Source organism: Sedimentitalea sp., from assembly GCF_039973035.1.
Classification (GTDB): Bacteria; Pseudomonadota; Alphaproteobacteria; order Rhodobacterales; family Rhodobacteraceae; genus Sedimentitalea.
Genome location: NZ_JBDWLR010000053.1, coordinates 1 through 56,516, shown reverse-complemented (window position 1 = coordinate 56,516; position 56,516 = coordinate 1). Strand labels below are relative to the sequence as shown.

Sequence of the window (56,516 nt, the reverse complement as noted above, 5' to 3'; positions counted from 1 at the left end):
AAGGCCGAGCGGATTCAAGAGCTGAAGCAGTCGGATGCCCATTTCGCCCGACTGACGGACGAGTATCACGAGGTCAACCGCGCTGTTCATCGTGCGGAGACCAATGTCGAGCCAATCGAAGAATTGGCCGAGGTCGAACTGCGCAAGCAACGCGCGATGCTCAAAGATCAGATTTGGGGATTGCTGTCGGCCTGATAGTGCCTTTGGGGCGTCAGCTGACTTGGTACGGCAGGACGCCCCGTTCATTCTCGTTGATCGTCAACTGCCGTTCCAGTGGCGGAACCGACCGCTGATGGCACTTTTTGCGCTCGCAAATGCGGCAGGAGATGCCGATTGGTTCAAAGCTGCCGGTATCCGATACATCAAGCCCATCCGCATAAACCAGCGAACCGGCGTGCTTGACCTCGCATCCGAGCGCGATGGCATAACGGCGTATCGGCGCACCGAACGATCCGCCCGGTTTTGATACGTCGCGCGCAAGCAGGATGTATCCGACGCCGTCGGGGGTTTCAGCCAGTTGTCTCAGGAAACGGCCCGGGGTTTCAAAGGCCTGATGCACGTTCCAAAGGGGACAGGCCCCGCCAAACCGTGCAAATTGCAGGCGCGTGGCGCTGTGGCGTTTGGTGATCGTACCGGCCTGATCGACCCGCACAAAGAAGAATGGCAGCCCCTTGGCGCCGGGGCGCTGCATCGTCGATAATCGATGCGCCACTTGTTCGATGGATGCGCCAAATTGCAGGCTGAGCCGCTCCAGATCGTGACGACAATCCTGAGCGGCGGACAAAAACGTGCGATAGGGCATCAACGCGGCACCGGCGAAATAGTTTGCCAGACCGATCTTCGCGATCGACCGAGCGGCGTCCGTATGGAAACGAGCAAGATCCAGCGTCGCCTCAAGCAGCTTGTCCTGCGTCAGCAACGCAAGCTGCAAGAGCATCTGAAACACCTGTGTTTGCGGTGTCGCGCGTGATGAAAGACGCAGGATTTTGCGGTCGGTGTCGAACTGGCGCAATGGTTCCATGTCGACAAACGCGACGGCAACCCCGCGTGCGGTTAACTGTGCGGTGGCCACTGACCGAATGTCTTGGGGTGTCGCCGCCGTCCCCGCAAAATTCTCAGCCGCGCGGTCAACCGCATCAATGTAATTGTCGCAATAATGAAAGAAGTCGCGGACCTCGTCCCAAGGGCTGGTTTGTGTCCGCGCATCTTCGCGTCCGAGGGCCTCATCCAGCGAGGCAAGGCGCTCGTGGGTTTGTCGATAGCTGCGATGCAGATCGATGAACGCACGGGCAAGGGCGGGGGCGTTGGAGGCAGTTAACCGCAGGTCGGCCATCGGAGGCATGGCGTCGGCAAACACCGGATCGGCCAGGGCCTCGCGCATGTCGCTGACCAGCCTTTCGCTGTCACCCGTGGACAACTCGGTCACATCCATTCCGAATTCCTGCGCGAGCGCCAGAACGACGGTTGTGCTGACCGGTCGGTTGTTGTTTTCCATCTGGTTCAGGTAAGGCAGCGAAACGCCGAGCTTTGCGGCGAAGTCTTTTTGCGTCAGGCCAAGGCGGGTACGCATCTCGCGCAACTTGGCTCCGGCATAGAGTTTTTGCGTCGCCATGTCGTGCCTTTGCAAAATTCGAACTAATGCAGGCTAACTTTGCAAATTGCGGGGTGCAAGGCTCAGAGGCCCAGTTTCCTTTGCCGCATAATCACGAGGATGATCGAAAGAATACTTAGGATTGCAGTGATCAGCATCATCCAGAGCAACGGGAACGCCCCGGTTTCCGGGGTCAGCAGGGCTCCGGCCAGTGCGCTGAGCGCCGCGCCGCCACCCAGCATGATAGAGCCGCCGAGGCCAGAAGCCGTCCCGGCCAGATGCGGTCGTACAGAGAGCATCCCGGCGGTGGCATTGGGCATGGACAGGCCGTTGCCGAGACCCACAAAGGTCATCAACCCGAAAAAGGTGAAATGCGAGTCAATACCGGCGTAGGTAATGGCGAGGGATGTCGCAATGCCGACCAAGCACAGGATGCATCCCCAGAGGATCATCAAGTTGATGCCGACCCGTGCAGAGAACCGGCCCGTGAGGTAATTGCCAAGAAAATAGCCAAGCGCGGGCGCACCAAAATAGAAACCCAAGGCGGATGGTTCCAGCGCATAGACATCGGTGCCGATGAACGGCGCGCCGCCGAGATACGCAAAAAACGCTCCTGACGACAGGGCCATGGCAAGCGAATAGCCCCAGAACCGCGGACTGCGCAGCAATTCCGGGTATTCGCCAAACTGCTGTGCAAGGGTCAGCCCGCTCTTGCCGCCGGTTTCGCCCATGTCGTAGCGGATCAGCCATAACATCAGGACACCGATTGCAAAAAGCAGCCAGAAATTCGCCTGCCAGCCAAAGATCTCGTCCAGCACGCCACCGATCACCGGGCCAAGCATCGGCACGACAGCCATGCCCATGGTGACATATCCGATCATGCTAGCGGCCTTGTCCTGCGGATACATATCCCGAACCACCGCGCGACCCAGCACCATGCAAACCGCGATGACCGCCTGGCACATTCTGAAGATCAAAAAGACCTCGGCGGTTGGTGCGAAAATGCAGCCTAATGTCGCCAGCAGAAACAGGACCACGCCATAAAGTGTGACCGGGCGTCTGCCCAGCTTGTCGGCGAAAGGCCCGATGAAAAGTTGTAGAATGGCGCTGGTCGCCAGATACAGCGCCACCGAGAGCTGCAAAACCCGATAATCGGTCTGAAAGTAAACCGTCATATTCGGCAGGCTTGGCAGAAAGATGTTCATTGCCAGCGCCGACGTCCCGGTCATCAGGATCAGCGTCCCGATGTGCGGCGGAGTTCGCCGATCCAGAAATCGTATGTTGGGTGTGTCAGTCATGATCAGACTCAGTCCTATACGCGCAACATCGAGCTTCCACCATAACTTCAAGTGTTAATTAGCAGGTTTTCAATTAGCAATCATATGCAGGTAAATAGTTTGCAAATATTCTTATTAACCCTTTGGTTGCGCCCCGCAATTCTGTAGTGTTCCGCAAAATCTGCAAGGGGACATGCCATGAAAGATATCCTTTCCGAGTTGGAGGGTCGCCGCGAGGATGCCCGTCTGGGTGGTGGGCAAAAGCGGATCGACTCTCAGCACGCCCGTGGCAAGCTGACAGCCCGCGAACGGATTGAACTGTTGTTGGACGAAGGCAGTTTCGAGGAGTTTGACACCTTCGTCGCGCATCGCTGCACCGACTTTGGGATGGAAAAACAACGTCCTGCGGGCGACGGTGTGGTAACGGGCTGGGGCACGATCAACGGTCGGATGGTCTATCTGTTCTCGCAGGACTTTACGGTGTTTGGCGGATCGTTGTCGGAAACCCACGCTCAGAAGATCTGCAAGATCATGGATATGGCGATGCAGAACGGGGCGCCGGTCATCGGCATCAACGATTCCGGTGGTGCACGTATTCAGGAAGGTGTCGCCAGTCTCGCGGGATATGCCGAAGTCTTTCAGCGCAATATCATGGCCAGTGGCGTTGTGCCCCAGATCAGCGTGATTATGGGGCCCTGTGCAGGTGGGGCGGTGTATTCGCCGGCGATGACCGATTTCATCTTTATGGTCAAAGACACCTCCTACATGTTCGTCACCGGGCCAGACGTGGTCAAGACGGTCACCAACGAAGTCGTCACCGCCGAGGAGTTGGGCGGCGCAGGAACGCACACCCGCAAGTCCAGCGTTGCAGATGGCGCGTTTGAGAACGATGTCGAAGCTTTGGCCGAAGTGCGCAGGCTGGTCGATTTTCTGCCGCTGAACAATCGCGACAAGGCGCCGGTGCGTCCGTTCTTTGATGAACCCGGTCGCGTTGAGGCGAGCCTTGATACTCTGATCCCGGACAACGCCAACAAGCCCTATGACATGAAGGAGTTGATCCTGAAGGTCGCGGACGAAGCGGATTTCTATGAGATTCAGGAAGACTTTGCCAAGAACATCATAACGGGTTTCATCCGCCTTGAGGGCAGCCCTGTCGGCGTGGTCGCGAACCAGCCGATGGTTCTGGCCGGATGTCTGGATATCGACAGTTCCAGAAAAGCCGCGCGTTTCGTGCGGTTCTGCGATGCCTTCGAAATCCCGATCCTGACCTTTGTGGATGTGCCCGGCTTTTTGCCCGGCACCGGTCAGGAATACGGCGGCGTTATCAAGCATGGCGCAAAGCTGCTCTTTGCTTATGGCGAGGCGACGGTACCAAAGGTCACAGTCATCACCCGCAAGGCTTATGGCGGCGCCTATGACGTGATGGCGTCCAAGCATCTGCGCGGCGATTTCAATTATGCCTGGCCGACAGCTGAGATCGCGGTGATGGGGGCCAAGGGCGCGACCGAGATCATCCATCGTGCCGATCTTGGCGATGCCGACAAGATCGCAGCGCACACCAGGGACTATGAAGATCGTTTCGCAAATCCTTTTGTGGCTGCGGAAAAAGGCTTTGTGGACGAGGTGATCATGCCGCATTCCACACGGATGAGAGTGAGCCGCGCGTTCGCGTCGTTGCGGAACAAGTCCCTGCAAAATCCGTGGAAAAAGCACGACAACATTCCACTCTGAATACACCCTTACGATTGCCCGACCGACCCGCAAGGAGATCACGTTGTTCCAGTTCTGGAAAAGCCAGACGTCCAATCCCGCACATGCCATTGACGGCACCTGCGTGGATCAGGATGGGTGTGGCGTTTCCAGCCTTTGGATGCGTGCGGTTGGGCAAAGAGATGCGCGCACAGGGCGTGACGCGCCAGCAGCCCCGGCGGGAGGAGCCCGGAAACGGAGCCGCCGGGGCTGTGGATTAACACTGATGTTGATCTTGATGGCGACCTCTGCGGCGACTCAGCAAGCGGTTTCGGTTCCCTCCGGACAGGCTGTTTCGCTCAACGAGGTTCTGCTTGATGACGCAACCGGCGAGACCTGGGTGCGGTTCAGATTCGTCGCTCCCGCAATTGCGCGTGACGGCGGGTCGGTCAACTATGACGTTGCCGCCGGGGATATAGAGCATCTTTGCCGTGATATGGTGATTCCCTACATGTCCGAATTTGAGCTGGCCTTTACACATGTGGTGATCTCGATGGCGGACCGCGATGTCCCGTTTGGAGAGGCAAATCCGAACGCGACCCAGTTTTTTGAGGCGTATCGGCTCGAAGATGCCGACTGTATCTGGGAGGCCTACTGATGCGGACCCAAGATGTTGCGGATTCATGCGCAGTGCGTGGCCGGGATATGCCCATGAAATGTGCGATCGATTTGGCGACAAACCAACGATTCCAATCTGACTGTTTCTACGCTAACTGTTCGACAAGTCGCGCTAAGGCGATTGTTGCCTCCAACGAGGGGCGGACCGGGGTTAATGATCCCGGCATAGCGAAGAGAGCAGTCAGGAGACATTCATGTCTACCAGCATCAGATTTGTTGCGGCGATCAGCTTGGTCGTCGCTGTCGCAGCCTGTGATACCTCACCACAGGAAGAATTTGTGGTGGCAGAACCGGACTCTGTCAGCATCGAACCGACCTACACGGGCAAGTACGACTGATCCGTCTGCAAGTGCGGACATCGGGCCGGCCCTGAATTCCGCTGCAATGCATGCGGGGGACACCCCATGTTGAAGCATCGCGGCTTTCCCGGACGTCTGGCCGGAACAGATTTTCAGTTCACGATTCGGCGCCCGAATCCAAAAGGGGTGACCCCTCTCAAGCCGCGCGAGCGGTTTGCGGATCGCCGGCCTGCGGATCGCCGTGCGGATGCAGGTTTCATCGCCGCGCTCTGGGAGCATTTTGGCGACGAGCCGTTTGAACGTGGCAACCTTGATGCCGGGCGGCTGAATTGGCTGTTTGGACGCGAGGTGGTTGCCGCAGAAGATCCCTTTGATCCAGAAAGTTATGATGCACTTCTTAAGTTAGATGTTAGCGTCGCACGCGCCAGTTACCCCGACGCTTTCCGAGGGGACGGGTCATGATCGCCCAACTGACATCATTGCATCGGCAAAAAATGGCTCAAAATGGCCGTTCTGAAAACTGCCACTTGGCGAATGAAAAGAAATGTACCACCGTAAAGGTTGTAAGCGGCGTTATTATTCCCGCGCTGTTTACTGACTACCTATTCCGTACCCCTTCCCTGAACGGGCAGGCTTTCGTCGATGGCGATTGCCTGCCCGTTTCTTATGACCCGCAACGCGCTGCAATGGTTCGGCATCGATTTGCCGATCCGTGCAGCGATCGCGCTTTCGGATTGCATGGGAGCGGCTCAACCGGGCATTTACGCGCATCAGCCACCAGCCCGATAAAAGGAGGGGCGGAATGCGAGCAAGAACTCTTTGGATCACTGTGTTGGTATGTGTCGGCCTTGCCGGCTGTGGCAACACGGTTGGCAAACAAGCCTTGTATGGTGGCGGAGCAGGCGTTCTCGGAGCGGCGGTGCTGCAAGGGAGTATCGTCGGTGGAGTGGTCGTTGGCGCCGCAGGCAATGTCCTGTACTGTCAGCATAAACCGGGCGGTTGTCGCTAGACCCATTCGCAAGCGTTCGGGAGCGTTCCGGACATCTCAGCGGCCCCTGAGCTCTGATCTCACAACATCCGTAGGGCGAAGTAGCATTCCGCGTGTCTTGTGGCGCACAATGTCCGAGACCCGGAATTGCAGACGCGCTGCCCGTGCGAACTCGGGATATCCAACGCCTGAAAAAACCAGATTGTCGCAGAACTCGCCGCGGCCGCTCGCCGTGCGCGCGGGTTTTGCGTTTACCAAATCAACACAGCCAAAGGACAGTCCATGTTCAACAAGATCCTGATCGCCAATCGGGGCGAAATCGCCTGCCGTGTCATCAAGTCCGCTCGCAAGATGGGGATTTCCACCGTCGCGATCTATTCCGATGCGGACCGGGATGCGTTGCATGTGCAGATGGCTGACGAGGCTGTGCATATTGGCCCGCCACCGGCGAACCAATCCTACATTGTGATCGACAAAGTAATGGAAGCCATCCGGAAAACTGGCGCACAGGCGGTGCATCCGGGGTATGGGTTTCTGTCGGAAAACAGCAAGTTCGCCGAAGCACTTGAAGCAGAAGGCGTCGCGTTCATCGGCCCTCCGGTCGGGGCAATCGAGGCCATGGGCGACAAGATTACCTCAAAAAAGATCGCGCAAGAGGCCGGGGTTTCGACGGTGCCGGGATACATGGGGCTGGTCGCTGACGCGGAAGAAGCCGTGAAGATCTCGGGTGAGATTGGCTATCCGGTGATGATCAAGGCATCTGCTGGCGGCGGCGGCAAGGGGATGCGGATCGCCTGGAACGACGAAGAAACCCGCGAGGGCTTTCAAAGCTCAAAGAACGAGGCGGCCAACTCCTTTGGCGACGACCGGATCTTTATCGAAAAGTTCGTGACCCAGCCGCGCCATATTGAAATCCAGGTGCTTTGCGACGGCCACGGCAATGGCGTCTATCTTGGCGAACGGGAATGTTCGATCCAGCGGCGCAACCAGAAAGTCGTCGAAGAAGCACCCAGCCCGTTCCTGGACGAAGCGACCCGCAAGGCGATGGGCGAACAGGCCGTCGCGCTGTCGCAGGCGGTTGGATACACCAGTGCGGGTACGGTTGAATTCATCGTTGATGGCAACAAGAACTTCTATTTCCTTGAAATGAACACCCGCTTGCAGGTCGAGCACCCGGTGACAGAACTGATCACCGGGGTTGATCTGGTCGAGCAGATGATCCGTGTCGCCAACGGAGAAAAGCTGCCTTTTGCGCAGGATGACATCAAACTGAACGGCTGGGCGATTGAAAACCGGTTGTATGCCGAAGACCCGTATCGCGGTTTTCTGCCCTCGATCGGTCGTCTGACACGTTATCGTCCCCCGGCCGAAGTCGCCGAGGAAAGTCATGTGGTGCGCAATGATACTGGCGTCTACGAAGGCGGCGAGATCAGCATGTATTACGACCCGATGATCGCAAAGCTCTGCACGTGGGCTCCGTCGCGGGGCGAGGCGATTGAGCGGATGCGCGTGGCGTTGGATAGTTTCGAGGTCGAAGGCATCGGCCACAACCTGCCATTTCTGTCCGCCGTGATGGATCATCCGAAATTCGTATCCGGCGACATGACCACCGCGTTCATCGCCGAGGAATATCCCGACGGGTTCGAAGGGGTTGAGCTGCCCGAAACCGAATTGCGGCGGATTGCTGCGTCTTGCGCGGCCATGCACCGGATTGCCGAGATACGTCGCACCCGTGTTTCAGGACGCATGGACAATCACGAGCGCAAGGTTGGCAAGCGTTGGGTCGTGACGCTGCAGGACCAGCAATATGATCTCAAGGTCAAGGCCGACCGGGAAGGGGCGACGGTCAAGTTTGCCGATGGAAGCAAGCTGCGGGTCGCGTCGGATTGGACGCCGGGCGACCAACTTGCGGTCATCGAGGTCGACGGGGAGCCTCTGGTTCTCAAGGTCGGCAAGATCACCCAAGGGTTCCGTGTGCGCACCCGCGGCGCCGACCTGAAAGTGAATGTGCGCCGTCCGCGACAGGCGGAACTGGCCGCATTGATGCCTGAAAAGGTTGCGCCGGATACATCCAAGCTGTTGCTTTGCCCGATGCCCGGTCTTGTCGTGAACATCAACGTCGAGGTCGGGGAAGACGTTCAGGAGGGTCAGGCCCTATGCTCGATCGAAGCGATGAAGATGGAAAACATCTTGCGCGCCGAGAAAAAGGGCGTGGTGTCCAAGATCAACGCCGGCGCAGGCGATAGCCTTGCCGTCGACGAAGTGATCATGGAGTTTGAATGATCCCGTGCTGCTGATTGCCGCATATCAATCGATCCGGCGTCGCAGGGATCAAAGCCCGCGTCGCTGGTCGATCTCGCGTTGGCGTTCGGGGGTCTTGTCGATGGACCGGGTGATTTCCCGCACTGTCCAGGGTGATGGTTTGCGCAGTTTGACGCCGCCATCCTTGCCCACGAGAACCAACATGAACCCACGCGGCCGCAATTTCTGGCGCAGGGGCGAGGCTGCGGCAGGATCGGTATCGGTCAGAATGACGACATCACGATCAATCAGCATGTCGAGGTCTTCGCTCAGGCGTTCGATCTGTTCGGTAAACCGCGGATCCGCAGGAGAGTCGGCAAACACCACGACCGGGCGTTTGGTCCAGAGAAATTCGCTCAGATCACTTTCGCCCGCAGGCTGTATCATCGCGGCATTCGGCTGTTCCGATGCGTCCTGCGCCCAAAAAGGTGAAGGCAATAACGCCGCGAAAACAAGTGCTAAGCTGAGTTTCATTTTGTCTCCCGTTGCTAGATATATAAGCACGTCAGCGACAAATGCGATGCTAGTTTTTGCGCCTTGGCACGAAAAATTGACTGCGGCGACGTGGTTGCGATCAGCAATCCGCCATGACGCCTTGCGCGCGGCAAGGCACTTTCCAACATGGATGCATCATCCAGCCTAGAAATTCTGGCGGGCCGGATCCTGCCATGGACAGACAAGACAAGAGGACGATCAAATGGCTTCTGAGAAAGACGACTGGAAGGCCCTGGCTGAGCAGGAATTGCGCGGCCGCCCGCTGGATGATCTGAACTGGAAAACCCTCGAAGGGATCGAGGTTCAGCCGCTGTATACGCCTGAAGACCTGGCGGATGTGGATCATCTGGGTACCACACCGGGAACCGCGCCGTTCACCCGTGGGGTCAAGGCGACGATGTACGCAGGGCGCCCCTGGACGATCCGTCAGTATGCAGGGTTTTCGACGGCAGAGGAATCCAACGCATTTTACCGTCGCGGTCTGGCGGCGGGGCAACAGGGTGTCAGCGTTGCTTTCGATCTTGCCACGCACCGGGGCTACGACAGCGATCATCCGCGTGTGGTCGGCGATGTCGGCAAGGCCGGCGTTGCGATCGATTCCGTTGAAGACATGAAGATCCTGTTTGACGGCATCCCGCTCGACAAGGTCAGCGTGTCGATGACCATGAACGGTGCGGTGATTCCGATCCTTGCCAGCTTCATCGTCACCGGCGAAGAGCAGGGCCACGATAAATCGGTTCTGGCAGGGACGATTCAGAACGACATTCTCAAGGAATTCATGGTGCGCAACACCTATGTTTATCCACCCGAGCCGTCGATGCGGATCGTGGCGGATATCATCGAATTCACGTCGAACGACATGCCCAAGTTCAACAGCATTTCGATCAGCGGCTATCATATGCAAGAAGCTGGCGCGAACCTCGTACAAGAGCTGGCCTATACGCTGGCGGACGGACGGGAATATGTCCGTACCGCCATTGCGCGCGGCATGGACGTCGACAAATTCGCGGGACGGTTGTCGTTCTTCTTTGCGATCGGCATGAACTTCTTCATGGAAGCGGCCAAACTGCGGGCGGCGCGGATGCTGTGGCACAAGATCATGAGCGAGTTTGAGCCCAAGAACCCGAAATCCATGATGCTGCGGACCCACTGCCAGACATCTGGTGTCAGCCTTCAGGAGCAGGATCCCTATAACAACGTGATCCGCACCGCGTACGAGGCGATGAGCGCGGTTCTGGGTGGCACACAGTCATTGCACACCAATGCGCTGGACGAGGCGATTGCGTTGCCTACAGACTTCAGTGCCCGTATCGCGCGGAATACGCAGCTGATCTTGCAGGAAGAAACCGGAGTGACCAATGTGGTCGATCCGCTTGCAGGGTCCTACTATGTTGAAAAGCTGACCCATGATTTGGCTGAAGAGGCATGGAAGCTGATCGAAGAGGTCGAAGAGATGGGCGGTATGACCAAGGCGGTTGCCAGCGGTTTGCCCAAGCTGCGGATCGAGGAATCGGCGGCCACCCGTCAGGCGATGATCGACCGGGGCGACGAGGTGATCGTCGGCGTCAACAAGTACCGCAAGGACAAGGAAGACCCGATCGACATTCTTCAGATCGACAATGAAAAAGTTCGCGAAAGCCAGATTGCGCGCCTCAATAAGGTGCGGGCCGAGCGCGACGAAGACGCCTGTGCGGCAGCACTGGACAACCTGACGCGCTGCGCGGGGGAAAGTGGCAATCTGCTTGAGGCTGCGGTCGAAGCCGCCCGCGCGCGGGCAACTGTTGGAGAAATCAGCATGGCAATGGAAAAGGAATTCGGCCGGCACCGCGCCGAGGTCAAGACGCTTGCCGGTGTCTATGGAGCCGCCTACGAGGGCGACGCCGAATTTGCCGCGATCCAGAAAACGGTCGAGGATTTTGCCGAAGTCGAGGGCCGTCGCCCGCGTATGCTGGTGGTCAAGATGGGTCAGGATGGCCACGATCGCGGCGCCAAGGTGATTGCCACGGCCTTTGCCGATATCGGGTTTGACGTGGATGTGGGACCGCTGTTTCAGACACCGGAAGAGGCCGCGCAGGATGCGGTGGATAACGATGTGCACATCGTCGGCATTTCCAGTCAGGCGGCGGGCCATAAAACTTTGGCTCCGCAACTGGTTCAAGCGCTCAAGGATGCCGGAGCCGATGATATTATCGTCATCTGTGGGGGCGTGATCCCGCAGCAGGATTACCAGTTCCTCTATGACAACGGGGTCAAGGCGATCTTTGGCCCGGGCACCAATATTCCGAACGCGGCCAAGGACATCCTGAGGCTGGTTCGCGAAGCTCGCAGCTGATGAGAAAACGCCCGACGATCGTGATCGGCATGATTGCCGGTGCGGCGTGGGCGCTGGCGGTTGTCTGGCTGCCACAATCGCCGGGATTGCCATTCCTGCCGCCCCCACTGGCACTGCCCGGCGCATTCTTTGCGCCGGGGTTGGTGATGCTCGTTATGATCGGGCGGTTGGCGCAACGCCGGTTCTTTGACGACACGATCATAGATGGCGAAGATTTTGTCCCGCAAAGCCCGGCGTGGATCGACCAGCGCGTTCTGTCCAACACGACTGAGCAGTTGGTGCTGGCCTTGGTGAGCTGGCCCTTTGTGGCTTTGACACTGGGCGGCATTGTGGTCGTGGTCATGGGGCTGGCCTTTGCCGTCGCGCGTCTGGCGTTCTGGATCGGCTATCACATCTCGGCGCCGCTTCGGGGCTTCGGATTTGCCGCCACTTTTTATCCGACGGTTCTCGCGGCAATCTGGTCGTTTGTAGCGTGGCTGTCCTGACGGCGGAGGGCGTCTGGATTTATGCGAGCCAGCAGGTTTTGACCTTTTCCGCGCCGCGCTGACACGGCAATATGGCCGCATGATGAAACTCGATCACATTGCGGTATCCGGTGAAACGCTGAATGCGGCGACGGCCGCGGTAGAAGGCGCGCTCGGTATACGGATGCAGCCCGGTGGGCAGCACGACATGTTTGCGACGCACAACACGCTTCTCGGGCTGGAAGGCGGGCTTTATCTAGAAGCCATTGCGATTGATCCCGCCGCACCCGAACCCGAGCGACCTCGGTGGTTCGATCTTGACCGGTTTTCTGGGCCCGCACGGCTGACCAACTGGATCTGCGCGACTGACGATATGGCGGCCTCCCTCACGCAATTGCCTGCCGGTGCCGGAACGCCTGTGGCGCTGGCCCGCGGAGAATTGCGCTGGCAGATGGCTGTACCGGATGACGGCAAGCTTCCCTTTGATAACCTTCATCCGGCGCTGATTTGCTGGCAAAGTCCGTTGCATCCCAGTGCGATGCTGGCGGCGTCGGGTTGCAGGTTGCGGCGGCTGATCGTTTCGCATCCTGATGCAGTTTCACTCAGGGCCGCGCTGCATCCCATGCTGGATGGTAAACGCATCGTGTATGATACCGGTGCGGCGGCGTTGCGCGCTGAAATTGACACCCCTCACGGTCTGCGCGTTCTGCAATGATCGTGCGTCAGGCACGGGTGGGGGACGCAGAGGCGATCTGTGAGATCTTTAACCCGATCATTCGTCATTCGACCATCACGTTCACCACCGTGGAACGGCGCGTTGATGCGGTGCAGGATGATATCCGCGCTCGCGGTCCGACGTTTCAGGTGCTGGAGAACGAAACCGAGGTGCTGGGCTTTGCCACCTTCGGGCAGTTTCGGTCGGGGCCGGGATATGCGCGCACCGCCGAGCACTCGATCCATCTGGCGGCATCCTTGCGTGGGCGGGGAATGGGGCGTGTCCTGATGCAGCGTCTTGAGCAGGTGGCGATAGAGCAAGGCATTCATGTTCTGGTCGCCGGGATCAGCGGCAGCAACCCTGCCGCAGTCGCATTTCACGAAGCGATCGGATTTGACGTGGTTGGTCGCTTGCCCGAAGTCGGCTTCAAGGCTGGTGCCTATCTCGATTTGGTTCTGATGCAAAAGATATTACGCCCGAGACCAGATGGCGCACCTGACACTCGCGGGCAGCCGGGCTAGACTGATCGAATGTCGATCTGGACCCGCATAACCGACGCGCTGGCTGCGCTGACCAATGGCGAGAGCCTGACGGCGGTGTTTGACCGCCTGCGCACGAGGCCCGAGCGCAGCGTTGCTTTTGCCATTGCTGTCATTGCCTTGGGGGCCAAAATGGCCAAGGCGGACGGGCAGGTGACCCGCGATGAGGTGACTGCATTCCGCGAGGTCTTTCGGATCGGCGAGGAAGAAGAGGCCGGCGCGGCGCGCGTGTTCAATCTGGCGCGCACGGATGTTGCGGGATACCGCGAATATGCGCAACGAATCGGCAAAATGTTTTCCGACGATCCGGAAACCCTGACGGACCTGTTGGAAGGGCTGTTTCATATCGCCATGGCCGACGGGTTTTATCATCCCGGCGAGAACGAGTTTCTTCAGGACGTTGCCGGAATTTTCAACATTCCCGATGCGCAGTTCAAAGCGATGCGCGCACGGTTCGTACCGGACGCGCAGGCCGATCCCTATTCCGTGCTGGGCGTCACGCCCGAAATGCCGATGGCCGAAATCCGCAAGGCGTGGCGTGAGTTGATCCGCGAAAACCATCCCGACCGGATGGTGGCGCGCGGGGTGCCGAAAGAGGCGATCAAGCTCGCTGAAAAGCGGATGATCGACATCAACCGCGCGTGGGAAGATATCAACGGCGCAACGGCCTGATGCGTCTGGCAACCTACAATGTAGAGTGGTTTGCCAATCTGTTCGACAGCGACGACCATTTGATCATCGATGACGGCTGGTCCGGACGGCGGGACGTGACCCGTGCACAGCAGGCCGAAGCGCTTGGCAAGGTGTTTTCGGCACTGAACGCGGATGCGGTGATGATCATTGAGGCGCCCAACACCGGGCGAAACCAAAATACAGTGCGCGCCCTCAAGAACTTTGCCAGCGCCTTTGATTTGCGGACAAATGCCGCCATCATGGGGTTCGCAAACGATACCCATCAGGAAATTGCCCTACTCTATGATCCCGAGGTTGTGACCGCGCGGCATGACCCGGTCGGTCACAGCGTTGGCGATCCCGAAGCGCCAAGGTTTGACAGCAGCTTTCGCATCGATCTGGATGTCGACGCGACTGAGGATCAGGTTCGGTTTTCAAAACCGCCGCTGGAACTGGAGGTCAAGACCAGGCAGGGCACTGCGCTGCGCATGATCGGGGCGCATCTGAAATCCAAGGCACCGCACGGGGCGCGAAACCGGGATGCGGCGATGCGCCTGTCGATCGCGAACCGGCGCAAGCAACTCGCGCAGGCCATCTGGCTGAGGCGGCGGATTGACCAGCATATTGCACAGGGCGCTTCGGTGATGCTGATGGGCGATCTGAACGATGGCCCCGGTCTGGACGAATATGAACACCTGTTTGGCCGCTCGTCGGTTGAAATCGTGCTGGGCGATGACCTCTATGACCCGCACGCACGACGCGCGTTAGAACGTCGGTTGGGCGCGCACCCAACGACCGCCCGTTTCAAGATGCATAAGGGGGATCGCTATCTTCAGGCGCTGTTGGATTACATCATGGTTTCACCCGATCTCATGTCGCACCGACCCGCGTGGCGAATCTGGCATCCTTTTGATGACGCCCATTGCTGGGAATTGAGCGAATTGTGTGAGGCACTTCTGCTCGCGTCCGATCATTTCCCGGTCTCGCTGGATATTGATATCTGAGCTTTGAACGCGCGGGCACGCGGTCTATATTGAACCTATGAAACATATTGTCCCGCTTGCCCTTGTCGGTATCCTGTCCGCCACACCTATCACTGCTCAGAGCGAGGAGGAGGAAGGCAAGGACCTGATGGAGCGAGGCATGGAGCTGCTGTTTGAAGGTCTGCGGGAAGAAATGTCTCCGGCGCTGAAGCAGATGCGCGAATTGGCAGACGACTATGGTCCCGCCCTGTTCAGTTTTCTGGAAGAAATGGGGCCGGCGTTTGGCGAGATGCTCGATGATGTAAAGGACTGGGCCTCCTATCATCCGCCGGAAATCCTGCCAAATGGCGACATCATCATTCGTAAGAAAATCAGACCGGAACCAAAGCCAGAGGCCGAGCCTGTGCCGGTTCCAGAGCTGCCGCCGCAGGGACAGACCGACCTCTGATTCCTAATGGTCAGGGAATATTGATGATCTTCAATTCGGCTGAAAGCGACGAGACCAGCGATTGTAGACGCGCTTCGGCAACTTCGCCGAACAAGTCCCGCGTGTCCTTGGATAGGCGAAATTCCAGAAGTCGCCGCTTGGGGTACCATTTCAGGCTGCTGATCGATTCGCCTTCCTGTATAAGGAGCATCGCACCAAAGCGCATGGCCTTGCCGACGATCTCGGCCTGAAGCTGGGCGGTTTCATCAAGAAGGTCGAACATTTCCTCGAATCGTGTGCCTTCGCGCTTGTTGCGATAGCGGTGCATCAGGGCGAGACCCAGAAACACCCGTTCTGAATGCTTGAGTCCACCAAGGTTAGCGCGGGTGGCGTTGTCAAAACAAATCTCGGCGCGGTAATCTGGATGCGCACGCCAGCTGACATCGTGCAAGAGGCAGGCGGCCTTGACGATCCGCTTGCGTGACGAGGTTGCCGATTTGAACAGGGGCATGATGAAATTGAAGAGGGTATTGCCAAAGCCCGGAAATCGCGCATCCTTGGCTTCGGCGAAATGGCATGCCTCGATCAAGGGATCCCGGTCGCGCAGGCGTTGCGGCATTTGCTCATAGAGCAGCCCTTCGCGGATGCCATAGCTTGAGACCGCGATATCCTTGGGTTTGAAATTGTTCACCAGCCGCGACAGCACATCCGCCGCCATCGGCACCAGCGCCATGCGGGCCGACGATACGTTGGCATTGCTCCGCAGCCAGTCCGGGTCGTTCTTTTCGATGAACTTGACGGTGGCGCGCACGTCCTTTGGCCGCATGCGGTATTCATGGAGCACATGCAGCGGATAGTCGCGGCGCAGCATGTCGATCCGCGCGATCGCCCGCCAGCTGCCGCCAACCAGGAACAATCGGTCAGGCTGTGGCCCCATCTTGTCCATTAGCTGGGACATGACATCTTTGATGTGGGCTTTGCGACCAGCCCGTCCGCCTTTGATGCTTGCAAGCTTAAGCGGACCAAGGGCGGATGTAACCCGCTTGCCAACGCGTCCGCCCGCAATCTCGGCGAGCTCCATGCTGGACCCACCGATGTCACAGACCAGCCCATAAGAACCGGGCCATCCCAGAAGGACGCCTTGCGCCGACAGGCGGGCCTCTTCCTCGCCATCGATCACCCAGATCTTGAGGCCGGTATCCTGTTGCACCTGATCGCAGAACGCTGGACCGTCCTCGGCATCACGCACCGCAGCGGTGGCCACGGCGGTGAGCGGAGGCAGGTTCATCCCGCGTGCAAGATGCTGAAACCGCTGAATGGCGTCCAGTGCGCGTGCGCGCCCCTCGGGGTTGAGACGACCGGATTGCGATAGCCCCGCGCCGAGACCGCACATGATTTTCTCGTTATAGAAATAGGCCGGGCTGCGTGCCGCTCCGTCAAACACTACGAGGCGGACAGAGTTCGATCCAACATCAACGACGCCCACACGCGACAAGGCCCGGGCACTGGGGCTGTCAAACAGCGGGCCGCCAAAGGGATCCCATTCGGGGCTGACTGCGGCGTTCTCGGTATTCATGCTTCCCCCGGCTCATCCGTGGTCAGGATGGGGGATCGGGTCGGATGCGTCAATTCCCCGTCGCCTCGTCTGTATGCGTCAATTTTGGTACGTCAGAGGCGCCGGCAGAACCGCGACCGGACAGCGACGGGTTTTCCATGAAGAACCGGTGGCAATTAAAGGCAAATTCCCCTTCGGTAAGGGTTGCCCGCGTCGAGCCACCATCCGGCCCCATGATCCAGGACTGTGCGACGTCCGCGAGGTTGGCGGCCATGACCTGGCTGACGATTTGCGCCTTTACCGTCGGGTTCAGAATCTCGACCAGCGTTTCGACGCGACGGTTGAGGTTCCGGCCCATCCAGTCGGCGGACGAGATGAACACACGGGCCTTTTTGCTGGGCAATCCGTGGCCATTTCCAAAACAGACGATGCGCGAATGCTCTAGAAAGCGACCGATGATCGATTTCACACGGATGTTTTCTGACAATCCCTTGATACCGGGACGCACGCCGCAGATGCCACGAATGACAAGGCTGATCTTCACGCCGCTCTGGCTGGCACGGTACAGCGCATCGATGACTTCGCTGTCGATGAGCGAATTCATCTTGGCCCAGATCTCTGCGCGCCGGCCGGCCTTGGCATGTTCGATTTCGGCCTCGATCATATCGAGGAGGCGCTGTTTCAGCGACAGCGGCGAAATCGAGAGGTTTTCGAGCTGGTCAGGTGGCGCATAGCCGGAGAGAAAGTTGAACACCTTGGTCGCGTCGCGTCCCAATGCGGTATCACAGGTGAACAGCGACAGGTCGGTATAGATGCGGGCGGTGATTGGGTGATAGTTCCCGGTGCCATAGTGGGTATAGGTGACAAGGCTTTCGCCTTCGCGGCGCACCACGGTGCTGATCTTGGCATGTGTCTTAAGATCAAGAAATCCATAAACCACATGGGCGCCCGCCCGCTCCAGACGCCGGGATTGGCGAATGTTGGCGGCTTCGTCGAATCGCGCCTTGAGTTCGACAAGAGCGGTCACCGATTTCCCGTCTTCTGCGGCCTCGCACAATGCGTCTACGATCGGTGAGTTTTTGGATGTGCGGTACAGGGTCTGCTTGATCGCGACGACGTCCGGATCCCGCGCCGCCTGCATCAGGAACCGCACCACCATGTCAAAGGTTTCGTAAGGGTGGTGAAGCAGCATGTCCTTTTGCCGAATGGCCGCGAACATATCGCCTTCGTGGTCCGAGACCCGCTCGGGGACCCGTGGATTGAAGGATGGCCATAGCAGGTCGGGCCGGCTGTCGAGGACGAGTTTATCCAGATCAGAAATACCGATCATCCCGTCGACCTCAACGACTTCGGCTGTATCGACGCCCAGTTCGCTCATCACTGTCGATTTGAGCTGCTCGGGCGCGCCGGCAGAGTGGGTCATGCGCACGACTTCGCCTCGGCGGCGGCGTTTGAGGGCGACCTCGAACTCGCGCACGAGATCTTCGGCCTCTTCCTCGACCTCCAGATCACTGTCGCGCAGGACCCGGAATTCAAAATGGGTTTTCAACTTGTAGCCCGGAAACAGGCTGCCGATGTGTTCGAGAAGCAGTTCTTCAAGCAGCAGGAACCTTTGCTGACCTGCCTCTGAGGGCAGCGCCATGAAACGGCCGATCTGATGCGGAATTGGCAACAGCGCCTGCAACTCGCGCTTGTCCCGCGTTCTCTCCAATTGCAGAGCAAGGCAAAAGCCGGTGTTCGGAATAAAGGGGAAGGGGTGTGCCGGGTCAATCGCAAGCGGCGAGAGAACCGGAAAGACCCGGTGCAGGAAGGCATCGGCAAGGAACTTCTTGTCGTCCTTGGTCAGCTCTTCGCGGGTCACGACATAGATCCCCGCGTCTTCCAGCGCGGGTTCCAGTGAGGTTAGTACCCGTTGCTGTGATTGCATCAGCTTGCGGGCGTCTTCGTTGATCAGGACAAGCTGTTCCGCCGGCGTCAGCCCGTCGGCGGCGGGTGTCGTATTTCCGGCATGGGCGAGTTCACGCAGACCTGCGACGCGAACGGTATAGAACTCTTCGAGGTTCTTGGCTGAGATCGAAAGGAACCGCAGCCTCTCCAGCAGCGGAACCCGAGGGTTTTCAGCTTCTTCCAGAACCCGCCAGTTAAAGGCAAGCCAGCTGAGCTCGCGATTGTGAAACCGTTCCGGTCCCGTGATGTCGAAATCCGGCAGTTCAACCGCTTCGGGAAAGGGGGAGTCGAGAAAGTTGGCGTTTGTCATGTGGCTGTCGCTATGCGTGTTGAGTGACAAATTTGTGTCGATCCTAGCCATTCTATTCCTGACCGCCAAGCAACTCGGATGCCAGCCGCCGCGAGAGCGTGTGATGCCGGGACAGGGCTGCCTTGTCCAATCGGCTTACGATGTCTTCGGCGGCACGAAATGAACGGTCCATGCGCGACAGAAGAAATGGAATGACATCTGGTTTCGGTGTGATCTGCCGGTCTGCAAACAGTTTGGCCAAGACCGCTGCCAGCAATGTGTCATCGGGCGCGAGCAAGCTGATATGGGTGGTGCCGTCGATCCGGCTTTGCAGGTCGGGCAGGCTGAGAGACCAGAGATTCGGTGCGCCTCTGCCTGTCATCAGCAATTGGTGTCCCTGCGCAAGAATCAGGTTGTGCAGATGAAACAGTGCTTGCTGGGCATCCGCATCAGACGAGATTGCAGCCACGTCCTCGACCGCGATCGGGTGCTCTGCAAGCGTTGGAACATCGAGCGATGGCAAATGTGCGGCAGAAACGATGCGTGCGTCGTTTGTTGCGGCCCAGACATGAGTCAGGTGGGTTTTGCCCGCACCAGCAGGCCCCGACAGGATGAGTTTGCCATTGGGCCAACGCTCGGCGGCATCGATCATCGTAACGGCCATCGCGTTTTCGGGCGAAACAAAAAAGTCGTCTCGCCCCAGAACCGGCTTGGCTGGCAAATCAAAACTTAACTGTTCGGCCATGTTACTCTGTGTCCTGATCGGACTGACCGCGATAAAGACGACTTTGCAGGTATTGTTCCACGCCGAACCGGGTCACGACGCCGATGGCGGCGGCAACAGGAACGGCGACCAGCATGCCGACAAACCCGAAAAGGGCGCCGAATACAGAAAGGGCGAGAAGCAGCCAGACCGGATGCAGCCCGATGGAGCCACCAACCAGTTTTGGTGTCAGAAAGTTGCCTTCGACAACTTGCCCGATCGCAAAGACCGCAGTGACAAGGCCGATCGACGTCCAATCTCCCCAGAACTGGAACAGGGCCAGCCCGATGGCAAGTGAGCCACCGATCAGCGCGCCCAGATAGGGAATGAACGTGACCAGACCTGCAATGACGCCAACGACAAGGCCGAAATTCAGCCCGACGAGCATCAGCGCGATTGCATAATATGCGCCGAGGATCAGGCTGACTGTCCCCATGCCGCGAATGAACGAGGCGAGCGTGTCGTCGATATCTTTCGCCAGTTGGCGGATGACCGGCGCGTGGTCGCGCGGGAGCAGTTCATCGATCCGCGCTATCATCCGATCCCAGTCCAGCAGCATGTATACTGACACCACCGGCACGACGATAAGCAGGACCACGATATTCAGAACCGACAGCGCCGAGCCAAGAGCGGTTTCGATCAAAGCGGGGCCACGTTCCTTGATCGCTTCGCCGATCGTGTTCAGCGTTTCGCGCGCACTGGAACCTTCGACCAGAAGAGACGGGAAATGCTTGGCGATGAAACTCTGCAGATCCTGAAAGAGCTGCGGCATGATGTTGATCAGGTCGATCGACTGCGAAATCAACGTCGGAATGACCAGCAACCCGATCAGGACCGCAAGCAGGATGGCAACGATGGTGATGACGGCGGTCGCCGCGATCCGCGACAACCCGGCGCGTTCCAGTCGATCCGCAACCGGGTCGATGAAATACGCAATGGCACTTCCGATCACGAACGGAAGCAGCACATCGCCAAGAAACCAGAGGACGACGGCAAAAATCGCCGTGACGACACCCCAATATTTCAGTTGATCTCTGACCGGCAATGTCATGTGTGACCCAAGTTGCTGTAAGCGTATCACATCGCCCATAGTCCGCCCGGTTTCAAGGGGGCGCATGGGTCACCATGCCGAGGCGCCAATTGGGTGAGCATATCCGAGGGCCGACAAGATCGACGCTGTACATTGGTCGATTGCCTGAGGCCGCGCTTTCGCATAGACCGCTGAAAACATCTTTTTACAAAGAGACCGCACATGCGCCTGTCCCGCTATTTTCTGCCTGTCCTCAAGGAAAACCCTTCCGAAGCACAAATCGTCAGCCATCGGCTGATGCTGCGGGCCGGGATGATCAAGCAAGCTCAGGCCGGTATCTATTCGTGGCTGCCACTGGGCTACAAGGTGTTGAAGAACATCGAGAACATCGTTCACGAAGAACAGGTGCGCGCGGGTCACATCCCGATGTTGATGCCGACGCTGCAATCCGCCGATCTTTGGCGCGAGAGCGGGCGGTATGACGACTATGGCGAGGAAATGCTTCGCATTACCGACCGTCACGGGCGCGATATGCTCTATGGGCCGACCAACGAAGAACTGATTACTGACATTTTCCGCAGCCATGTCAGCAGTTACAAAGACCTGCCGATGACGCTCTATCACATCCAGTGGAAATTCCGTGACGAAATCCGTCCTCGGTTCGGCGTGATGCGTGGACGCGAATTCCTGATGAAGGATGGCTATAACTTTGACGTCACCAAGGAAGACGCGCTGCACGCTTACAACCGGCATTTGGTGACCTATCTGCGCAGCTACGAGCGGATGGGGTTGCAGGCGATTCCGATGCGCGCGGATGGCGGCCCAATTGGCGGAGATTATACGCACGAGTTTCTGGTGCTGGCCGACACCGGCGAATCCGAAGTGTTCTATGACAGCGAGATCACCGACCTGAAATTTGGCAATCGCGAAATCGACTATGACAATGTCGAGCAATGTCAGGCGGTTCTCGAAGAATTCACCGGTCGCTATGCGCGCACCGACGAAACACACGATGAGGCCCTGTTCAACGAGGTGCCCGAAGCGCGTCGCCGTAGCGCACGGGGCATCGAAGTGGGTCAGATTTTCTATTTCGGCACCAAATATTCAGAGGCTTTGGGCGCGACCGTGCAGAACGCCGAGGGCAAGTCAGTGCCGGTCCACATGGGCAGCCACGGCATTGGTGTCTCGCGCCTGTTGGGGGCCATCATCGAGGCCAGCCACGACGACAATGGTATTATCTGGCCGGAAGGCGTGACCCCGTTCCACTGTGGTATCGTGAACCTGAAGCAAGGCGACACCGAGGCCGATGCCGCCTGCGAGGCGCTGTATGCCGCGCTGACCGCAATCGGGCTTGAGCCGCTGTATGACGATCGCAAGGAACGGGCAGGGGGCAAATTCGCGACGATGGACCTGATCGGCCTGCCTTGGCGGATTACAGTCGGACCGCGCGGCCTCAAGAATGGTGTTGTCGAACTGACAAGCCGTCGCACGGGCGAAAGCGAAGAACTGAGCCCCGAGGCCGCAATCGAAAAGGTCGCGGCGATCTACGGCAAGACAATTCCCTCATGACTGACGCGCCCTCAATCTCGGTTATCACGGTCACGCGGAACCTGATTGAGGCGGGGCGGCAACAGACCATACTGGAAGTCATGGATTGCGTTCAGGGCCAAACGGCGACTGGGCTTGAGCATGTCATCTGGGATGGGGCGTCCAACGACGGCACGCAGGCGTTGATCGAGCAGAAGATCGAAGAGCTGCGCGCGGCTGGCGCCCCGGTTCCGGTCCGGTTTCACAGCGAGCCGGACAGCGGCCTGTATGACGCAATGAACAAAGCCGTGGATGCCAGCCGGGGCGACTATGTGATCTTTTTAAATTCGGACGATCTGATCGAACGTCAGGATTCGCTCGCGTTGGCGCAGCAACAACTGGCCAAGGAACATCCCGATTACGCGTATGGTCAAACAACATACGTGAACACGGATGGCAGTACGTTTCAGGCTCGGCGAATAACAACAAAGAGCATATTGCGCAGCATTCCGTTTTGCCACAATTCCACACTGATCCGTCGCGAGGTATTCCAGAAACTCGGCGGGCATGACCTCCAATTCAAGATCGTTGCGGATTACGACATGACCCTTCGGATTTTCATGCAGGGGTTAAAGGGCAGTGCCGTTCCAGTGCCCATCGCAGTGTTTCGCCGCGGGGGGCTGTCGGCCGATATTTTGGGCACAGGGTCCGAGGTGGCGCGGGTCTGGCGCAAGAACTACAGCCCATTTTTGGATCTGTCGGTTTATTCGGACGAGGAGTGTCTGAATTGGGTCAAGGTCGGACAACTGCCGCTGCATGTGTCCTGGGCAATCTATTGGGCAAATCTGAAGAAACCTGCCGTGCGTCGGGCCGCCCGGCACAGCTTTTTCAAGACGCTCTTGCGCCAGATGCAGCCGTGGCGCAGTTGGGATAACCTCTCAGAATAAGCTGATCAGCGCTGGATGTTGAGTGCCGATAAAGCGAGGGGCTCTATTCGGTTTCCCAGATGCCATACTCGCGCTGCATGAATCGAACGCACTCCACGTTCGCCTGCTGGCGATTCAATCCTTCGATCGTACTGTCGCAAAGCGCATCATCCATCGCATTGGCAAGTTCTCTGGGCATATATCCATTGTTGGCGAGAATTGGGATTCCATTGTGGGCGGCCATTCCCGAAAGCCAGATATCATCCACCATCCACAACTTCTCTGGAACGGAAAATACGTCAGATGAAAAGAAGCTCGGCCTAACCAAAACCCCGCCGCACCCTTCCATTATGTCGATATAGCCTGTGCGGCGATAGTTCCGCGTTCTATATGGCTTTGGGAGTTTTTGCCCCAGTCTGAACTCATGAATTTTCTGCTCTAACCGTTGGGCGCGGTACGATAGATCCCAGCGAGACGAGAGTTGGATGGCTCTCTTGGAAAATCTGGCGTCATATTTTGGGGCGAAACCCAAGTTCACAATGTCCCAACCGGAGTTGGCGATACAATGCTTGGGATGCTTATGTGCAGCATCGATCAAGTTTCTGGCCCATTTTTCGGATACTGTTCGGTCGTCATCACAGTAGATAATGGCTTCGTCCATGCTCCGGCAATCGTTGAGGGCTGGCAAGAGTTTGGTTGCGGGCCCAAGGTCATGCTCAACTTCGACGACCTTGACGCCTTCCGGAGTTATGGGCAGCGAAAAGCTGCCTTCTGGAAATCGCTTGTAGCTCTTGGGGATGTTGACGCGTATTTCCCGAATTTCGATATCCTGCTTTACCAAACTATCTAGCGTGGATTGCAAAAGGTCGAAACGCGGTGGAATCGAAGTAAGAGAAATCACAGTCAAGATGAGCGTCCACTCTTGCAGTTTCGGCTTAGACCTAGCGCAGAGTGTCGCTCATGTTCAACTGGATACTCCCACGTGGGCGTCTCTCGGCTTGACTACCGCCCCTTCAAGTGTATCCGTCCGGTAACGACTAGCAGGAGCCTTCATGGCCAAAACAACCGCCCCCTTTGCCCCTTTCGAATGGATGATCGCGTGGCGATATTTACGCGCCCGCCGGGCCGAAGGCGGGGTTAGCGTGATGACGTGGATCAGCCTGATCGGCATCACGCTCGCGGTCTTTGCGCTGATCGCGACGCTTTCGGTGCGTTCGGGGTTTCGCTCTGAATTTGTCGGCACCATTCTGGGCGCCAATGCCCATGTGACGGTCTATGACGTGGGTCGGGTAGGGCCGCAGGGGCAGCTTGATCGTACCATCTCTGACTACCAAGGCTGGGCCGAGCGTGTGGCAGAGGTGCCGGGCGTCACGCGGGTTGCGCCGTTGATCAAGGGGCAGGTTCTGATCAGCCTGCGCGACAGCAGCTCGGGGGCCGAAATCTACGGTATCGCCCGCGAAGACCTTGAATCCCTTCCCGGGATCGCTGACTCCGAACAATCGATGGGTGATATCACACGTCTGGACGAGGGCATTGCCATCGGGTCGGGCATTGCGCGTGCCATCGGGGCGAGCGTGGGCGACACGGTCAAGCTGACCTCGCCCAACGGGGTAAAGACCGCCTTTGGCACCAGCCCGCGGGTGAACGCCTATGAAGTCGTCTATGTGTTCTCGGCGGGTCGCTATGACATCGATCGGACCCGCGTTTACATGCCATTTACCGAAGCTCAGGCCTATTTCAACCGCGAGGGTGTTGCGGATGAACTGGAGGTGATGGTCGAGGAACCGGAAGCGGTGAATGCCCTGACCATCGATATCCTACGCGCTGCCGGTGATCGGGCTCAGGTCTGGACATGGCGCGACTCCGCAGGGGGCTTTCTGCGGGCGCTTGAGGTCGAGGACAACGTGATGTTCATCATCCTGTCGATCCTGGTTTTGATCGCGGCGATGAACATCGTCTCGGGGCTGATCATGCTGGTTAAGAACAAGGGGCGCGACATCGGCATCTTGCGCACTATCGGGCTGAGCGAAGGCTCGATCATGCGGGTTTTCTTTATTTGCGGTGCATTTACCGGGCTGATCGGCACGGCGATGGGTGTGATCTTGGGATGCCTGTTCGCGATCTATATCGACCCGCTGTTCTCCTTTGTGAATTATGTGATGGGCGGCGGCGTTTGGGACCCGTCGATCCGGGGTATCTATCGCCTGCCCGCGGAATTGAACCTGAGCGACGTGTTGTCGGCGGTCGGTTTGTCGCTGGGCTTGTCCTTTTTTGTCACGTTGTTCCCGGCACGCCGCGCTGCGCGGATGAACCCGGTTGAGGCGCTGCGCTATGAGTGATGCGGTTTTGCAGTTGGAAGGTCTGGTCAAGACCTACGGCGCCGGCTCGCCTGCCGAGATCAAGGTTTTGCAGGGGCTCGACCTGAGAGTAAACAAGGGAGAAACCGTCGCCTTGGTTGCGCCATCGGGGGCCGGTAAATCGACCCTCTTGCACATCGCCGGCCTGCTGGACGTCGCGGATACCGGGGTCGTACGGATTGGCGGAGCTGACCTTTCGGACAAATCGGACCGCGCCCGCACGGCGGCGCGACGTCAGGACATCGGTTTTGTCTATCAGTTTCACCATTTGCTTCCCGAATTCTCTGCATTGGAGAACATCGTGCTGCCTCAGTTGGCGAATGGGGTCGCAGATGCCGAGGCGAGGGATCGCGCCAAGCAATTGCTGGATCGTGTCGGGATTTCGGCCCGCGCAGGGCATCGCCCGGCAGCCATGTCAGGGGGGGAGCAACAACGTGTTGCGTTCTGTCGCGCACTGGCCAATGAACCGCGCCTTTTGTTGGCCGACGAACCCACGGGCAACCTTGACCCCGCAACATCCGACCAGGTGTTTGATGCGATGATGCAGTTGGTGGCCGAGACAGGCTTGGCTGCCATTATCGCCACACATAACATGGAATTGGCGGCGCGCATGGACAAGGTTCTCAGGCTCGAGAATGGCAAGCTGATCGACGCCTGAATTCAGGTCCGTTCCGGCAATCTCTGGCGCATGGTTACGCCCTTTGATCTGGATCATTGAGCATTGTGCGCCCTTGGGCAAACTAGAGGTGTGTCCACGGATCGGGCGCAACGACTGCCCTGAGATGAAAACCGGGAGATCGGGAAATGCGAATTGTTCAGTCATTCATAACCACGGCGCTGCTCACCTTTGGGGCGGCGGCATTCGCACAGGATTTTGAGAACGGAGAAGATTTGTACCTGCTGCATTGCGCGACCTGTCATGGTGTCGAGGCAAAGGGGCAGGGACCGATGGCCGGGATTCTCGTGATCAAGCCTGTGAACCTGACCGCACTGGAAGCGGAGAATGGTGACACCTTTCCGACCGAGCGCGTCATACGCCGTATTGACGGGCGCGATCCCCTGCTCAGCCATGGCAGCCCGATGCCGGTTTACGGGTTCTTTTTTGAAGGCGAGGATACGCCGTACAAGACGCCCAGTGGGCAGCCCATTCTGACGAGCCAGCCGATAGTTGACCTCATGGGATATTTGCAGTCCATTCAGATCAATTGAATGGAGACGACCGAATGCGGATTCTTCCCTGGTGTATCGCCCCAGCCGTGGCCCTGTTTGCGGCCTGCGCCCCTGACATCATGCCTCAACCTGATGAGGGGGCCGCGTTGTTTGCGGAGAATTGCAGTGTCTGTCACGGTCCTCGGGGAGAGGGCGGCAAGCAACTCGCGCGCGGCAAGGTTGCGCCGGACCTGACCCGCATTGCGTTCAGAAACGGTGGCGCTTTCCCTCAGGCACAGGTGCTTTCACAAATTGACGGCTATGGGCGGGGCAAGGCCAAGGACGTGATGCCCGCGTTCGGTTCTCTTTTGGAAGGCGAAACAGTGCCTGTTGATATAGATGGCACACTGACGCCAACACCTCGTCCGCTGGCTGCATTGCTCGCCTATCTCGAGAGTATCCAAGTGCCCTGATGGGCTTGGGGCCTGATTAATCGCGTTGCAGACTAGGAACAGATGCCCTCAAGCTCGGCACCACGCCACGGCAGATAGACATCACTTTCCCGCACCGTCGGCAGATCAGAGACCGGGAACGCGCCGCTTAGCATTGTGTGTAACCTTTTGGTGCGCGCGGCATCGGGCGCCAGCGCACGACAACAGACATATTCCTCGACAATCGCGCCCTGCTGCTCAAATCCATAGCTCAGGAAATCGGGCGCTTCGTCCAGATCAAAGAGATAGGGATCGTCAACGCTGCCATGCTCGGCAGCGGCGCGCATCGGCGAATAGCCTGTGCGGGCGCGATTCTGCCATTGCCAGACATGGGTCATCTCATGTGCAAGCAGCATCGATTCAACGAGATACAGGCGCTCGGGATAGTCACGCAGAAAGTCGTCCAGATACCAGTTTTTCACGAAATAGACACGATTGAACAAGGTGACGGCGGCAGGCTTGCTGGTTACGATTTCCTCTTTGATCGGAGGCATGATCCGTTCGCGGCAGGCGACGCGCGGGCGGGCCTTGCGGCGAAAGGTGACGGCGGCAACCGGGGCGCCTTTGACCAGACGAACGCGAGAGGTGTCGAGTTGTTCGCCCTGCAATCCCTGAATGAATGCCTCTTCGGTCTCGGTGAGGGGCCGACCGCAGGAACAGAGAAGAACTAGGATCAGAAACAGGCGCAGGATCATGGGCGGACGTTAGCCTGCCGATCAAGACTGCGGTAGAGGTGAGTCGCACGGCGGTGGTGGTTTTTTCCGTTCAGACGCTCATCGCCAGAACACGGCTGATTTCGGCCAACGAGCTCCCGGATTGATCCATCCATGTGTTGAACGCCTGCTGAACCGCGCGCATCGCGGTCTTTGACGTGGCTTGCTTGTCGATGACGCCTTCTGCGATCAGGCGGGCCGTTACATCGCGCGACAGGATGAAACTGTCACGCCCGCAAAACCGCATCGCATATTGACCGGTCATGCCACCCAGCCGCGAGCCTCGCGTTTTCATGAGTTCAAGCAGGCCGATATAATCAGAAGACGGCCAGCCACCAAACACTGCGCCCGGGCCACCCTGATCGCGCAATTCCATCAGAAACACAGCATTGTCGCGCACGGTCAAGATCTTGGGGCCATTCCTGACAATGTCACGATTTGCCAGCAGGGAATCCAGTTTGTCATCATCCATGAAGGCGCATTTGCCGACGTCGAACCCGTCAAAGGCGGCTTCAAATCCGTTCCATTTGTTTTCAATAACTTTCCAGTTGAACCCAGCTTGAAAGACACATTTGGTCAGGGTCGACAGCCAGCGGTCCTCAGGCACCTGCGCAAGCTGTTCGATCGTCGCGGGTTTGGTCAGTTGATCGTTCAGGGCATCCGCACCACCATGACGTTTGGCTGCAATCGAGTGAATTTCGTCAAAATGGCGCATGGATCACCTCTCCCGGAATTGACCGGATCATGGCAGATGGAAGGCGGTAATACCAAGCGTGGCTGTCAATGCTATGGGGCATAAAAGGTGGCCGTTGCCGTCGAGATCAGCTTGCCGCTGCTCTCTTCCGTCATGTCGGCTTCGGCAAATATCAGCGCGCGCCCGGCCCGAACCACACGTGCATCGCACAGGATCGCGGTGCCGACGCCGGGGCGCAGAAACCGCGTGTGCAGATCGGTCGTGGCAAACGGCTTGAGTTTTTGAGCGTGTGCAATCGTGGCGAGAGCCATCGTGGTATCTGCCAGCGCCGCAAGCGCCTGTCCGGAAACAATTCCCCCGACCCGCGAAAGATGCTCGCCCAATGGCATCCGCACCTGGGTGCGTTCTGGATCGAATGCCAGAACGGTCAGGTCAAGCGCCTGAACCCAGGGCGCAAAATTCTCGCGCAGGATGGTTTGCGCATCTTCGGGTGTCATGCGCTGCGGGCTCCTTTTGCACGCCAAAGGTGTGCGTTTGATGTCCGTTTGGCCCGGACCTTGTGCAGACCCATCAGCCACATGGCATCAGTGCTCCGCGGGACTGGATGACCCGCCCTGCCAGTGCCGCAGCATCGACAACGGCTTGATCTATCGACTTTCCCGACAGGATGGACGCGAGGTAGCCCGCGTTGAAGGAATCGCCGGCGGCCGTTGTATCCACGACCTTGGGGGCGGCGACGGGCGACACGCGGCTGATGTTTCCATGATCCGAGATGATGATCTCTCCCGGCCCGTTCTTGACGACCACGGTTTTCACACCGGCCTGCGTGTATCGCGCAAGCGTTGCCTCGGGATCGGCATCGCCAAACCATGTCGCCTCGTCCTCATGCGAGGGCAGGACTGTATCGCTGACCTCTGCCGCAGCCATGATGCTGGCCGTCATCACGTCAGCGGACTCCCAAAGGCGCGGGCGCAAGTTGGGATCGAACACCACTGTTCCGCCGTCCGCTCGGTATGCGTTCAAGGTGTCGAGCAGGCGCGTACGGTCTGTGTCGGATAGAATGGCGAGGGTGATCCCGGAGAAGAATGCGATTTGCGCCCCGTTCAGTGCACTCACCAGATGTGCTGTATCGCTGGCCAGATTGCGCGCAGCACTTTGACCACGCCAATAGCTAAAGCTGCGTTCGCCCTCTTGCAGCTGGATCATGTAGAGGCCGACGGTCAGACCGGGCAGGCGCAGGACAGGGTCGGTGCCAATCCCTGCATCCTCCAGAAACGCGATCATCTGATCCGAGATTGCGTCCTGTCCGACGGCGCTCAGATAATCAATCTGATGATCCTCGCCAAGAAGCTGGCGCAGATACCAGGCTGTGTTCATGGTGTCTCCGGCAAAGCCGATCTGATACGACCCTTCGACGCTGGACGGCGCAAGCTCAACCATGCACTCGCCGATGGAAACAATTCGGGTCATTTCGTATTCTCCGTGAACTATTCATGACAGTTTATCTGAACCACTTCTATTAGGATGAGAATGCGTGACAAGTGTGGGTACTTGCAACGCCGAGGTTCACGGCAGCGTTTGAATACGATGTATCTGAGATTTGGCGTCGTGGATCAGGTCCCAGATCCGGCGCGCAGAACGTTTCTTAAAGCTGAACGTCTGCCGCATGAAACTGATTCTTGTCTTCCATGGCCCACAAAGATGCTGTTTTCGCCCGCGCGGCAAAAGCGAACTGCAAGCGGATGCGTGCTTCACTGCCGCGGTCCGATGCCTTTATCTGATCAGAGGCTCGTATTCAGGGACGAGGGTGCTGCCATCTTCCAGACTGGCCTTTACTACATAGACCGCGCCAAGTTGCCGGTTCACGGCAAAGAACGTCAGCCTGTCGCCGTCGATTTCGGGCGCCTTGATCACAGCAAAGTCGGGGGCGTCATAATTTGACAACTGGAACGTGCCTTCAACCCAGTCGGCGTTGGGATCTTCGGATGCGAGGCGCTGTTTGTACCAGTCGGCAAAGGCGCTCGGGTCCTCTATCACCGCATAGGTCTGTTCGTGCGCCAGATGATTCAATGCCTGGGCGCATAGAAGCGCGTTGGCCGAGTCTTTCAAACCGGGCGCCAGTTCCAGCATCGTCTGTGGGTCGCCTGCTTCGGTCCCATCCACGATCACAACGGCCGCACCCTCGTCATCGAACGAAAGCAATATCTGCGGATCCTGAGCCATTCTGCGTCCTCTTTCTTATATCGTTTCGTCGCGGATGATCATCCGGTTTTGTCCCAAAGCGTATCGACCCATTTGCGGTCTTCAGGCGTGAGTTTCCCGCCCGGTTCCTTCTTTTTCCAGAGCCTGAGTTCGCCGGTGGTCGGATCGGGCATGGCGACAAAAAACGTATGGGTGCGTTCGTCGCCCCAATTGGTATCTGCAACCATCACCTGCGGGCTCCCCAGATCATTGGCAAGTTCGCCCAACATGCTGTCGTTCGTAGACTTTTCGTAAGCTTCTTCCAACTTGGCCAGTTTCTTGCGGAATTCATCTGCCACCGCCAACTGCTCGTCGCGCAGCTTGTCAGCCAGATCCGTCGCTGAGACCGTTGCGCCTTTCTTCTCCTGCTCAAGCTTCCATGCGTCGGCTCTTTCTTGAGGTGTCTTTTGGTCAGCCTTCCATTTGTCGGCGGCACGGCGCGCGCGCTTTTTGTCGAATTCCTTGGCTGTCCGCGCGACTGCGGCAAGTATCCCTGCGGGTTTCAGATCTGTCGTGGGTCGCTCGGTCTTGGCGGCCTTGGTGAGTTCGTCACGCATAGCATCTTCGGACTCGTTCGCCAGCATTTCGTTGATCTTCTTGTCATACATATACACGGCGCGCTCGGCTGACAGGGTGGTGTCTGAAATGGTCTTGCCGGGACCGATGACCTTTTGCTGGATGTTCGTAGCGGTATCTGTGGGCGTCGGCCCGTGTAAATCCTGCATCGAATGTTCACCCGGACGGCATTGTGCCGTGGGCAGAGCGTTGAAGGAATGGATGCCTTCGGTCCCGATATTGATGAACTGGTCCGGAGACCCCGACACCATATCCACCAGGCCGGTAAGGACCTCCTTGGTGCGGACCCCTTCGTTTGGTGGTGCGTTGGGGTTGGGGATGGCGGCGACGACTTGGGTTGTCTGGGGGGTGCCGCCGAACAAGGCTTTGGTTGGGTCGAGCTCCATCCCCCCCGAGGACAATTCCCATGGTTTGTATTTGCCCGGGCAGACCGCATTGATGAAGGCATCAGATTTGATATGCGCGATGATCGCCTTACCCTCCGTAGAGGTTTTGCTGAGTGACAGCGCCTTGAGCGCGGAGGCTGTCATCTCGGTGATGAATTGTTCCTTGGTCGTGATTGGTTTGCCCCGAGGGGCACCAAAGGCATCGACGGGTTGAATGCGATAGCGACCCTTGGACGAGGACCCATCGCTGGAATCGGTGATTTCGGATGTCGGATCATACAGAAAACTGAAATCTGCGCCGATGCCCATTGTCAGTTGGGATTTCGCTGTCTGTTTCTTGAGTGCGTCGGTGCCTGCGACCGTATCAATGACCTTGCCCAGACCGTTGGGGGCGAGCAGGTTCTTGCGCAGCGCCTTGCGCTCCCGGCTTCCGGTTTGGGTGGCGGCGGCAGAGGCAATGCTGAATTCCCAGCTTTGGATCAACGGATTGCCGCCATCGTTCAACTTGGTGACGGCCGGAACTTTTTGACCGGTCGCCGAAGTGAACGTGCCCTTTTCGGCGATCTCGGCAAACCCCTTCAGAGCCTCTTCGGGTTTTTCAAGCCGCAATCTGCGGGCAGGGGCCGTGGTAAAGCAGGAGCCGACAGGGCCTTGATCCATCGGCGTGAAAAAGGCGGAAAGTGCGGCTTGGCGGGTGTCCTTGTCGGTCAGCGGCGGGCTGACGCCTAAAGTTTCGCAAACAAGACCGGTTCCGGCCTGACCCGTGGGGGCCTTGATCCCGTTTACTACGTTGGCGCAGGCGTTTTGCGTCGCGGTGTTCTTAAGCGCTTTCTGGGTTTCAAAGGCATGCAGCGCCAGTGCAGGAGTGGCGTTCTTGAGGATGTCCGGATTGTAAATCATATCAGCGACGGCGTTCTTGGCCTTGTCCGACGTTGGGTCAAACGTACCGTTGGATGCCAACATTGCGCCGCCGAGAGCCTTGCTTCGCTCAGTGGCAAGCTCGGAGAAGGTTCCAGGCAGCGGGCCGAGCGTGCCAGTCTCGAACTGGCGTCCGGATTTTAGATAACTGTCCAACCCGGTGTAAAAGCCCGCCCCGATATGATCGCCGGATTTGAGCAGGCTTTGCGCGTAGGTCCGGGCCTTGTCCTCGCTCATCGATTTGCCGCCAGACTTGAAACCCTGAGCCGCCAGATTGCAGATCGGGCTGAGCACATTCGCGATCTTGTCAGGGTCCTTGGAGCGTTGGGCGAGGTCGACCGCGCTGTCGGCCAGCAGTGCGTCTTTCTGATAGGCCGCAATCAGTTTTTCGGCAGAACTATCCTTGAACGGTCTCCCGGCATCGGGGGCAAGAGGACCAAATGCCAAAGACTGAGACAGTTTTTCCTTGGCGATAATCGCGTTTTTGATCTTGCTCGCGGCTTTCTCTGCCCTGAGCGCCAAACGGTAATCCGCCACCGCGGCCTTGACGGCGAGTTCTTTCGCCGCGATCTGCTTTGCATCGCCTTCCGGCAGGGCCTTGGCCTTATGCCATTCAGAGGTCGCCGTCGACTGTTCCCTGAGGGCCTTCGCAATATCGTCATTGACCTTGGCGACCCGCTCTGGTGTCACCGGTTGCGGACCGATGATCGTGTCGAAATTCGCGAAACATTCGCGCGCCTTGGCGGCAGCCTTGGGGCTCTTGGTGGCAAGGGCGCTGATCTTCTCAGCGTCGCGAATCAGCAATGCCAGCGCATCACGCGCGCGCTGTGCCTTGGCGAAATCATCGGGTGCGGGCCAATTATCGGCCATGGCCGCGGTCACCCGGTCGCGCTCGGTTTTCATGGCTTTTTGCTCGGTCGGGTTCGCACCGGTGGGGTCCACCAGCAACGCGAGCGCATCCAGAATCTTGGTCTTGTCGCCGGCGATTGCCAGTTTTGCTTGGGCGATCTCGGGTTTCAGGGCAATCAAAGCCTTGATGGCGGCGGTGCTCTCTTTCGCGGTTGTCTTGCTGATCGGATCGGTGGATTTGTCCAGGATCGCCTTGACGCGAGTATCATCGGCCGGAAGCACCTTGATTTCGTCCTGAAACTCTTTGACCGCCTGCGCATGTTCGGCGATCAGCACCGGGCCAAGTTGGGTTGCTTCTTCGCCAAGCGTCTTCAGCGTGTCCATGGCTGCGGGCATATCCGCGGCGGTCGCGGGCTTTGAAGGGCCAGACGCCCGCGACGCAATGGATTGTATCCTTGCGTCGTCGCCCGGCAGACCTGTCATTATGACATTGAGTTGATCGACCGCTTGTGCGTGCTCGGATGAGATCGTCCGCCCAAGTTCTTCGGCAAGCGGGATAAGCGGTGCCAGATCCTGCGCGGCCCCATCAAAATCACCGGCGTTCTTTTTTGTCATCGGTCCGGCGGCGCGGCCGCCCAATTCCTTGACCCGAGGATCCTTGCCCGGCAACGCCGACATCGCATCTTTAAAGGCCTGCTCGACCTTCAGATAGCGTTCATAGGCTGCTGTGGTTTTCTTGTTTTGCTTGCCGGTGAACCAGCCCTTGAGGATAAACCGATCAAGGAATGCGATCTGCTGGGTGGTAAGTTCCGCGCCGGCCATATGAACCTTGTCCTCTTTGTTCGCCAGAGATCGCCCCGGCAAGATCAATTAAATTTTACAAATACTTGTCTGCTGCGCCAAACATGAAACCTGATGGGGGACTGCAAACGTGGATACAACCCTGCGCTGAACCTAGAGCGGAAAACCATGATCTGACAACTGTTATTGCGTTTGACCTCCTGGGTGACGCAATCGGGCTGCCTTTCGAGCGAAGCGTGCAGGCGAGCAGGATCGATGTTCGCGCTGCTGCATGGGTCGGCTAACGTGTCAATTTGATCTGTTGTTGGTGAACGTAAGGGCTGGTCTTGACCCACCCAAACGGTCTAGAGCGTGCCGTGTTCCGAACCCAGCATACTTTGAAACCGATTTTGCGAGACGCGAGTGCCCATCGAGATCCACATGAAATCCCCGCAATGGGCCGAGCTTGACCTCGATGCGCTTGCGGAGACTGCGGGACGGATGACACTGGATTATCTGGGGTTCGACGCTGATATCGTTTCACTGGCCATACTTGCGACCGATGACGCAGAGATCGCAGAGTTGAATGCCGAGTTCCGGGAAAAGCCGGTGCCGACAAATGTTCTCAGCTGGCCTGCGAATGACCTGGCTCCGACCACAGCGGGAGGGCAGCCGGAGTTGCCGCAGCCGGATGTTTTCGGAGATATCGAGCTTGGCGACATCGCGATTTCATTTGATACCTGCTCCCGCGAGGCCAATGCCGCAGGGAAACGCATGAGTGATCATGTCACACACCTGATCGTTCATGGAGTGTTGCATCTTCTTGGTTATGACCACATCCGTGACCCGGATGCCACCTTGATGCAGGCGCGAGAAGTCGCGATACTTGCCAAACTGGGTATAGATGACCCTTATTGGGATATGGGCGGGGCGTAAGGGCCCCCATTTGGATAGGATCAATGGACGACACAGACGGCAGTTCTAGCGCGGCGCAGCGCGCGCAGCCAGAGAACGATACGACATCCGCTACAGCACGGGACGTCGAAGAACACGAAGGGGCCGAACGCCCCGGTTTGCTCGGACGTATCATCGAGGCATTTTCGCCCGCCGAGGAGTCATCGCCGTCAGAGGTGAACGGCAAGGCCGTCGAGACGCGTGGCATGATCAACCTGCGGCGCATGCGGGTCGAGGATGTTGCGATCCCAACCGCGGAAATCGTAGCCATCGCCAATACCACCACCAAGGAAGAGTTGGTCCAGCAGTTTCGCGAAAGCGGCATGACCCGAATACCGGTCTACGAAGGCACGCTGGATACGCCGCTGGGCTTTGTCCACCTCAAGGATTTCGCACTCAGCCATGGTTTCAACGGTGAAACCTCTGATTTTGATCTGGTGTCGATGCTGCGCCCGCTCTTGTTCGTGCCGCCCTCGATGCCGATTGGCGTGTTGCTGGCGAAAATGCAGACCGAGCGCCGCCACATGGCGCTGGTGATCGATGAATATGGCGGCGTCGACGGATTGCTCACCATCGAGGACCTGATTGAACAAGTGGTCGGTGAAATCGAAGACGAACATGATACCGACGAGGATCGCCCCTGGGTCGAGGAAAAACCCGGTTGCTATGTGGCGTTGGCCAAGACACCGCTGGCCGAGTTCGAAGCCGAGATCGGCCAATCCCTGACAGATCACGACGAAGTCGATGAAGAGGAAATCGACACACTCGGCGGGTTGGTGTTCATGTTGTCCGGGCGTGTGCCTGCGCGGGGCGAGGTGGTGCCTCATCCGGAAGGGCCGGAATTCGAAGTCATTGATGCCGATCCGCGCCGGATCAAGCGCCTGCGGATTCGGTTGCCCGAGTCCGCCGCATGATCTCACCGCCCGTCGGGCTGTTGTTTCGGATGGTACTGGCGGCCTGTTTCGGGGCGCTGGCCGCTCTGGGGCTTGCTCCCTACGGTTTCTGGCCAATCACTCTGGTCGCGCTCGCGCTTGTACCTTGGCTGTTGCAGGGCATCGACAGCCCTCGCCGCGCGGCATGGATCGGATGGGCGTTCGCCACCGGCTATTTCGCCCATGCGCTGATCTGGATCGTCGAACCGTTTCTGGTAGATGTTGCTCGGCACGGGTGGATGGCGCCCTTTGCTCTGGTGTTTCTGTCTGGTGGTCTGGCCCTGTTCTGGGCGCTGGCGTTCTGGCTGGCGACGCGAATGGCAAAGACACCGGCTATGCGGATATGGCTGCTGATCACAGCGCTCTCACTGGCCGAATTTGCGCGGGCTTATGTGCTGACCGGGTTTCCCTGGGCGGGGCTGGCCCAGATTTGGGTTGGGACGGATGTTGCCCTCTGGTTGGCATGGATCGGGCCGCAGGGACTTGGCGTTTTGACTCTGATCGTTTCGTTACTGCCGGGATATGCGCTGGCTTCAGGAGAAACTACGCGGGTGCGGCTGATGTGCGGAGTGCCGCTCTTGGCCTTGCTGCTGGTGGGCTTTGCACTGGCGCAGGCCGTGCCAGAAACCCATCCGGCGACCGGAACGGTCCGGATCATCCAGCCCAACGCGCCGCAGCATCAAAAATGGGACCCGGAGATGATGCCGGTGTTCTTTGAACGGCAGATCGGTTTCACCGTCGAGGCGCCACAACCCGATCTGATCGTATGGCCAGAAACCGCAGTTCCTGTTCTGCTGCGCTATGCCGGGCCAGCATTTGAGCAAATGTCGGTGGCGGCTGCCGGAACCCCGATGGCGGTAGGAATCCAGCGCACCGATGGTGCGCGTGCCTACAATTCTTTGGCCCATCTGGATGGCAACGGAGAGGTCGCGGCAGTTTATGACAAGCATCATCTCGTGCCGTTTGGCGAGTATTTTCCGGGGGGCGATTTCGCCGCCCGTCTGGGTCTGCGCGGGTTTGCGGCGCAGGAGGGTGATGGGTACAGCGCCGGGCCGGGACCGGTACTTCTGGATTTTGGGGAACTGGGCAAGGCTCTGCCCTTGATCTGCTACGAGGCGGTTTTTCCCGATGACGTTTCCGGAGCGGCGGGCCGTGCGGCGTTTCTGTTGCAAGTTACCAATGATGCCTGGTTTGGACAGTATGTTGGCCCATACCAGCATCTGGCACAGGCGCAGATGCGGGCCGTTGAGCAAGGATTACCGATGGTTCGTGCGGCAAACACCGGGGTGTCGGCGATGATCGACCCCTGGGGGCGGATCACCGACAGCCTGCCTTTGGGCGAGGCGGGGTATGTCGATGCGCCGCTTCCTGCACCACTGCCCAGCACGCTTTACGCACGCAGCGGAGACTCGCCGGTGTTGTGCTTGCTGCTGCTCGGATTGATCTTACCAATTGGTCTGCGGCGAAAATAAAAATGGTCAAGGCAATTGACCTTGCTCGCTTGCAGCCTTAACTCGGCTGAAACCTGTCACAACGGCTTCCTGGCGTGGCGGTATGAACTCAATGGAGCGCTATTCATGTCCCGCAATAACTACACGTTCACTTCGGAATCCGTTTCCGAGGGTCACCCCGACAAGGTCTGTGACCGAATTTCTGATGCCATTCTGGATGCTCTGCTGGCAGAGGAACCCGAGGCGCGGGTGGCGGCCGAGACCTTTGCCACCACCAATCGCGTCGTGATCGGGGGGGAGATCGGACTGAGCGATCAGGGCAAGCTGAATGACTATATGGGCCGCATCGACGGTATCGCCCGCGAATGTATCCGCGACATCGGTTATGAGCAGGACAAGTTTCACTATGCGACTTGTGAAATCACCAATCTGCTGCACGAACAGTCGGCGCATATCGCGCAGGGCGTAGATGCGTCTGGCAACAAGGACGAGGGCGCTGGCGATCAGGGCATCATGTTCGGCTTTGCCACAAACGAGACATCCGCATTGATGCCGGCACCGATCCAGTATGCCCATGCAATCCTGCGGCGTCTGGCAGAGGTCCGCAAGGACGGCACCGAGCCGACACTTGGGCCGGATGCAAAAAGCCAGCTGTCGGTGATCTATGAAGGCGGTCGCCCGGTCGGTGTACGCTCGCTCGTGCTGAGCACTCAGCATTTGGACGAGACGCTGAACAGCGAAGATATCCGCGCGATCGTCGAGCCTTATATCACCGAGGTGTTGCCGAACGGCTGGCTGACGGATCAGACCGAATGGCATGTGAACCCGACCGGGAAATTCGTGATTGGCGGACCCGATGGTGATGCCGGGTTGACCGGGCGCAAGATCATCGTGGACACCTATGGCGGTGCCGCGCCACATGGCGGAGGCGCGTTTTCCGGCAAGGATCCGACCAAGGTGGATCGGTCTGCGGCCTATGCGGCGCGGTATCTGGCTAAGAATATCGTCGCCGCTGGCCTCGCGGATCGCGCAACCTTGCAGCTGAGCTACGCGATCGGGGTGTCTCGTCCGCTGTCGATCTATGTGGATACACATGGCACCGGACAAGCCGATAATGCGCAGATCGAGAAGGCCGTGGGGCAGGTGATGGACCTTACCCCTCGGGGTATTCGCGAGCATTTGCAGCTGAACAAGCCCATCTACCAACGCACCGCCGCATACGGACATTTCGGGCGCGACCCCGAAGCGGATGGCGGTTTCAGCTGGGAGAAAACCGATCTAGTGGACGCGCTGAAAGCGGCGATCTGATCGGTCAGATAGGCGAGCAGCCAAATGGGGGAAGGGATGAGGGGCGTTGCCCCTCAAACTCCCCAGAGTATTTGCGTAAAGATGAACCCTGCCCGATTCGGATATCGCTTCATGCCTGCACGAAATCTTATGGCGGAACCGATTGCGATCGGCGGGCCACCGGGCTAGACCGCGCGCCATGACAGATCCTATCCGTCCACATCGCAATTTCTATGGTCGCCTCAAGGGCAAAACGCTGAAAAAGAGTCAGCGGGCCTATCTTGACGAGGACCTTGTGGCCCTGTCGCCGGGTGCTGTTGGCTGGGACGAGAATCCGGAACGGCGCGCGCTCGACCTTGAGGCATTGTTTGGCGGGCGACAGGTCTGGCTCGAAATCGGGTTTGGCGGTGGCGAGCATCTAGTGCATCAAGCGCAAGCCAATCCCGACATTGGGATCATCGGGGCCGAGCCTTACATCAACGGTGTTGCCATGCTGCTTGGCAAAATACGCCGTGCGGGCGTAACAAACCTGGCCGTGCATCCGGGCGATGCACGTGATTTGATGGATGTGCTGCCCAAGGGCGCGATTGACCGGGCGTTCCTGCTTTATCCTGATCCATGGCCCAAGGCGCGGCATCATCGCCGCCGGTTTGTCACGCGGGAACATCTTGAGCCTTTGCATCATGTACTGGCACCCGGAGCGATTCTGCGTGTGGCCACCGATATACCGGACTACGCGCGGCAAACACTGGAAGAGGTGCCAAAGGCCGGGTTCGAGTGGCTGGCAGAACGCCCCGAGGATTGGCGCGCGCCTTGGGATGATTGGATCTCGACACGCTATGAGCAGAAGGCGCTGCGCGAAGGGCGCACTCCGCATTACCTGACCTTCCGACGCATTTGACGCGATTTGTTCGGGCGCCTGATCACAGGTTGTGGACGCTCTTGCGGGCATCGGTTAAAGCGAATGCCGATGACTTGAGGAGAGGCACGATATGTCCAGCCATGGCACCCCGATTCCGATGAAGTCCGCACCCTGCGGGGCGCTGAACGGCGTGGCCGACGTGCCGGGAGACAAATCGATTTCACACCGTTCGCTGATACTGGGCGCGATGGCTGTGGGCGAGACGCGCATCACCGGTCTGCTTGAGGGAGAGGATGTGCTGGACACCGCCAAGGCGATGCGCGCCTTTGGGGCAGAGGTGGCGCGTGACGACGATGGCACATGGCATGTGCATGGCGTCGGTGTCGGGGGCTTTGCCGAACCGGATCAGGTCATCGACTGCGGTAATTCCGGCACCGGTGTGCGGTTGATCATGGGCTGTATGGCAACCTCACCAATCAGCGCGACGTTTACAGGCGATGCCAGCCTAAACGGACGTCCTATGGCGCGGGTGACCGACCCGCTGGAGCTGTTTGGCACCCGCGCGGTCGGGCGGTCTGGTGGGCGTTTGCCAATGACTATTGTTGGCGCGAAAGATCCGGTCCCGGTGCGTTACGAGGTGCCAGTTCCCTCAGCACAGGTGAAGTCAGCGGTATTGCTGGCAGGGTTGAATGCGCCGGGTCAGACGATTGTCATCGAAAAGGAGGCTACGCGTGATCATTCAGAGCGTATGCTGGCCGGATTCGGAGCGGAAATCACCACCGAGGAGACCGACGAAGGCCGCATGATCACACTGACTGGTCGACCCGAGCTGAAACCGCAGACAATCGCGGTGCCGCGAGATCCGTCAAGCGCGGCCTTTCCGGTTTGTGCCGCGCTGATCGTACCGGGCTCGGATGTTCTGGTTCCGGGGATTGGGCTGAACCCGACACGCGCAGGGCTCTACACCACCTTGCGAGAGATGGGAGCCGACCTGACCTATGAGAACGAGCGTGAAGAGGGGGGCGAGCCTGTCGCCGATCTGCGCGCTCGGTTTTCACCCGATATGAAAGGCATTGATGTGCCACCCGCCCGTGCCGCAAGCATGATTGACGAATACCCGGTTTTGTCGGTGGTTGCGTCATTCGCCAGCGGGGTCACCATGATGCGCGGGGTGCGCGAACTGCGCGTCAAGGAAAGCGACCGGATCGATGCGATGGCGACCGGGTTGCGTGCCAATGGTGTCGATGTCGAGGACGGCGAGGACTGGTGGTCGGTCACAGGTCATGGCCCCGGTACGGTCAAAGGCGGCGCGACTTGTGTCAGCCATCTTGACCACCGCATCGCGATGTCGTTCATGGTGATGGGGATGGCGACACAGCAACCGGTATCCGTGGATGATGGCGGCCCGATTGCAACGTCCTTCCCGATTTTCGAACCGTTGATGCAGCGCCTCGGGGCGTCCTTGTCCCGGATAGAAGAGTAGAGGCTGCGATGCGCCGCGCCTGGATCGCGCTTGCTGGTTTTGCCGGTCTGGCACTGGTCTGTTTTGTTTTGATGACAGTCTGGACAAAGCCAGAGATCACTGCTGGTGCCAAGGGCGCGGCGATGTTCGATCTGCGCGATGACGGGTATGATTACGACACGGCAAAGGCCTATCTGGCCGACCTGACCGAACCGGCGCGCCGTCTTTATCTGAGCCCGCAACGTATTCTGGACACGCTTTTTCCGATTGGTTTGGCTGGTTGTCTCGCCTTGGGGATTTATCTTGGCCTGCGTCGTAATTTCGGCCGGTGGGCTCTGGTCGGTGCGCTGTTGCCATCCGCCTATTTCTATGCGGACATGCTCGAGAACGGGGCGGTTGCGGGCATGCTGCGATCGCCAATTCTGACGCCGGAAGACGTTGAGCTAGCCAGCACCTATACGGTTCTGAAATTCCAACTCTTCGAGGCATCGGTCCTGCTGTTGTTGCTGTGTATCATCGGACAGGTCGTCAGGTGGAGCCTGAACCGATTCAGAGGGATGCAATGATGTTCACAGTTGCAATTGATGGGCCTGCTGCCGCAGGCAAGGGCACGATCAGCAAGGCAGTGGCCGCGCATTTCGGGTTTGATCATCTTGATACCGGATTACTGTATCGTGCCGTGGGCGCGCGGGTTCTGGACGGGGCCGATGCAACCGAAGCAGCGCTTGCTTTGTCTCCCGAGGATCTTGAGGCAAGCAATCTTCGCAGCGCCGAGGTGGCGCAAATGGCCAGTCAGGTCGCGGTGATCTCCGAAGTGCGGGCTGCACTGGTCACCTTCCAGCGCGAATTCGCCCGGCGACCGGGCGGTGCTGTGCTCGACGGGCGCGACATTGGTACGGTGATCTGCCCCGCGGCTGATCTCAAATTCTTTGTCACAGCTCGGCCCGAGATCCGCGCCCGCCGACGGTATGACGAATTGCGGGAAAAGGGCGAGGAGACCAGCCTGGATACGGTTCTGGCTGACGTGAAGGCACGTGACGACCGCGATATGAACCGTGCCGACGCGCCGTTGAAGCCCGCCACCGACGCCGTGCTCATCGACACCTCGGATCTGAGCATCGAGGATGCTGTCGACAAGGTTGCGCGGCTGATACGCGACCAGTTGCCGCCATCTGTTTGAGCCCGTCAAGGTCGGGAATTCCTCGGTCAGGGATTCCGGACTGACGCCGCGCCGCTGCGCCGGCTAGTGTGCTCTGGAAGGGTCTGATTGATTTAGAGACCCGGGATCACACCAAGTTTTGCATGAGGTTCCAGATGGATACGTTTGTTTTCAAGACCACCACGACCAACGCTGCCGGTTATCACAAGATCGACGACATTCCCGGGGAAAGCCGGTTTGACCCGGATGCTGTCTGGGGCAGCGACAGCGCAACGCCTGAGGCTATGCATGTCGACCCGGTGATCCCCGGCGGTACGGCTGATATGGACGCGCTGACGATGCCGCGGGTGCTCGGGCGGATCGACCCTGTGGACGGGTTCGAGGATCCGCTGTTTGGATTGCAAGACCCTTTGATTGGTTTCGAAGATCCGCTCTTTGGCTGAAGAGCGATCGGCTCGCGCGGTTATCTCCTCCCGCCGCGCGGGCCAATACCCTAGCCGTTGCGAAATGGCAGGGGGCGTCATCGCCCAGGAGCCAATAAATGAAGGGCTTGCAAACAGCCCGACGCTCCGATAATACGCGGGCGTCGACAAGGTGGAAATCACCGCAATGGCAACGAGACGAGCAGGGTCGGACTATCCGGCCCTCTTTGCTTTGCGTCCCAATGACCAATCCAAGACCGGCGGAGACAACCGCACGGCCCGCAAAAATGTGAAAAAGGAAACGACTTATATATGTCCGCTAACGCATCCATGGAGGAATTCGAAGCCCTCCTTAACGAAAGCTTCGAAATGGACACACCCGAGGAAGGGTCTGTTGTCAAAGGCAAAGTCATCGCAATCGAAGCGGGACAAGCCATCATCGACGTCGGCTACAAGATGGAAGGCCGCGTTGATCTGAAAGAATTCGCAAATCCCGGAGAAGCACCCGAAATCGCCGCTGGCGACGAGGTCGAAGTCTTCTTGCGTCAGGTCGAGAATGCGCGCGGCGAAGCCGTCATTTCGCGCGAAATGGCCCGCCGCGAGGAAGCCTGGGATCGTCTGGAAAAAGCCTATGCCGATGAGCTGCGCGTCGAAGGCGCCATCTTTGGCCGGGTCAAAGGTGGTTTCACCGTCGATCTGGGCGGTGCCGTAGCCTTCCTGCCCGGCTCGCAAGTCGATGTGCGCCCCGTGCGCGACGCTGGCCCGCTCATGGGTCTGAAGCAGCCGTTCCAGATTCTGAAAATGGACCGTCGCCGTGGCAATATCGTTGTGTCGCGCCGTGCGATCCTCGAAGAAAGCCGTGCCGAACAGCGCGCCGAAGTCATCGGCAACCTGCACGAAGGTCAGGCCGTGGATGGTGTCGTCAAGAACATCACCGAATACGGCGCATTTGTTGACCTCGGCGGTGTTGACGGGCTGCTGCACGTCACCGACATGGCATGGCGCCGTGTGAACCACCCTTCCGAGATCCTGTCGATCGGCGAAACCGTCAAGGTTCAGGTCATCAAGATCAACAAGGAAACCCACCGTATCAGCCTCGGCATGAAGCAGCTGCAGGAAGATCCGTGGGATCTGGTTGGCGCGAAATACCCGCTCAGCTCTGTTCACACTGGTCGCGTCACCAATATCACCGATTACGGTGCGTTTGTTGAACTTGAGCCCGGTGTCGAAGGTCTGGTCCACGTGTCCGAAATGTCCTGGACCAAAAAGAACGTGCACCCCGGCAAGATCGTGTCGACGTCGCAAGAAGTCGAAGTCATGGTGCTGGAAATCGACGGTGCCAAGCGTCGCGTTTCGCTGGGTCTCAAGCAGACTATGCGCAATCCGTGGGAAGTCTTTGCCGAGCAGTTCCCCGAGGGAACCGAGGTCGAGGGCGAGGTCAAGAACATCACCGAATTCGGTCTGTTCATCGGTCTCGAAGGCGACATCGACGGCATGGTTCACCTGTCGGATCTGTCCTGGGACGAACGTGGCGAAGACGCGATCCAGAACTATCGCAAAGGCGACATGGTTTCGGCCGTTGTCTCCGAGGTGGATGTCGAGAAAGAGCGCATCAGCCTGTCGATCAAGGCCCTGGGCGGCGACAAGTTTGCCGAGGCCGTTGGTGGCGTCAAGCGTGGTTCGATCATCACTGTCGAAGTGACCGCGATCGAGGATGGTGGCATTGAGGTGGAATACGAAGGCATGAAGTCCTTCATCCGCCGCTCTGACCTGTCCCGTGACCGTGCCGAGCAGCGCCCCGAGCGTTTCAGCGTCGGCAACAAGCTCGACGTGCGTGTGACCAATGTCGACAGCAAGACCCGTCGTCTTGGCCTATCGATCAAGGCACGCGAGATCGCCGAAGAGAAAGAAGCCGTCGAACAGTACGGTTCCTCGGACTCGGGTGCATCGCTGGGCGATATCCTCGGCGCCGCTCTCAAGGGCGACGAGTGATCCATCGGATCAATTCAGACAAGATAATGGCCCGCCGGAATGTTTCCGGCGGGCTTTTTCGTGCGCAATCGACGAACAGGGGCCAAATCGTGCAGGGCGAATTGTGAACCTTTGACGTCAATCTGATAGCGAAAGTTGCTTCAAACGATGTCATTCGAAATCCGAATCGCGTCGCTCTCGGATTGGTGGCAAAGCGCGCGCAAAACTAAACCAGTGCGCCATCTAAGAGTAAGCTTTGTGCTGAATCGCAGGCGTTGCGGCCGAACGGGGCAAATTTTTCCGTTCATATTCCAATAGTTCTGGTTCCCGCGAAAGGTTTTTGCTCCTATACTCAATGAACCAGTCTTGTTAGCTCGATGCTGCCTTGGGAGGGACACGCTGAATGATCCGGTCTGAACTGATACAGAAAATCGCTGATGAAAACCCTCACCTCTATCAACGCGATGTCGAGCGCATTGTGAATACGGTGTTCGAAGAAGTCACAGGTGCCATGGCACGTGGTGATCGTGTTGAATTGCGTGGCTTTGGCGCGTTCTCGGTCAAACAGCGCGATGCGCGGATCGGACGCAATCCAAGAACCGGCGAAACAGTGCATGTTGAGGAAAAGCATGTCCCGTTTTTCAAGACCGGAAAACTGCTGCGGGACCGTCTGAACGGAAAGTAATCTGATGCGGTACATTCGCTATGCCTTCCTGGCCACGCTGGGAGTTTTGTTGATCTCGGTTTCCTTGGCGAACCGTGGATTTGTCACGCTGAAACTGATGCCCAATGCCGTCGCAGAACTGGTTGGGTTCAATATGTCCGTTTCGCTGCCGCTGTTCGTGGTGGTGTTGGGGGGCATCGTTGCCGGATTGGTTATCGGGTTCTTTTGGGAATGGATGCGTGAGTACAAGCATCGCCGCGAGGCAGAGATCAAAGCCCGCGAAGTGCGCAAGCTTGAGCGTCAGGTCGGCAAGCTGAAAACCGAAAAGCACAAGGGCAAGGACGAGGTTCTTGCCATTTTGGACGAAACCGGCTGATCCTGCCATGTCACGCGACATTCACGTCAAGATCTGCGGGCTGAGCACCGCAGAGACCCTTGCGGCTGCGGTCGCCGTTGGTGCGCGTTATGTAGGCTTTGTTTTCTTCGCCAAATCGCCACGCAACGTGGGTTTGCCACTCGCCGTAACGCTGGCGGCATCGGTGCCCGAGGGGGTCTGCAAGGTTGCGCTGACGGTCAACGCCGATGATGCGACGCTGGATCGGTTGATCGACAAGGTGCCTCTGGACATGTTGCAATTGCATGGTTCCGAAACCCCTGACCGGGTGGCCGCGATCCGCACACGCTATGGCCTTCCGGTGATGAAAGCCGTTGGCATTGCGGATGAAAGCGACTTGCCTGCGTTGCTCGACTACCAACAAGTTGCGGATCAGATTCTGGTTGATGCCAAACCGCCAAAGCATGCGGACTTGCCCGGTGGCAATGGCCTGGCCTTTGACTGGCGTCTGATCGCCGGCCGGCGTTGGCCGGTGCCTTGGATGCTGGCGGGAGGATTGACACCTGACAGCGTGGCCGAAGCAATCGAGCTGACCGGCGCCCGACAGGTTGATGTGTCGTCCGGCGTTGAAAGCGCACCCGGCGTCAAGGACCCGGCTCTGATCCGCTCGTTTCTGGCCGCCACATCAGCGCGGGCACTCTGACAACCGAACACGGACCTGTGAAAGAAATGAAATACGGATCGCGTGTTTGATCCATGCCGCATCGTGCTGCGTAACCTCGGTGTCTGAAACAGAGGAGAACAGCAAATGCTTCGTCGCAACTTTCTAACCGTCATCGGTGCCGCAATGATCGCAGGGACAGCACTGTCCCCAGCCAAGGCTGCTGACATGGACATCGTTGATACCGCCGTATCAAACGGGTCCTTCACCACGCTCGTTGCTGCGGTTCAGGCTGCGGGACTTGTTGACACGCTCAAAGGCAAAGGACCTTTCACCGTGTTTGCCCCCACCGACGAGGCCTTTGCGGCGCTTCCGGAAGGAACTGTTGAAACGTTGCTGAAGCCCGAGAACAAGGACCAGCTTGTTCAGATTCTGACCTATCACGTCGTCCCGGCCAAGGTGATGTCCAGTGAACTCGCTGGCAAGCGGGCCAAGGTGCTCACCGTCGAAGGCGAACGCCTTAGCGTCAATGGCATGGGCAACGGCGTCAAGGTCGGATCAAGCAAGGTTGTGGCCGCAGATGTTGGCGCATCGAACGGCGTGATCCATGTCATCGACAAGGTTCTGATCCCCGAAGGTTAAGGCACGACCCTCACCTTAACCCCAACTCTAAAACGCCACGCCCTGTGCGTGGCGTTTCCTTGTCTGAGACCGCAACCGCGCAAGAACACTTTTGGCATGGCATTTCCCGGAACTGCCCCATATGAACAAGGCGTGCGACGCAAAGGGGACCATCATGGCCAACGATCTTTTCAATTCCTTCATGACCGGACCTGACGAAAACGGGCGCTTCGGCGATTTCGGTGGGCGCTTTGTCAGCGAAACGCTGATGCCGCTGATCCTGAGCCTCGAAGAGGAATATGAACGGGCCAAGACCGACGATAGTTTCTGGGCAGAAATGAACGATCTCTGGACACACTATGTCGGCCGTCCCAGCCCTCTCTATTTCGCCGAACGCCTGACCGAGCATCTGGGCGGCGCCAAGATCTATCTCAAGCGTGACGAGCTGAACCATACCGGGGCGCACAAGATCAACAACGTGCTGGGCCAGATCATCCTTGCCCGCCGCATGGGCAAGACCCGGATCATCGCAGAAACCGGCGCAGGGCAGCATGGGGTGGCAACGGCCACGGTCTGTGCCAAGTTCGGCCTGAAATGCGTGGTTTACATGGGCAAGCACGATGTCGAGCGTCAGGCCCCCAACGTTTTTCGCATGCGTCTTTTGGGGGCCGAGGTCATCCCGGTCACATCCGGGCGTGGTACGCTCAAGGATGCGATGAACGACGCGCTGCGCGACTGGGTGACCAACGTCCGCGATACGTTTTATTGCATCGGCACCGTCGCAGGACCGCACCCGTACCCGGCGATGGTCCGCGATTTCCAGAGCATTATCGGCAAGGAAGCCAAGGAACAGATGCAGGCGGCCGAGGGGCGTTTACCCGACACGCTGGTCGCTGCCATTGGTGGTGGATCGAACGCGATGGGACTGTTTTTTCCGTTCCTCGATGACAAAAGCGTCAACATCATTGGAGTCGAGGCCGGCGGCAAAGGCGTCAATGCCAAGATGGAACACTGTGCGTCACTGACTGGCGGTCGCCCTGGCGTGCTGCATGGCAACCGCACCTATCTGTTGCAAGACGATGACGGGCAAATTCTCGAAGGTTTCTCGATTTCTGCCGGGCTGGATTATCCGGGGATCGGACCCGAGCATTCCTGGCTGCATGATACCGGCCGGGCGCAATACGTGTCGATCACCGATGTCGAGGCGCTTGAGGCGTTTCAACTCTCCTGCGCGATGGAGGGCATCATCCCGGCGCTCGAACCCAGCCACGCATTAGCACATGTGATGAAGATTGCGCCAGTGCTGCCCAAGGATCACCTGATCTGCATGAACATGTGTGGGCGTGGTGACAAGGACATCTTTACGGTCGCAAAACACCTCGGTTTTGATATGTCCGATACCGAAGGTCGCGACGCGGAGTAGCCGGACACTCCTAAAGCAGCGGTGACGTCTAGAGCGCCTGTTCCTCAAGGGCACGCAACGGGACAATGTCCAATGCTCGCTTGTGCGTGGCGCTCAGATTGACCTTTGGCGCACAGCCTTCGTCATGGGCCTGCAGGAACCGTCCGGCACAAAGACACCATTGATCGCCGGCCTTCAGCCCGGCAAAACCAAACTCTGGTCGGGGCGTGGACAGGTCGTTGCCGACGTATTTGGAAAAGGCGAGGAATTCGTCCGTCATCACAGCACAGACTGTGTGGCTGCCTTGATCGGCAGTGCAGGTGTTGCAATGTCCGTCCCGGAAAAAACCGGTCAGCGGGTCGGTCGAGCAAGGGGTCAGCGTACTGCCCAGAACGTTGATGCTGTCATCCGGTTCCATTGCTCTCTCCCTATAGGTTGTCTGCGATCTGTCGGAACATTTCGATGTTACTGGCGCTGACACCTGCTTGTCTGAACGCGCGATCGGCAGCGGTGGTCACGATCACCACATTTTTTGCCTGATCAATATAGAGATACTGCCCGTAAACGCCACGGCCCATGAATTCGCCTGCGTGGGCACCGACAGGGATCCACCATTGATAGCCGTATCCGATCTTGCCGGGTTCTGTTGGCGCGCTCGCAGCAGTCGATGCCGCAACCCAGTCGGCAGGAACCACCTGTTGACCATTGTATTCACCGTTTTGCAGAATCATCTGGGCGAAACGGGCATAGTCCCGCGTGGTAAAGTTCAATCCGCCAAGAACAAAGGCGACCCCCGCGCCATCCGTCAGATAGTATCCATCCTGCTCTTGCCTCAAGGGTTGCAGAATCTTTTCCGCAAGCAGGTCGCTGATGCTGCGCCCGGTCGCGCCACGGATCACCATGCCAATAACATGGGTGTCGATCGAAACGTATTTCCAGGCGAGTCCCGGATCGCTGAACCGGTCGTAAAAGCTTGCGGTGAAATCGTCCAGCGTACCACCCAGGGCGACGATCCGGCCCATGCGATTGATGTCGGAATCGGGGTCGTGATAATCCTCGTCAAAGATGACACCACTGGCCATGTTCAGCACATTGCGGATGCTGGCCCCGTCATAGGCGGTGCCGACCAGTTGTGGGGCATATTGCGTCACAGGGTCGTCCAGCGACTCTATCGCGCCTTCGTCCAGCAGAACACCGAACAGGGCGGACAGATAGCTCTTGGCGATCGACCAAGAAATCCGACGGTCGTTCGGGGTGGTGCCGAGGAAATAATCTTCGTAGCGGATCGTTCCGTCTTTCATCACCAGCAACGACGTGATCGCGCGCTCCTTGATCCAATCCGTTGCACCTTCGGGCAACTGAGTCGGGTCGCCATCTGGCAGCGGGCTGACCGGCCCGTCGCCGCGCGGCAAAGGCATGGTTAGAAAAGCATCATCCATATGCGAAAAGTTTCTGACGATCTTTTCCTCGGCGAACAGGGATTTCACCGCCCAAAGCCGCATGATCTCTTCGCGTTTCCATATTCCGATCACCACCGCAGCCAGCACCAGCGACAGCAGTATGCGGCCCAGCCATTTTCCGAGTGTTCGCATCCGTTTTCCTTACTTCGTCCGTCCTGTCACGCGTCCCACCGAATCCAGCGCCCGTGAAAGTCTGCACGGCCCAGCGAAATGCGTCGATCGCCGGGCCATAGTCGCAGGGTAAGCGCGGCCCCGTCGTTTTCTCCGTCATTCTCCATCGCCAGCCAGGCCAGCGGACGAGACTGGGTTGCCCGCGCGCCCGTCGACTCGATCAGTTGTGTTCCGTGCGCCTGCGCGTCTACTGGGAAATACTGCCAAGCAACCGTGTGATAAATCAGATGAATATGACCGTCGGGCGCGGAACTCAGACGTGGTTCTAACCAGTCGATCGCATCAGCCTTGTCGACCACGGCGTTGAATGCGCCGATTGCGGCGCGGGTGAGGTCCATCCGGTGCGCTTGATCTGGCCAGAGATAGGCAAAGAGGCGCAGCGCCTCTTTCGGGTCGCGCGCATCCAGCGGGTTCAGATCGACGCCGCGCCGCTCTGCGACAGTTAAGGGCATCGCTTCTGGCATTTGCCCGGACCATTCTGGTGACAGGGTAAGCGCAGCGTCATCAGGTCCAAGTCGCTGTCCGGCATGGTCAAGGGCAAACTGATCCCACATCATATTGAGACCGGCACTCGCGCCCAATTCAGAGGTGACAAAGGGCAGGGGATGGCGCGCAGCGATCCAATGGGCCGCCGCGATCAACACGGCGGAACGCCGGACCTCGTTGGTTTGCGGCGCGTTTTCGATCCAATTCAGCATGAAGTCTTCATGCCGTGCGAGCGCGTCCAGGACAGCCGTGCACAATCGCGCATCTGATACCGCCTCAGGTGGGTAAACGGACTGCAATCCGGCGTCGCGTCCGCTCAGCACTAGGGCATGCAGACCACCTGCAATCCGCAGGGGGAGCGATGCGCCGCGAGGGCCGATATCGCCTTTTGACTCGGCACAGCGGCGCGCCAGCGCGCTATCCGCAGGCCAGTTGTTGGCCAGCATCATCAAGAGCCGCCCCATAAAGGGCGATCCGAGGCTCGTACACGCCTGCGCCTGAAACCGGAAAGCTTCGATCAGTGTCATTTGAACCGATCAACAAGCTTTTGCAGCGTGCTTCTGTCATCCGGCGCAGAGGTGGCGGGGGCTGGCTGTGGTGCGGGTGATGGCGATTTCTTCGGCGTGCTTGTCGAGGACCGGGGCGGGGCAGTGCGCAGGGACACGGCGTTCATGAACCGTCCCCCATCGCCTTCGGCCAGATGGGCCGCCCCGTCTGAAATGCCCCGCAACAGGTCGTCGAGCCATTCGTCATCGGCCTTGGGAAAGTCGCGCAACACGTATCCCGGCACCAGTTCCTTGCGGCCCGGATGACCAACCCCAAGCCGCACCCGGTGGTATGTATCCCCAATATGCGCATGGATCGAGCGCAGCCCGTTGTGTCCGGCGTGGCCGCCGCCGGTCTTGGTCCGCGCCTTGCTGGGTGCGAGATCGATTTCGTCATGGATGACGATCACGTCCTGCGTGTCCAATTTGAAGAACCGCATGGCCTCGCCCACCGATTGCCCGGAGTTGTTCATGAACGTTTCGGGTTTAAGGAGCACGACCTTTTCCCGACCCAGACGGCCCTCGGACAGTTGTCCCTGAAACTTGGACCGCCAGGGCGCGAAACCGTGATCGGATGCGATGCGGTCCAGCGCCATGAACCCTATATTATGCCGGTTCCGCGCGTATTTCGCGCCCGGATTGCCCAATCCGACAATCAGCTTCATTGCAGGCCTCACCGTTCAATGCATTGTTAGTGATGTGATGCCCGATGATGCAGGCAATTGCCAGCCCTACGGTTCTTGCGGCTGATCGCTGCAGTGCTCAAATGGGAGCAACCCAGAGATTGAAATGGCGAACTGCCATATCTGATGCTGATCGCCACAGGATCAATACTGATAAAGCCAACGAACCACGCAATGCGCGTCTGCACGAACAAAAACGGGGCCCCGAAGGACCCCGTTTCCATATTCTCGAGCGTCAGAAGGGATCAGTCTTCGACGTTGATCGCTTCGACATCATCTGCTGCGACTTCTGCTTCGCCGTCTTCGTCATCTTCGTCCTCTGCAGAACGCAGACCGGACGGTGCCGAAACATTAGCAATTACGAAATCACGGTCGATTGTCGCTTTGGTGCCGGTGGGCAGCGTGACAGCCGAGATGCTCACGTTGTCGCCGATTTCCAGTTCGGACACATCGATGGTGATGTGATCGGGAATTTCGCCAGCGGTGACCAGCAGCTCGACTTCGGGGCGGATCAGGGTCAGAACACCACCCTTTTTCAGGCCCGGCGACACTTCTTCGCCCACCACTTCAACCGGAATGAACAGGTTGATCTTGGTGTTGCGGCGCAGGCGCATCAGGTCGAGGTGCGTCGGCAGGTCTCTGACCACATCGCGCTGTACATCGCGGCAGATCACCCGAACGTCGTCGTGGCCTTCAACCTTGAGGTTGAACAGGGTTGCCTTAAAGCGACCCTGACGCAGACGTGTCAGAAGGGTGTTGAACGGGATGTTAATCGGAAGCGGATCAGCGTCGCCACCAAAAACGATTCCGGGAACCTTGCCATCGCGGCGTGCCTGACGAGCGGCGCCCTTGCCTGTCCCCGTCCGTTCCTCGGCGTGAAGATCTGGGATCTCTCCGGCCATTGTATGTCTCCAAGTGTTAGGGCAGGGATCCTCCAAGGCTGTATCCCCGCGTGAAGTCGCGCGTATAGACTGGATAAACGCCCTTGGAAAGAGTTAATCCAGCGTATTTCCGTAGCACTTCTTAGGTTCCTGCAGGTGTTCCAGGCGTCGTCCCTCGGTACACCCATTGCATTGGGGAAAAAGCGCCAGACGCCGCTGGTTTTGCTGTCTATGGCAGTATCACGAAGCAGATCATGGGAACGAAGCTGAAACTGATGGAGGCGAGTAGGAGAATCGAACTCCTGTACACGGATTTGCAATCCGCCAATTTTATCAAATAATTCTAAAGGCTTATGTTTCAAAATACCCCCTGACAAACCGTGAACTTAACGGGAATGTTTCAAACATCGTAAACAGAAAGCAAGCCGTTTTGGGAGCAAGGTCATGAGCGGCATGGCATTGATCTGGGCTGCAAACGTTAAAGGACTCAAGCCCGCCGCCAAGATCGTGCTGATCCAACTAGCGGACTTCCACAACAAGGAAACCGGCCAGTGCAACCCAAGCGCACAGCGGTTGGCGGACGAATGCGAGATGGGGCGGGCCACGTTGTTCCGACAAATGACGACGTTGGTAGAAGACGGCCTTGTCACACGCCATGCCCGTGGGGACGGCGATGGCGGGCGCGGGTCTAACCAATATGAGCTGCACCTTGATATCACCCTTGGCCCCAGCTCGCGTCCAAAGCGTGGGGACGGCGGTCCCAATGGGGTTGAGTCTCAAAATGGGACGGGGGGAAACGTCTCAAAAAAGCGGGGGAAAAGTCTCAAGGGTGAGACGGGGGTAGTCTCAAATCGGGACAGGAACCTTACCATTGAACCTAAGAAGGAACCTCCTTCGCACGGGCGCGAGGCGGTGGAGGCTGAGAAGATATTAGCAGCTTATCCGCCCGACCGATTGCGGGGCGACGCAGCCTGTCTCGCCCAGATCGAAGGGGCCATGAAGGAAGGGTTCAGGCCTGAGGACTTGCTTGAGGCCGTCAAAGCCTATGCCACCGACAGCGCAGGCTTCACCCGCTCCAAGGTCTGCTTTTCCGATAACTGGTTTCAGTCGCGGCGCTGGCAGACCTATGTCGAGAAGCAGGCGGAAGACCGAGAAAAGACGGCAGCGTTGCAGGCCGATCACCACGCACGGCTGGCCTGCTGGATCAGTGATCGCAGCCCGATGTGTAAGCACATCACAGCCGGACAGGTGAAGGCATTGCTCGCCTCAAAGCTGGTCACAACAGCCCAAATCCAAGCGGTTGGCCTCAGAACATGACCACAACCGACCCGACGACAGAGCAAACAGCAAGGTTACCCACCGATTACATCGGCGGGACTTGTGAGGGGCGGCATGCCTCCCCTTCAAACCCCAACCAGACGCGCGAGGAGCGCGTCAAAGAAGGCCTTTCCGAGACTGTGATCTTTCGATGCACCGTTGCGGAGAAGGCCGCGCTTGTAGCCAAGGCGGACGCCGCTGGACTGCCCAATGCCACGCTGATGCGTGAGGCTTTGGGGCTGGTCCAAGCGCGGCGGCGCAAGCCTGTGCCGCGCGTTGATCCGTTGCTGACAGTTGCCGTTGCCCGCGTCGGTGGCAACCTCAACCAACTGTCTCGCTGGATCAACGGGGCCGTCAAATCTGGCCGCGCAAGCAACGTCGACGCCCTCAAGGTCAGCGTGCGGCTGGTCACAATTGAGCGGCAGCTTGCGCAGATCATCGGCCAGCACAGCGAGGACCAGCAATGATCATCTCGTTCTTTTCATCTGGGACGGGCGGCGGTGCGGCCCCCGTTGACTACCTGACTGCACGCGAGGTTTTGGCCTACGACGAAAACCGCAATTTGATCCGCGACGACAACGGCCAGCCGCTGACCAAAACCCGCGACCCGCTGCCCGAAGTGCTGCACGGCAATCCCGACCAGACGCGGGATTTGATCGATGCCAGCGCAAACAAGTGGAGCTACACCGCTGGCGTGGTCAGCTTTGCGGATAACGATCAGCCCAGCGAGGACGCCCAGCAAGAGGCCATTGAGCTATTTGAGGCTTTGGCCTTTGCGGGGCTTGAGGCGGATCAATATGACTGCCTTTGGGTGCGCCATGTGCATGAAGGTAATGTGGAGCTGCATTTCTGCACGCCACGCCTAGAACTGGCCACGGGGAAGGCGTTGAACATCGCACCGCCCGGTCACGAGGCCGCGTTCAGCACATTGCGCGACGTGTTGAACAAAACGCACGGTTGGGCCGACCCGATGGAGCCTGACCTTGCCCGTGACTTCAAGCTGGTGCGCGAGAGCGCAGAACGCGCCGAGGCCAGACAGGTCATCGTTTTCGCGCTCTATGACCAGATCGACGCGGGCCTGATCACCGACCGCGCGTCGATGATCGCGTTCTTTGAGGACACCGGATTCGAGGTCACGCGCCAAGCGACAAAATCAATCAGTGTCCGCGATCCTGAATTTTCCAAACCGTTCAAACTTGAAGGCGTTCTCACCCATGAAAACTGGTCCCCAACCCGACACCCAGAAATCGCGGCTGAGTATGAAACTGACGCAGATGCAAACCGAGCAAGAAGACTTGATGGCCTCTCACATGAGCGCCTTCTTGCAGACCTCGCAGACCATGTTGAACGACGCGCAGAATACAATGAAGAACGATACGGCGCACTTTCTGTTTCACAACAGGAACTTGTTCGAGGAACGGATCGAACTGATCAAGAATTGGATGACATTCTCGCCTTGGATCATCACGGGGATCATCGTGACGGGGATCGCCTTGATGATGGTCGCGAGCTGGCTTTGGACGGTCCAACTGACGCGCTCGGAACTGACGGAACTGGGCCTGACGCGGATCGACAGGGCGAACGGGACGTGGCTGGTGCTGGACTCGACCAAGACACGCCTGAGAACCTGCACGATGGGCGGCAGATCAGTGAACTGCATCAAGATCGAGGAGGATTAGATGACGGCACCCCTGACAGCCTTGGAACGCGACTTGCTCGCCTGCGTCGAGCGGTTGGTGACGGCCTGCGAGGTCTCAGCAAAGGAATTGAGCGGGTTAGAGGAACGCTCGACGAACAGGATGCAGAGCCAGATGGATGGATTGGCCGCCTGCGTGTCGGTGCTCATTCAATCGCAAACGGCGTCTGTGGATGCGTTGCACGGCTTGTTGAACGAGGGCTCGAACTACGGGAGGCTGCGCACGCAACTAGAGACGAGCTTGAAATTAGTGAAAGCCGCCGAGAGGCAGTTGAGCGAGACCTAGATGCCGCCCGCGAACGGGAAGCGGATCTTAGGGTCTGGACCCATTGATTTCAGGCGAGCATCATGATTCACCGCCGGAAAACTGAGCGGTGATATGTCTGATCTTTTCTGGTTGAGCGACGCGCAGATGGCGCGTTTGAAGCCCTATTTTCCGAAGTCGCACGGCAAG

Annotated in this window: 57 protein-coding genes, 1 tRNA gene and 1 riboswitch (1 of these 59 running past the window's edge); of the genes, 38 read left to right on the top strand and 20 right to left on the bottom strand. The window is 58.4% G+C overall.

The features are described from left to right. Positions 1-195: the 3' portion of a DUF465 domain-containing protein gene (locus ABJO75_RS13130; RefSeq protein WP_348135613.1), read on the top strand. It extends 42 nt beyond the left edge of the window; 195 of the gene's 237 nt are visible here — the last part of the coding sequence; the start codon falls outside the window, past its left edge; the stop codon is at positions 193-195. 16 nt (positions 196-211) lie between these two features. On the opposite strand, the gene ABJO75_RS13125 is transcribed toward ABJO75_RS13130, so the two are convergent. Further along, positions 212-1,612, bottom strand: a complete 1,401-nt coding sequence (locus tag ABJO75_RS13125) for a short-chain fatty acyl-CoA regulator family protein (protein WP_348135614.1) — start codon at positions 1,610-1,612, stop codon at positions 212-214. 62 nt (positions 1,613-1,674) lie between these two features. Continuing rightward, positions 1,675-2,889, bottom strand: coding sequence for a multidrug effflux MFS transporter (locus ABJO75_RS13120; protein WP_348135615.1), 1,215 nt, complete (start codon positions 2,887-2,889; stop codon positions 1,675-1,677). Positions 2,890-3,066: 177 nt separating this feature from the next. On the opposite strand from ABJO75_RS13120, the gene ABJO75_RS13115 reads away from it, so the two are divergent. The 6 genes from ABJO75_RS13115 to ABJO75_RS13090 all read left to right on the top strand — a co-directional run bounded on the left by ABJO75_RS13115 (position 3,067) and on the right by ABJO75_RS13090 (position 8,805). Continuing rightward, positions 3,067-4,599 (top strand): acyl-CoA carboxylase subunit beta, encoded by a 1,533-nt coding sequence (locus ABJO75_RS13115; RefSeq protein WP_348135616.1) that lies wholly within the window; start codon positions 3,067-3,069, stop codon positions 4,597-4,599. 43 nt (positions 4,600-4,642) lie between these two features. Continuing rightward, the gene (locus ABJO75_RS13110; RefSeq protein ID WP_348135618.1) at positions 4,643-5,215 is read left to right on the top strand and encodes a DUF6497 family protein; all 573 of its coding nucleotides are present in this window, start codon (positions 4,643-4,645) and stop codon (positions 5,213-5,215) included. A 214-nt stretch (positions 5,216-5,429) separates the two neighbouring features. After that, a complete protein-coding gene (locus tag ABJO75_RS13105) occupies positions 5,430-5,573 on the top strand; it encodes a hypothetical protein (RefSeq protein ID WP_348135620.1) in 144 nt (47 codons plus the stop codon). A gap of 66 nt (positions 5,574-5,639) precedes the next feature. After that, a complete protein-coding gene (locus tag ABJO75_RS13100; RefSeq protein ID WP_348135621.1) occupies positions 5,640-5,996 on the top strand; it encodes a hypothetical protein in 357 nt (118 codons plus the stop codon). 340 nt (positions 5,997-6,336) lie between these two features. Beyond that, on the top strand, positions 6,337-6,543 hold the full coding sequence (locus ABJO75_RS13095; protein ID WP_348135623.1) for a hypothetical protein: 207 nt from the start codon (positions 6,337-6,339) through the stop codon (positions 6,541-6,543). Positions 6,544-6,804: 261 nt separating this feature from the next. Beyond that, positions 6,805-8,805, top strand: coding sequence for an acetyl/propionyl/methylcrotonyl-CoA carboxylase subunit alpha (locus tag ABJO75_RS13090; RefSeq protein ID WP_348135624.1), 2,001 nt, complete (start codon positions 6,805-6,807; stop codon positions 8,803-8,805). Positions 8,806-8,853: 48 nt separating this feature from the next. On the opposite strand, the gene ABJO75_RS13085 is transcribed toward ABJO75_RS13090, so the two are convergent. After that, complete coding sequence (locus tag ABJO75_RS13085; RefSeq protein WP_348135625.1) at positions 8,854-9,297, bottom strand: DUF4174 domain-containing protein; 444 nt, start codon at positions 9,295-9,297, stop codon at positions 8,854-8,856. Positions 9,298-9,520: 223 nt separating this feature from the next. Between ABJO75_RS13085 and scpA the strand changes: the two genes are divergently transcribed. The 7 genes from scpA (at position 9,521) to ABJO75_RS13050 (ending at position 15,471) form a co-directional block, all read left to right on the top strand. Beyond that, positions 9,521-11,650, top strand: coding sequence for a methylmalonyl-CoA mutase (gene scpA / locus ABJO75_RS13080; RefSeq protein WP_348135626.1), 2,130 nt, complete (start codon positions 9,521-9,523; stop codon positions 11,648-11,650). Next, complete coding sequence (locus ABJO75_RS13075; protein ID WP_348135627.1) at positions 11,650-12,135, top strand: MAPEG family protein; 486 nt, start codon at positions 11,650-11,652, stop codon at positions 12,133-12,135. Before scpA ends, ABJO75_RS13075 begins: the two co-directional genes overlap by 1 nt. 82 nt (positions 12,136-12,217) lie before the next feature. Beyond that, entirely contained in the window at positions 12,218-12,829 is a 612-nt protein-coding gene (locus ABJO75_RS13070) for a VOC family protein (RefSeq protein ID WP_348135676.1), read from the top strand. Continuing rightward, complete coding sequence (locus ABJO75_RS13065; protein ID WP_348135628.1) at positions 12,826-13,350, top strand: N-acetyltransferase family protein; 525 nt, start codon at positions 12,826-12,828, stop codon at positions 13,348-13,350. Before ABJO75_RS13070 ends, ABJO75_RS13065 begins: the two co-directional genes overlap by 4 nt. 9 nt (positions 13,351-13,359) lie before the next feature. Further along, positions 13,360-14,040 (top strand): molecular chaperone DjiA, encoded by a 681-nt coding sequence (locus tag ABJO75_RS13060; protein ID WP_348135629.1) that lies wholly within the window; start codon positions 13,360-13,362, stop codon positions 14,038-14,040. After that, positions 14,040-15,044, top strand: coding sequence for an endonuclease/exonuclease/phosphatase family protein (locus ABJO75_RS13055; RefSeq protein WP_348135630.1), 1,005 nt, complete (start codon positions 14,040-14,042; stop codon positions 15,042-15,044). Before ABJO75_RS13060 ends, ABJO75_RS13055 begins: the two co-directional genes overlap by 1 nt. Before the next feature lie 37 nt (positions 15,045-15,081). After that, a complete protein-coding gene (locus ABJO75_RS13050) occupies positions 15,082-15,471 on the top strand; it encodes a hypothetical protein (protein WP_348135631.1) in 390 nt (129 codons plus the stop codon). A 10-nt stretch (positions 15,472-15,481) separates the two neighbouring features. Here ABJO75_RS13050 and ABJO75_RS13045 read toward each other — a convergent pair whose 3' ends face one another. Genes ABJO75_RS13045 through ABJO75_RS13030 form a run of 4 tightly spaced genes read right to left on the bottom strand, consistent with a single transcriptional unit; the run spans position 15,482 to position 21,055 of the window. Further along, on the bottom strand, positions 15,482-17,026 hold the full coding sequence (locus tag ABJO75_RS13045) for a Ppx/GppA family phosphatase (RefSeq protein WP_348135633.1): 1,545 nt from the start codon (positions 17,024-17,026) through the stop codon (positions 15,482-15,484). A 49-nt stretch (positions 17,027-17,075) separates the two neighbouring features. Next, a complete protein-coding gene (locus tag ABJO75_RS13040) occupies positions 17,076-19,262 on the bottom strand; it encodes an RNA degradosome polyphosphate kinase (RefSeq protein WP_348135634.1) in 2,187 nt (728 codons plus the stop codon). 52 nt (positions 19,263-19,314) lie between these two features. Continuing rightward, entirely contained in the window at positions 19,315-19,986 is a 672-nt protein-coding gene (locus ABJO75_RS13035) for a DnaA/Hda family protein (RefSeq protein WP_348135635.1), read from the bottom strand. A gap of 1 nt (position 19,987) precedes the next feature. After that, positions 19,988-21,055 carry an AI-2E family transporter gene (locus tag ABJO75_RS13030; RefSeq protein ID WP_348135677.1) on the bottom strand — a complete coding sequence of 356 codons (1,068 nt, stop codon included), beginning with the start codon at positions 21,053-21,055 and terminating at the stop codon, positions 19,988-19,990. Positions 21,056-21,256: 201 nt separating this feature from the next. On the opposite strand from ABJO75_RS13030, the gene proS reads away from it, so the two are divergent. Together proS and ABJO75_RS13020 are read left to right on the top strand one after the other, a co-directional pair. Beyond that, positions 21,257-22,603, top strand: a complete 1,347-nt coding sequence (gene proS / locus ABJO75_RS13025) for a proline--tRNA ligase (RefSeq protein WP_348135637.1) — start codon at positions 21,257-21,259, stop codon at positions 22,601-22,603. Beyond that, positions 22,600-23,508 (top strand): glycosyltransferase family 2 protein, encoded by a 909-nt coding sequence (locus ABJO75_RS13020; RefSeq protein ID WP_348135638.1) that lies wholly within the window; start codon positions 22,600-22,602, stop codon positions 23,506-23,508. The genes proS and ABJO75_RS13020 overlap by 4 nt, the downstream gene beginning before the upstream one ends. 43 nt (positions 23,509-23,551) lie before the next feature. On the opposite strand, the gene ABJO75_RS13015 is transcribed toward ABJO75_RS13020, so the two are convergent. Beyond that, positions 23,552-24,394, bottom strand: a complete 843-nt coding sequence (locus ABJO75_RS13015; protein ID WP_348135639.1) for a glycosyltransferase family 2 protein — start codon at positions 24,392-24,394, stop codon at positions 23,552-23,554. A 145-nt stretch (positions 24,395-24,539) separates the two neighbouring features. On the opposite strand from ABJO75_RS13015, the gene ABJO75_RS13010 reads away from it, so the two are divergent. The 4 genes from ABJO75_RS13010 to ABJO75_RS12995 all read left to right on the top strand — a co-directional run bounded on the left by ABJO75_RS13010 (position 24,540) and on the right by ABJO75_RS12995 (position 27,466). Beyond that, the gene (locus ABJO75_RS13010; protein WP_348135640.1) at positions 24,540-25,826 is read left to right on the top strand and encodes a lipoprotein-releasing ABC transporter permease subunit; all 1,287 of its coding nucleotides are present in this window, start codon (positions 24,540-24,542) and stop codon (positions 25,824-25,826) included. Then, a complete protein-coding gene (locus tag ABJO75_RS13005) occupies positions 25,819-26,502 on the top strand; it encodes an ABC transporter ATP-binding protein (protein ID WP_348135641.1) in 684 nt (227 codons plus the stop codon). The genes ABJO75_RS13010 and ABJO75_RS13005 overlap by 8 nt, the downstream gene beginning before the upstream one ends. Positions 26,503-26,648: 146 nt before the next feature. After that, positions 26,649-27,053, top strand: coding sequence for a cytochrome c (locus ABJO75_RS13000; RefSeq protein WP_348135642.1), 405 nt, complete (start codon positions 26,649-26,651; stop codon positions 27,051-27,053). A 14-nt stretch (positions 27,054-27,067) separates the two neighbouring features. Beyond that, a complete protein-coding gene (locus tag ABJO75_RS12995) occupies positions 27,068-27,466 on the top strand; it encodes a cytochrome c (protein ID WP_348135643.1) in 399 nt (132 codons plus the stop codon). 32 nt (positions 27,467-27,498) lie between these two features. Here the strand turns inward: ABJO75_RS12995 and ABJO75_RS12990 are convergent, their stop codons facing one another. From ABJO75_RS12990 to ABJO75_RS12965, 6 genes are all read right to left on the bottom strand, one after another. Then, a complete protein-coding gene (locus ABJO75_RS12990) occupies positions 27,499-28,179 on the bottom strand; it encodes a hypothetical protein (protein WP_348135644.1) in 681 nt (226 codons plus the stop codon). A gap of 70 nt (positions 28,180-28,249) precedes the next feature. Beyond that, positions 28,250-28,912, bottom strand: a complete 663-nt coding sequence (locus ABJO75_RS12985; protein WP_348135645.1) for a DNA-3-methyladenine glycosylase I — start codon at positions 28,910-28,912, stop codon at positions 28,250-28,252. A 71-nt stretch (positions 28,913-28,983) separates the two neighbouring features. After that, a complete protein-coding gene (locus ABJO75_RS12980; RefSeq protein ID WP_348135646.1) occupies positions 28,984-29,388 on the bottom strand; it encodes a PaaI family thioesterase in 405 nt (134 codons plus the stop codon). A 73-nt stretch (positions 29,389-29,461) separates the two neighbouring features. Continuing rightward, positions 29,462-30,361: a sugar kinase gene (locus tag ABJO75_RS12975; RefSeq protein ID WP_348135648.1), complete on the bottom strand. Its 900-nt coding sequence runs from the start codon at positions 30,359-30,361 to the stop codon at positions 29,462-29,464. A gap of 303 nt (positions 30,362-30,664) precedes the next feature. Beyond that, entirely contained in the window at positions 30,665-31,114 is a 450-nt protein-coding gene (locus ABJO75_RS12970) for a hypothetical protein (RefSeq protein WP_348135649.1), read from the bottom strand. A gap of 38 nt (positions 31,115-31,152) precedes the next feature. Then, positions 31,153-34,683, bottom strand: coding sequence for a hypothetical protein (locus ABJO75_RS12965; protein WP_348135650.1), 3,531 nt, complete (start codon positions 34,681-34,683; stop codon positions 31,153-31,155). A 399-nt stretch (positions 34,684-35,082) separates the two neighbouring features. Between ABJO75_RS12965 and ybeY the strand changes: the two genes are divergently transcribed. From ybeY to trpB, 15 genes are all read left to right on the top strand, one after another. After that, entirely contained in the window at positions 35,083-35,577 is a 495-nt protein-coding gene (gene ybeY / locus ABJO75_RS12960) for an rRNA maturation RNase YbeY (protein WP_348135651.1), read from the top strand. A 23-nt stretch (positions 35,578-35,600) separates the two neighbouring features. Next, on the top strand, positions 35,601-36,509 hold the full coding sequence (locus tag ABJO75_RS12955; RefSeq protein ID WP_348135652.1) for a hemolysin family protein: 909 nt from the start codon (positions 35,601-35,603) through the stop codon (positions 36,507-36,509). Further along, positions 36,506-37,999, top strand: a complete 1,494-nt coding sequence (gene lnt / locus ABJO75_RS12950) for an apolipoprotein N-acyltransferase (protein WP_348135654.1) — start codon at positions 36,506-36,508, stop codon at positions 37,997-37,999. The genes ABJO75_RS12955 and lnt overlap by 4 nt, the downstream gene beginning before the upstream one ends. Positions 38,000-38,049: 50 nt before the next feature. After that, positions 38,050-38,098, top strand: a riboswitch (SAM-SAH riboswitch). A 6-nt stretch (positions 38,099-38,104) separates the two neighbouring features. Next, positions 38,105-39,286: a methionine adenosyltransferase gene (metK, locus tag ABJO75_RS12945; RefSeq protein WP_348135655.1), complete on the top strand. Its 1,182-nt coding sequence runs from the start codon at positions 38,105-38,107 to the stop codon at positions 39,284-39,286. A gap of 178 nt (positions 39,287-39,464) precedes the next feature. After that, complete coding sequence (gene trmB, locus ABJO75_RS12940; RefSeq protein WP_348135657.1) at positions 39,465-40,166, top strand: tRNA (guanosine(46)-N7)-methyltransferase TrmB; 702 nt, start codon at positions 39,465-39,467, stop codon at positions 40,164-40,166. A 91-nt stretch (positions 40,167-40,257) separates the two neighbouring features. After that, positions 40,258-41,610 carry a 3-phosphoshikimate 1-carboxyvinyltransferase gene (gene aroA, locus ABJO75_RS12935; RefSeq protein ID WP_348135658.1) on the top strand — a complete coding sequence of 451 codons (1,353 nt, stop codon included), beginning with the start codon at positions 40,258-40,260 and terminating at the stop codon, positions 41,608-41,610. Positions 41,611-41,618: 8 nt separating this feature from the next. Beyond that, positions 41,619-42,155 (top strand): hypothetical protein, encoded by a 537-nt coding sequence (locus ABJO75_RS12930; RefSeq protein WP_348135659.1) that lies wholly within the window; start codon positions 41,619-41,621, stop codon positions 42,153-42,155. After that, complete coding sequence (cmk, locus tag ABJO75_RS12925) at positions 42,152-42,769, top strand: (d)CMP kinase (protein WP_348135661.1); 618 nt, start codon at positions 42,152-42,154, stop codon at positions 42,767-42,769. Before ABJO75_RS12930 ends, cmk begins: the two co-directional genes overlap by 4 nt. Before the next feature lie 134 nt (positions 42,770-42,903). Continuing rightward, positions 42,904-43,191, top strand: a complete 288-nt coding sequence (locus ABJO75_RS12920) for a hypothetical protein (RefSeq protein WP_348135662.1) — start codon at positions 42,904-42,906, stop codon at positions 43,189-43,191. 291 nt (positions 43,192-43,482) lie between these two features. Beyond that, positions 43,483-45,162, top strand: coding sequence for a 30S ribosomal protein S1 (gene rpsA, locus ABJO75_RS12915; RefSeq protein WP_348135663.1), 1,680 nt, complete (start codon positions 43,483-43,485; stop codon positions 45,160-45,162). 382 nt (positions 45,163-45,544) lie between these two features. Beyond that, positions 45,545-45,826, top strand: coding sequence for an integration host factor subunit beta (gene ihfB / locus ABJO75_RS12910; RefSeq protein ID WP_164658324.1), 282 nt, complete (start codon positions 45,545-45,547; stop codon positions 45,824-45,826). Between the two features lie 4 nt (positions 45,827-45,830). Continuing rightward, on the top strand, positions 45,831-46,181 hold the full coding sequence (locus ABJO75_RS12905; protein ID WP_348135664.1) for a LapA family protein: 351 nt from the start codon (positions 45,831-45,833) through the stop codon (positions 46,179-46,181). 7 nt (positions 46,182-46,188) lie between these two features. Further along, complete coding sequence (locus ABJO75_RS12900) at positions 46,189-46,842, top strand: phosphoribosylanthranilate isomerase (RefSeq protein WP_348135678.1); 654 nt, start codon at positions 46,189-46,191, stop codon at positions 46,840-46,842. A 105-nt stretch (positions 46,843-46,947) separates the two neighbouring features. Then, positions 46,948-47,442 carry a fasciclin domain-containing protein gene (locus tag ABJO75_RS12895; RefSeq protein ID WP_348135665.1) on the top strand — a complete coding sequence of 165 codons (495 nt, stop codon included), beginning with the start codon at positions 46,948-46,950 and terminating at the stop codon, positions 47,440-47,442. Positions 47,443-47,596: 154 nt separating this feature from the next. Beyond that, a complete protein-coding gene (trpB, locus tag ABJO75_RS12890) occupies positions 47,597-48,844 on the top strand; it encodes a tryptophan synthase subunit beta (RefSeq protein ID WP_348135666.1) in 1,248 nt (415 codons plus the stop codon). A gap of 28 nt (positions 48,845-48,872) precedes the next feature. Here trpB and ABJO75_RS12885 read toward each other — a convergent pair whose 3' ends face one another. From ABJO75_RS12885 to ABJO75_RS12860, 6 genes are all read right to left on the bottom strand, one after another. Beyond that, on the bottom strand, positions 48,873-49,241 hold the full coding sequence (locus ABJO75_RS12885; protein ID WP_348135667.1) for a DUF2237 domain-containing protein: 369 nt from the start codon (positions 49,239-49,241) through the stop codon (positions 48,873-48,875). 10 nt (positions 49,242-49,251) lie between these two features. Continuing rightward, positions 49,252-50,415: a serine hydrolase gene (locus ABJO75_RS12880; protein WP_348135668.1), complete on the bottom strand. Its 1,164-nt coding sequence runs from the start codon at positions 50,413-50,415 to the stop codon at positions 49,252-49,254. A gap of 26 nt (positions 50,416-50,441) precedes the next feature. Next, entirely contained in the window at positions 50,442-51,467 is a 1,026-nt protein-coding gene (locus tag ABJO75_RS12875; protein ID WP_348135669.1) for a DUF2332 domain-containing protein, read from the bottom strand. Next, positions 51,464-52,150 (bottom strand): aminoacyl-tRNA hydrolase, encoded by a 687-nt coding sequence (pth, locus tag ABJO75_RS12870; RefSeq protein ID WP_348135670.1) that lies wholly within the window; start codon positions 52,148-52,150, stop codon positions 51,464-51,466. The genes ABJO75_RS12875 and pth overlap by 4 nt, the downstream gene beginning before the upstream one ends. Positions 52,151-52,413: 263 nt before the next feature. Then, positions 52,414-53,070, bottom strand: coding sequence for a 50S ribosomal protein L25/general stress protein Ctc (locus ABJO75_RS12865; protein ID WP_348135671.1), 657 nt, complete (start codon positions 53,068-53,070; stop codon positions 52,414-52,416). Between the two features lie 255 nt (positions 53,071-53,325). After that, a tRNA-Cys gene (locus ABJO75_RS12860) sits at positions 53,326-53,393 on the bottom strand. 100 nt (positions 53,394-53,493) lie between these two features. On the opposite strand from ABJO75_RS12860, the gene ABJO75_RS12855 reads away from it, so the two are divergent. Genes ABJO75_RS12855 through ABJO75_RS12845 form a run of 3 tightly spaced genes read left to right on the top strand, consistent with a single transcriptional unit; the run spans position 53,494 to position 56,395 of the window. Beyond that, a complete protein-coding gene (locus ABJO75_RS12855) occupies positions 53,494-54,366 on the top strand; it encodes a helix-turn-helix domain-containing protein (protein ID WP_348135672.1) in 873 nt (290 codons plus the stop codon). Beyond that, positions 54,363-54,833 (top strand): plasmid mobilization relaxosome protein MobC, encoded by a 471-nt coding sequence (gene mobC, locus ABJO75_RS12850; RefSeq protein ID WP_348135673.1) that lies wholly within the window; start codon positions 54,363-54,365, stop codon positions 54,831-54,833. The genes ABJO75_RS12855 and mobC overlap by 4 nt, the downstream gene beginning before the upstream one ends. Next, a complete protein-coding gene (locus ABJO75_RS12845; protein WP_348135674.1) occupies positions 54,830-56,395 on the top strand; it encodes a relaxase/mobilization nuclease domain-containing protein in 1,566 nt (521 codons plus the stop codon). The genes mobC and ABJO75_RS12845 overlap by 4 nt, the downstream gene beginning before the upstream one ends. Positions 56,396-56,516 lie beyond the last annotated feature (121 nt).

Coding starts and splice junctions, on each gene's coding strand:
- trpB (WP_348135666.1), top strand. CDS start 47,597: ATGGCCAACGATCTTTTCAATTCCTTCATGACCGGACCTGACGAAAAC.
- ABJO75_RS12905 (WP_348135664.1), top strand. CDS start 45,831: ATGCGGTACATTCGCTATGCCTTCCTGGCCACGCTGGGAGTTTTGTTG.
- ABJO75_RS13005 (WP_348135641.1), top strand. CDS start 25,819: ATGAGTGATGCGGTTTTGCAGTTGGAAGGTCTGGTCAAGACCTACGGC.
- cmk (WP_348135661.1), top strand. CDS start 42,152: ATGATGTTCACAGTTGCAATTGATGGGCCTGCTGCCGCAGGCAAGGGC.
- ABJO75_RS13120 (WP_348135615.1), bottom strand. CDS start 2,889: ATGACTGACACACCCAACATACGATTTCTGGATCGGCGAACTCCGCCG.
- ABJO75_RS12865 (WP_348135671.1), bottom strand. CDS start 53,070: ATGGCCGGAGAGATCCCAGATCTTCACGCCGAGGAACGGACGGGGACA.
- ABJO75_RS12930 (WP_348135659.1), top strand. CDS start 41,619: ATGCGCCGCGCCTGGATCGCGCTTGCTGGTTTTGCCGGTCTGGCACTG.
- ABJO75_RS13115 (WP_348135616.1), top strand. CDS start 3,067: ATGAAAGATATCCTTTCCGAGTTGGAGGGTCGCCGCGAGGATGCCCGT.
- ABJO75_RS12965 (WP_348135650.1), bottom strand. CDS start 34,683: ATGGCCGGCGCGGAACTTACCACCCAGCAGATCGCATTCCTTGATCGG.
- ABJO75_RS13050 (WP_348135631.1), top strand. CDS start 15,082: ATGAAACATATTGTCCCGCTTGCCCTTGTCGGTATCCTGTCCGCCACA.
- ABJO75_RS13105 (WP_348135620.1), top strand. CDS start 5,430: ATGTCTACCAGCATCAGATTTGTTGCGGCGATCAGCTTGGTCGTCGCT.
- ABJO75_RS13060 (WP_348135629.1), top strand. CDS start 13,360: ATGTCGATCTGGACCCGCATAACCGACGCGCTGGCTGCGCTGACCAAT.
- ABJO75_RS12955 (WP_348135652.1), top strand. CDS start 35,601: ATGGACGACACAGACGGCAGTTCTAGCGCGGCGCAGCGCGCGCAGCCA.
- ABJO75_RS12920 (WP_348135662.1), top strand. CDS start 42,904: ATGGATACGTTTGTTTTCAAGACCACCACGACCAACGCTGCCGGTTAT.
- ABJO75_RS13035 (WP_348135635.1), bottom strand. CDS start 19,986: ATGGCCGAACAGTTAAGTTTTGATTTGCCAGCCAAGCCGGTTCTGGGG.
- ABJO75_RS12895 (WP_348135665.1), top strand. CDS start 46,948: ATGCTTCGTCGCAACTTTCTAACCGTCATCGGTGCCGCAATGATCGCA.
- ABJO75_RS13020 (WP_348135638.1), top strand. CDS start 22,600: ATGACTGACGCGCCCTCAATCTCGGTTATCACGGTCACGCGGAACCTG.
- rpsA (WP_348135663.1), top strand. CDS start 43,483: ATGTCCGCTAACGCATCCATGGAGGAATTCGAAGCCCTCCTTAACGAA.
- ihfB (WP_164658324.1), top strand. CDS start 45,545: ATGATCCGGTCTGAACTGATACAGAAAATCGCTGATGAAAACCCTCAC.
- ABJO75_RS13000 (WP_348135642.1), top strand. CDS start 26,649: ATGCGAATTGTTCAGTCATTCATAACCACGGCGCTGCTCACCTTTGGG.
- scpA (WP_348135626.1), top strand. CDS start 9,521: ATGGCTTCTGAGAAAGACGACTGGAAGGCCCTGGCTGAGCAGGAATTG.
- ABJO75_RS13010 (WP_348135640.1), top strand. CDS start 24,540: ATGGCCAAAACAACCGCCCCCTTTGCCCCTTTCGAATGGATGATCGCG.
- ABJO75_RS12900 (WP_348135678.1), top strand. CDS start 46,189: ATGTCACGCGACATTCACGTCAAGATCTGCGGGCTGAGCACCGCAGAG.
- ABJO75_RS12845 (WP_348135674.1), top strand. CDS start 54,830: ATGATCATCTCGTTCTTTTCATCTGGGACGGGCGGCGGTGCGGCCCCC.
- lnt (WP_348135654.1), top strand. CDS start 36,506: ATGATCTCACCGCCCGTCGGGCTGTTGTTTCGGATGGTACTGGCGGCC.
- ABJO75_RS12875 (WP_348135669.1), bottom strand. CDS start 51,467: ATGACACTGATCGAAGCTTTCCGGTTTCAGGCGCAGGCGTGTACGAGC.
- ABJO75_RS13070 (WP_348135676.1), top strand. CDS start 12,218: ATGAAACTCGATCACATTGCGGTATCCGGTGAAACGCTGAATGCGGCG.
- ABJO75_RS13085 (WP_348135625.1), bottom strand. CDS start 9,297: ATGAAACTCAGCTTAGCACTTGTTTTCGCGGCGTTATTGCCTTCACCT.
- ABJO75_RS12975 (WP_348135648.1), bottom strand. CDS start 30,361: ATGACCCGAATTGTTTCCATCGGCGAGTGCATGGTTGAGCTTGCGCCG.
- ABJO75_RS12995 (WP_348135643.1), top strand. CDS start 27,068: ATGCGGATTCTTCCCTGGTGTATCGCCCCAGCCGTGGCCCTGTTTGCG.
- ABJO75_RS13100 (WP_348135621.1), top strand. CDS start 5,640: ATGTTGAAGCATCGCGGCTTTCCCGGACGTCTGGCCGGAACAGATTTT.
- ABJO75_RS13045 (WP_348135633.1), bottom strand. CDS start 17,026: ATGAATACCGAGAACGCCGCAGTCAGCCCCGAATGGGATCCCTTTGGC.
- ABJO75_RS13055 (WP_348135630.1), top strand. CDS start 14,040: ATGCGTCTGGCAACCTACAATGTAGAGTGGTTTGCCAATCTGTTCGAC.
- ABJO75_RS13095 (WP_348135623.1), top strand. CDS start 6,337: ATGCGAGCAAGAACTCTTTGGATCACTGTGTTGGTATGTGTCGGCCTT.
- ABJO75_RS12990 (WP_348135644.1), bottom strand. CDS start 28,179: ATGATCCTGCGCCTGTTTCTGATCCTAGTTCTTCTCTGTTCCTGCGGT.
- metK (WP_348135655.1), top strand. CDS start 38,105: ATGTCCCGCAATAACTACACGTTCACTTCGGAATCCGTTTCCGAGGGT.
- ABJO75_RS13065 (WP_348135628.1), top strand. CDS start 12,826: ATGATCGTGCGTCAGGCACGGGTGGGGGACGCAGAGGCGATCTGTGAG.
- ABJO75_RS13090 (WP_348135624.1), top strand. CDS start 6,805: ATGTTCAACAAGATCCTGATCGCCAATCGGGGCGAAATCGCCTGCCGT.
- ABJO75_RS13125 (WP_348135614.1), bottom strand. CDS start 1,612: ATGGCGACGCAAAAACTCTATGCCGGAGCCAAGTTGCGCGAGATGCGT.
- ybeY (WP_348135651.1), top strand. CDS start 35,083: ATGAAATCCCCGCAATGGGCCGAGCTTGACCTCGATGCGCTTGCGGAG.
- mobC (WP_348135673.1), top strand. CDS start 54,363: ATGACCACAACCGACCCGACGACAGAGCAAACAGCAAGGTTACCCACC.
- pth (WP_348135670.1), bottom strand. CDS start 52,150: ATGAAGCTGATTGTCGGATTGGGCAATCCGGGCGCGAAATACGCGCGG.
- ABJO75_RS12885 (WP_348135667.1), bottom strand. CDS start 49,241: ATGGAACCGGATGACAGCATCAACGTTCTGGGCAGTACGCTGACCCCT.
- ABJO75_RS13030 (WP_348135677.1), bottom strand. CDS start 21,055: ATGACATTGCCGGTCAGAGATCAACTGAAATATTGGGGTGTCGTCACG.
- trmB (WP_348135657.1), top strand. CDS start 39,465: ATGACAGATCCTATCCGTCCACATCGCAATTTCTATGGTCGCCTCAAG.
- ABJO75_RS13040 (WP_348135634.1), bottom strand. CDS start 19,262: ATGACAAACGCCAACTTTCTCGACTCCCCCTTTCCCGAAGCGGTTGAA.
- aroA (WP_348135658.1), top strand. CDS start 40,258: ATGTCCAGCCATGGCACCCCGATTCCGATGAAGTCCGCACCCTGCGGG.
- ABJO75_RS12970 (WP_348135649.1), bottom strand. CDS start 31,114: ATGGCTCAGGATCCGCAGATATTGCTTTCGTTCGATGACGAGGGTGCG.
- ABJO75_RS12855 (WP_348135672.1), top strand. CDS start 53,494: ATGAGCGGCATGGCATTGATCTGGGCTGCAAACGTTAAAGGACTCAAG.
- ABJO75_RS13075 (WP_348135627.1), top strand. CDS start 11,650: ATGAGAAAACGCCCGACGATCGTGATCGGCATGATTGCCGGTGCGGCG.
- ABJO75_RS12880 (WP_348135668.1), bottom strand. CDS start 50,415: ATGCGAACACTCGGAAAATGGCTGGGCCGCATACTGCTGTCGCTGGTG.
- ABJO75_RS12985 (WP_348135645.1), bottom strand. CDS start 28,912: ATGCGCCATTTTGACGAAATTCACTCGATTGCAGCCAAACGTCATGGT.
- proS (WP_348135637.1), top strand. CDS start 21,257: ATGCGCCTGTCCCGCTATTTTCTGCCTGTCCTCAAGGAAAACCCTTCC.
- ABJO75_RS12980 (WP_348135646.1), bottom strand. CDS start 29,388: ATGACACCCGAAGATGCGCAAACCATCCTGCGCGAGAATTTTGCGCCC.